Source organism: Pseudomonas sp. CFBP13509 (assembly GCF_005233485.1).
GTDB lineage: Bacteria > Pseudomonadota > Gammaproteobacteria > Pseudomonadales > Pseudomonadaceae > Aquipseudomonas > Aquipseudomonas marginalis.
This window is the reverse complement of sequence record NZ_QGAA01000030.1, coordinates 1-56,161: the sequence shown is the minus strand read 5'-3', so window position 1 is coordinate 56,161 and position 56,161 is coordinate 1. Positions and strand designations below refer to the sequence as shown.

Below are 56,161 nucleotides of genomic sequence, written 5' to 3'. Positions count from 1 at the left end.
CTGGCCGAACTGGCGCCGAGCGTGCGCATCATGAGCGCCGGGCAGAGCATCGAGATCCTCAAGGGCATGGGCCTGCCCCAGGAAATTTCCCAGCGTTTCGGCCTGGCAAACATGCAGGGCAGCCACATCATCGGCCACACCCGCATGGCCACCGAAAGCGCGGTGACCATGGAAGGCAGCCATCCGTTCTCCACCGGCGCCGACCTGTGCCTGGTGCACAACGGCTCGCTGTCCAACCACTTTCGCCTGCGCCAGGAACTCAAGCGCGAAGGTATCCACTTCGAAACCGACAACGACACCGAAGTCGCCGCCGGCTACCTGACCTGGCGCCTGCAACAGGGCGACTCGCTCAAAGAGGCGCTGGACCATTCCCTGGAAGACCTCGACGGCTTCTTCACCTTCGCCATCGGCACGCGCAACGGCTTTGCGGTGATCCGCGACCCGATTGCGTGCAAGCCGGCGATCTTGGCCGAGACCGACGACTACGTCGCCATGGCCTCCGAATACCAGGCGCTGTCGAGCCTGCCGGGCATCGAGAACGCGCGGATCTGGGAGCCGGCACCGGCCACGTTGTACATCTGGGAACGCCCGTCAGCTTAAGGAGCGCACACATGAAAACCATCGATCTTTCCACCGCCACCGTGCGTGACCTCAACCAGGCGCTGCACGCCCAGGCCATCGACAACGAGTGGCGCGTGACCCATTCCAACGGCAAGCACAACCTCGCGGTGGGGGTGAACCAGGCCGTGTCCATTGATATCGAGGGCCACGCCGGCTACTACTGCGCGGGCATGAACCAGCAGGCCTCGATCACCGTGCACGGCAATGTCGGCGTGGGCTGCGCCGAGAACATGATGTCCGGCTCGGTGCGCGTCAAAGGCAGCGCGTCCCAGGCGGCCGGGGCCACGGCCCATGGCGGTCTGCTGGTGATCGAGGGCGACGCGGGCGCGCGTTGCGGGATCTCCATGAAGGGCATCGACATCGTCGTCGGCGGCAGCATTGGCCATATGAGCTGCTTCATGGGCCAGGCCGGGCGCCTGGTGGTGTGCGGTGACGCCGGCGATGCGCTGGGGGATTCGCTCTACGAAACCCATATCTACGTGAAAGGCACGGTGGAGTCCCTGGGCTCGGACTGCGTCGAAAAAGAGATGCGCAGCGAGCACCTGCAAGAGTTGCAGGAACTGCTCGACCGCGCCGGTTTCGCCCACCAGGCGGCGGATTTCAAGCGCTACGGCTCGGCCCGTCAACTCTACAACTTCAAAGTCGATAACGCCTCCGCGTACTGATCAGGAGCTCCACCATGACTGAACAAACCCCTCCGGTCCTGCGCGAGTCGGCCACCTTCGACCGCCTGACCATCCAGGAAATCCAGCGTGCCGCCGAAACCGGCATCTACGACATTCGCGGTGGCGGGACCAAGCGCAAGCTGCCGCACTTCGATGACTTGCTGCTGCTCGGCGCCAGCGTGTCGCGCTACCCGCTGGAAGGCTATCGCGAGAAGTGCGGCACCGATGTGATCCTCGGCAACCGCTTCGCCAAGAAGCCGATCCACCTGAAGATCCCGGTGACCATCGCCGGCATGAGTTTCGGTGCATTGTCGGCCAACGCCAAGGAAGCCCTGGGCCGTGGCGCGACCATCGCCGGCACCAGCACCACCACCGGTGACGGCGGCATGACCCCGGAAGAGCGCGGCCAGTCCCAGCACCTGGTGTATCAGTACCTGCCATCACGCTACGGCATGAACCCGGATGATTTGCGCAAGGCCGACGCCATCGAGATCGTCCTCGGCCAGGGCGCCAAGCCCGGCGGTGGCGGCATGTTGCTCGGCATGAAAGTCACCGAGCGTGTGGCCGGCATGCGCACCTTGCCGATCGGCGTGGACCAGCGCAGCGCCTGTCGCCACCCGGACTGGACCGGCCCCGATGACCTGGCGATCAAGATTGCCGAGCTGCGCGAAATCACCGATTGGGAAAAACCGATCTACGTGAAAATCGGCGCGAGCCGGCCGTATTACGACGTGAAGCTGGCGGTCAAGGCCGGTGCCGATGTGATCGTGCTCGACGGCATGCAAGGCGGCACCGCCGCGACCCAGGAAGTGTTTATCGAGCATGTGGGCATCCCGATTTTGTCGGCCATCCCGCAAGCGGTACAGGCTTTGCAAGAGATGGGCATGCACCGCAAGGTCCAGTTGATCGTGTCGGGCGGGATTCGCAACGGTGCCGATGTGGCCAAGGCCATGGCGATGGGCGCGGATGCGGTCGCCATCGGCACGGCGGCGCTGATTGCCCTGGGTGACAACCACCCACGGCTGGACGCGGAACTGAAAAAGATCGGCTCGGCCGCCGGCTTCTATGACGACTGGCAAAACGGTCGCGACCCGGCCGGCATCACCACCCAGGACCCGGAGCTGTCCAAGCGCCTCGACCCGGTGGAAGGCGGGCGGCGGTTGGCCAACTACCTGCGGGTGATGGTGCTGGAGGCGCAGACCATGGCCCGTGCGTGCGGCAAGTCGCACCTGCACAACCTCGACCCCGAGGACCTGGTGGCGCTGACAGTGGAATCGGCCGCCATGGCGCGGGTGCCGCTGGCGGGGACCAGTTGGGTGCCGGGTTCCGGTTACTGAGTTTACCCCCCCTGTAGGAGCGAGCTTGCTCGCGAAGATCGTCAACGATAACGCTGGCACCCTGGATGAACGCGTTGCCTGGACGTTTTTCGCGAGCAAGCTCGCTCCTACACACTTCTGTTGCAGGAGCTTTGAACATGATCAATCGTCTTCTCGGCAAATCCCTTATTGGCTTATTGGCGACCGGTGCACTTGTGCCCCTCGCCCAGGCCGCCGACGCCCCCACCTTGAACACCGGCAGCACCGCCTGGATGGTCACCGCCGCCGTGCTGGTGCTGTTCATGTGCTTGCCGGGGCTCGCGTTGTTCTACGGTGGCCTGGTCCGTGCGAAAAACATGCTTTCGCTGTTCACCCAGTGCTTCGGCATTGCCGGCTTGGTGGGCGTGCTGTGGGTGATCTACGGCTACAGCATGGTGGTCGACACCACCGGCATGGTCGAAGGGCAGGTGACCTTCAACAGTTTTGTCGGCGGCCTGAGCCGCGCCTTTCTGGCGGGCATGACCCCGGAGAGCCTGGTGGGGGATATTCCGGAAGGGGTGTTCGTGACCTTCCAGATGACCTTCGCCATCATCACCCCGGCCCTGATCGCCGGCGCCTTTGCCGAACGCATGAAGTTCTCGGCGGCGCTGCTGTTCATGGCCATCTGGTTCACCCTGGTCTATGCCCCGGTGGCGCATATGGTCTGGGGCGGTTCGGGGGCCTTGATGCATAACTGGGGCGTGCTCGACTTTGCCGGCGGCACCGCCGTGCACATCAATGCCGGTGTGGCTGCGCTCGCTGCGTGCCTGATCCTCGGCAAGCGCAAGGGCTACCAGAACACGCCGATGCCGGCGCATAACCTCAGCCTGACCATGGCCGGCGCGGCGATGCTCTGGGTCGGCTGGTTCGGCTTCAATATCGGCTCCGGTGGCGGCCTCAGCGGCACCTCGGGCATCGTCATGCTCAACACTCAGTTGGGCGCCTGCGCCGGGATTCTCGGCTGGATGTTCACCGAGTGGTTCAAGGTCGGCAAGCCCAGTGCCCTCGGCCTGGCCAGCGGCGCGTTGGCCGGCCTGGTGGGGATCACCCCGGCGTGTGCCTACGTGGGCGTCGGCGGTGCGTTGGCCATCGGCTTGTTGTGCGGGGTGTTCTGCTACTTGAGCGTGACGGTGTTGAAGCGCCGTTTCGGCTACGACGACAGCCTCGATGTGTTCGGCCTGCACGGCATTGGCGGGATGATTGGCGCGGTGTTGACGGGGGTGTTCTGTGTACCGTCCATGGGGGGCTTGGTGGAAGGTGTGACCATGGGCGGGCAGGTGGTTGCCCAGCTCAAGGGGGTGCTGCTGACTACGGTGTACTGTTTTGTGATCAGTTGGATCATCCTCAAGGGGGTCAATGCCCTGGTTGGCTTGCGTGCCCATGAGTCGGTGGAGGAGATGGGGTTGGACCTGGCCGAGCATAATGAGCGGGCCTACAACCACTGATCATTTTCCCTGAGTAAACGCAGCTCAAAATGTAGGAGGGGAGCTTGCTTCCGTGATGGCTCAGGAGCCGACGACTATCTAACTGATGCCCCGCTACCTAAATGTGGGAGGGGGCTTGCTCCCGATGGCGGCCTGACAGCCGACCAGGATGTTGGATCAGTTCGAGTACATATCCGTTGCTGCGGTCACGGCCGCTATGGGTTCCGCCCTTACGGCGGGTCACTTTTGGAAAAGAGCCCCAAAAGTAACCAAAAGGGCTCTTGCCCCACCACTCGGCACCTCGCCTAGGCTCGGTGTGCCCGTAATCCGACAGTGATGTGGGGGGCCGCCGCCACGCGCCATCCATGGCGCGGGGCGGCTAAACCGGCATCCCTGCCGGTTTACCCCCCAAATCACTATCGGATTCCGGCCAGCGTGGTTAACGGGGCGCCTGAGATCAAGATCAAGATCAAGATCCAGATCAAGATCAAGATCTACAGCAAGAGCAAGAGCGGCTCGCTTCGCATCGTGGTTAGCGTTGTGGATACCTAGGCGCCTACAGCGGTCTGCCAGTCAGCTTGGTTGTAGCTGAGCCACGGCCATCGGGGGCAAGTTCCCTCCCGCATTTGCCTTGCTGCGTTGCAGCTGGCTCGCCACCAGGGTGTTCTTCAGCAGGTAGGCAATCGTCATTGGCCCCACACCGCCGGGCACCGGTGTGATCGCGCTGGCCACGGTGCGTGCGCTGGCGTAATCCACATCCCCCACCAACCGCGTGCCGGTCTCGGTGGTGATGCGGTTGATCCCCACATCAATGACCACTGCGCCGGGCTTGAGCCAACTGGCGTCGATCAACTGCGGTCGGCCTACGGCGGCGACGACGATGTCGGCCAAACGGCACAGCGCCGGTGCATCGACGCTGCGCGAGTGCACCACGCTGACCGAGCAGTTGGCCTGCAGCAGCAGGGTTGCCATGGGTTTGCCGACAATGTTCGAACGACCGATCACCACCGCGTGCAAGCCGCTCAAGTCGCCGCAGGTTTCGTGCAGCAGGCGCATGCAGCCGCTGGGCGTGCAGGGCGTGAGCACCTCGATGCCTTGCACCAGGCCACCGACGTTTTCGCGGTGGAAGCCATCCACATCCTTGATCGGGTCGATCGCGTGGATCACTGCCGCTTCGTCGATATGCGCCGGCAGCGGTAACTGCACCAGGATGCCGTTGACCGTCGTGTCGGCGTTCAACTGGGCAAGCAGGTCGAGCACCTGCGTCTGGCTGGCATCCTCCGGCAGCCGGTATTCCAGGGAGCGAATCCCGACTTCCTTGGCCCGCAGCAGCTTATTGCGCACGTAGACGTGGCTGGCCGGGTCATCGCCCACCAGCAATACCGCCAGGGCCGGGTAGATTTGCTGCGAGGCGAGCAGCAGGACCTCTTCGCGAACCTCGTCGAGCACCTGGGCAGAGATGGCCTTGCCGTCGATATCGCGGGCAAGCGTGGGGAGAGAGCTGGTCAAAAGCGTCACCGTTGTCTGGGGAAATAAGGCGCTGAGGGATAAGACTCCCTCAGCCATAGGCAGGCCGGAAGGCTCAGGCTACCAGTTGATGGCAGGCATACACCACCAGCACACCGGCGACCAGCGTGGCATAGGGCAGCCAGCCGGCGCGGCGCTGGCCGTCATCGGCCTGGATATACAGGTCGGTGAGCATGGCGGCAGGGAAGCGGCCCTTGTCCTGTACATAGTGGCGGTAGCAGAACACCGGCAGGATCAGCAGCGCCAACAGCAAGCCGGTGACCAGCGTGCCTGCGCCCCAGATGTCCGCGCCCAGGCCCATGCAGGCCAGGTTGACGAAACTCAGCACGCCGCCCGCCGCCAGCAGCACGGTGGGGGCTTTGTACGGGCGCACCCAGTCGGGGCGGTCCAGGCGGTGGATCCAGCCGGCATTGAGGTTGAGGAAGTTGAAGATGATGTAGCTGACGTTGGACGCCGCAAGCACGAATACGTAGTCCGACATCAGCAACAGCAGCAGGTTGAACGACAGGTCGGTCCACATCGCCGCGGTTGGCGCACCATGTTCGTTGGTGCGCCCCAAGTACTTGGGCAGCCAGCCATCCACCGAGGCCTGGTACAGGGTGCGCGACGAACCGGACATCGAGGTCATGATCGCCAGCAACGTCGCCAGCACCAGCATGATCAGCACGACATTGGCCACCACCTTGCCGCCGCCGATGCTGTCGGCCATCACCTGGCCAACGCCCATGCCGCTGTAGATCGCGGGCGAGAGCAGGCCGCTGTACACCGCGGGCGTCACGATTGCGCCACTGGCGTCGAGCACCGCCGGCGTTACCAGTTGGCCCAGCCCGAGGCTGCCTTGGAACGCCAGCGGCACCAGGGTGAACACCAGGATGCACAGCAGGCCGGCGTAGAAGATCGCCTTGAAGGTGTCGCGCTTGGGGTCCTTGAACTCACGGGTGTAGCACACCGCCGTTTCAAAGCCGTAGGTGGACCACGCCGCCATGAACAGCCCTCCGGCCATCAGTGACCAGCCGGACATATCCCACGGCCCATCGATGACTTGCCCGGCCGCGTCATGGGCCAGGGGGTACAGCGGCAGGAAGTTGGCCTGGGTCGCATCCCCGGTGAACAACGGCACCACGCCCACCAGCAGCAGCGGAATCAACGAGGTGACGCCGAGCACCAGGGTCAGGCGCGCCGACCGCAGGATGCCGCCGTGCTGCACGGCAAACACCGTGAGCAAAATCAACAAGCCAATGGCGAACGTCGCGTTGATGCGCAACGACAGGCCGCTCTTGACCCAGCCCAGGTCCAGCAGGGTCAGTTGCCAGGTGTTGATCAACGCATCGGCGGGAAACAGCGCCGTGAGGATATACCCCGCCGCCAGCCCCGAACCGATGGACAGCACCGGCGACCAGGCCAGCCAGTTGCACCACACTGACACCGGTGCGATCAGCTTGCTGTAGCGCACCCACGCCACCGCGCCGTACACCGAGGCGCCGCCGGATTTGTGCGGGAACAGCCCGGCGATCTCGGCGTAGGTGAAGGCCTGTATAAACCCGAACAGGATCGACACGATCCACACGATCCATGCCGGTTTGCCCACCGTGGCGGCGATCGCACCGATGGAGAACAACACCAGCGCGGGCACGCCACTGGCGACCCAGAAGGCCCCGCGCCAGTCGATCTTGCGGTGCAGGCTGCCCACCGAGCCGGCAGCCTGCGGTACAGCCTCGAACGTCGTCGCTTCCATCTTCGTATTCCCATGTCTGAATAGCGGTTAGGTTGGGGCAGTCAAAATGGGTTGGCACACACGTTTCGGGACGATCAGCTGCGCACCCGGCTTTTGTCCGGGTCGTAGAAAATCGCTGCGCTGACCGTGGCGCTGATGCGCTTCTGCAGGCCATCGACTTTGCCAATCTCAAGTTCAGTGCCGGGCTCGGCGCAGCTCACGTCGACCCGGCACAACGCGATATTGCTGGCCAGCAGCGGTGAGCGGCAGGCACTGGTGATCACCCCGACCTGGGCTCGGCCCTGGTACACCGGGTCGCCATGGTGGGCGGTCTCGTTGCCGCTCAGGTGCAGGCCGACCAGCTTGTGGCTGGGGTGTGCGCTGCGCCGCAGCAGGGCGTCGCGACCGATAAAGTCATCGGTCTTGCTCTTGAGCGGCACGCTGAAACCGATACCGGCCTCGAACGGATCGGTCTGGTCGCTGAACTCGTAGCCGGCGAAAATCAGCCCGGCTTCGATGCGCAGCAGGTCCAGGGCTTCCAGGCCCAGGGGCACCAGCCCCAAGGGTTGGCCGAGTTGCCAGATGCGGTCCCAGACCCGTTCGGCGTCTTCGGGCTGGCACCACACCTCAAAGCCCAGTTCGCCGGTGTAGCCGGTGCGCGAAATCATCAACGGGCAGCCGTCGAAACCGTCCAATCGACCGACCAGGAAGCGAAACCAGCCGAGGGTTTCCACACTCGGTTGCGTGGGCGGGGTCCAGACCATCTGCTTGAGCAGCTCGCGACTCAGCGGCCCCTGCACCGCCAGGTTGTGAATCTGCTCGCTGGCGGACTTGACCCACACCTTCATGCCCAGTTTCTGTGCCTGCTCGCGCAACCACACGCCGGCGTAGTCTTCGCCGCAGATCCAGCGGAAGTTGTCCGGGCCCAGGCGCAGCAGGGTACCGTCGTCGAGCATGCCGCCGTGGGCGTGGCACATCGCCGAATACACCACCTGGCCCACCGCCAGGCGCCGTATGTCGCGGGTCAGGCAGTACTGCAACAGGGCTTCGGCGTCGGGGCCGATGATTTCGAATTTGCGCAGGGCGGTCAGGTCCATCACCGCCACCCGTTCGCGGCAACCGAGGTATTCCTCGGTGACGCCGTAACCGTCGTAGCGCAGCGGCAGCCACCAATTGCGGTAGTCGGTGAAGCTGCCGGTGAGGGCGCGGGTACGTGAGTGAAACGCGGACTCACGGGTGAGGATCGGGTCGGCATCCGCCGTGGTTCGAGTGCTCATGGCGATGGAAAAACGCTCCTTCTCGCTGTAGATGCGGACATGGATATCGGTCGGGTTCCAGCCATTGGCCGGGTCAATGTCATCCGGGCACGAGGTACTGCCACACAGCAGGTCGGTCATGGCCCGCAGCAGCACATAATCGCCGGGCCGTGACCAGGGTTCATCCAGGGTCATCTGCTGGTGCGCATCGATACCGGTGTTGAAGAAGAAATTGATCGCCGGCCAGCCGTTGCGCGCCTGCACGCCATGGGGGGCGAGGACGCGGCTGAGGTTGTCGCTGCAGTTGTCGTGCCCGAAATAGCCATGGGTTTCGTAGTAGCGCGCCGCGCAGGCCAGGGCGAATGAATCGTGGCGCCCGACCGTGTCTTGCACCACCTCCAGCATCGGTTGCATATGGCGGTCGAAAAACTTCGAAAACAGCCCCGGTGCCGGGTAGGCGCTGCCGTTCAGGGTGCGCGTGACGGTCTGGTCCAGGTCCAGCTCGACGCCGCGATCCAGGGCGCGCCGGTCGAGGGCGACGAAGTCCGAACACTGGCGGCCCGCGACGTCCAGCACCTGGATGTACTGCCCTTTGGCGACGGTGTAGCCGTGGGCCGTGCCCGCCCGAAGGGTGAATTCGTCGAGTACATCGCCCAACGGCTCGGGCAGGGCCGGCAGCAGCAGCGGTGACGGATTGGCCCGCGTCACTATCAGACGCAGCTCGCTGGGCCGGTATTGCCGGTCGACGGCGGTGGCCTCGGCGGGGGCGGCGACGATCACCAGCAGCGCGTCCTCGGCGACAAACTGCCGGCTGTGGCCGGGCGGGCTGTCGGCGTCCCATAGCGAGGCCGCCAGCGGCAAGGCCTGTGCATCGATGCCGCGCCGCTGGAGCGCCTGGCCGATACGCCCAGGCACGCTGCACGCCGTTGACCCGCTCAGGCCCCAGCTCGCCAGGGCGCTGCGGCCGCCGGCGTCGAGGGCCAGCAGTGCGCAGGTTTGCCGGCCTTCGACGTCGATCACTTGCAGGCCGTCGCCGGGCTGCAAGTCGACCAGGGTCACACCGCCGGCGGCCACGCGGTAGCGTTCCAGGTTCGGCGCGCGGGCAAACAGCCCGGGTTCGCGGGGATGGGAAACACGCGGTGCATTCATCATCAGCCGACCGACTTGATGGGGGTCGCGGGCTCGCCCAGGTACGCCGCCATCGAGTCATCCAGGGCCTGCAACCACGGCGTGTGGTGCGGCGGCGACTGGGTGCCGGTCATCAGCGAGCGATAGGACTTGTCGCGATAGCCCATGATGTTTTCCGCCTTGTCGTGCTTCCAGTGCAGGAAGGTTTCGTTGACGGCGGCGATGTCGAAATTCGGGTAGTCGGTGGCGTCCACCAGTTGCTGGATATAGGCGCCCTGGTACTCGAACATCTGCTGGTTGGTTTCCAGGGCCTGTTCCCGTGCGTGCCACGCTTGGCTGTCGGCGACCATGTCGGCGTGGCCGGGCAGTTGAATGCGCCCGAGGATCACGTCGCGGGCATACCAGGCCTGGGCGTCGAACATGTTGAAGGAGTACCACTGGTCCTGCATGCCGAGGTAGATCAGGCGGGGATTGGGTTCCCAAAACACGCCCTTGTAGAGATTCATCGGCCACAGGCGGTTGTCGGTCTTGAGGCTCAGTGCATCGGGCAGGAACGGGAAGTGGTGCTTGTAGCCGGTGCACAGGATCACCGCGTCGATGTGCTTGCTGCTGCCATCGACAAAGTACGCGCGGTTGTTTTCCAGGCGCTGGAGCAGCGGTTTTTCTTCCCAGTTATCCGGCCAGGCATAGCCCATGGGCGCGCTGCGGTAGCAACTGGTGATGCTGCGCGCGCCGTATTTGTAGCATTGCGAGCCGATGTCCTCGGCCGAATAGCTGCTGCCGACGATCAGCAGGTCCTTGTCCTTGAACTCCAGCGCCTCGCGAAAATCGTGGGCATGCAGGATGCGCCCGGCGAACTGTTCGAAGCCTTCGAAGTACGGCACCTTGGGCGTGGAGAAGTGGCCGCAGGCGTTGATCACGTAGTCGAATGCTTCACAGGTCAAGGTGTCGCTGGTGTAGTCGTGGGCGTAGAGGGTGAAGCGCTGGCTCTGTTCGTCGAAGGTGACTTGGCGCACCACATTGTTGAAGCGGATGTAGTCGCGCACGCCGGCCTTTTCCACGCGGCCCTTGATGTAGTCCCACAGCACTTCACGCGGCGGGTAGGAACCGATGGGCCGGCCGAAATGCTCTTCGAAGGTGTAGTCGGCGAACTCCAGGCATTCCTTGGGGCCGTTGGACCACAGGTAGCGGTACATGCTGCCGTGCACCGGCTCGCCGTTCTCGTCGAGGCCGGTGCGCCAGGTGTAGTTCCACATGCCACCCCAGTCCTGCTGTTTTTCAAAGCACACCAGCTCAGGGATGGCGGCGCCTTTGTCGCGGGCCGACTGGAACGCGCGAAGTTGCGCCAGGCCGCATGGGCCGGCACCGATGATTGCAACACGTAGGGTCATGAGCGTGCCTCCTGAAGGTTTCAGCGAAAGATCACTGTCTTGTCCTGGTTGATGAACACCCGGTGTTCCAGGTGGTATTTCAGGGCTTTGGAAAGGGCCACGGTTTCGGTGTCGCGGCCGATGGCGACCAGCGAGTCGGGCAGGTGGGTATGGTCGACGCGCTGGATTTCCTGCTCGATGATCGGGCCTTCATCCAGGTCGCTGGTGACGTAGTGGGCGGTGGCGCCGATCAGCTTGACGCCACGGTCATAGGCTTGGTGATACGGCTTGGCGCCCTTGAACCCTGGGAGGAACGAGTGATGGATATTGATCGCCCGGCCCGACAGTTGCTGGCACAGGCCGTCGGACAGGATCTGCATGTAGCGCGCGAGCACCACCAGGTCGGTCTGGGTGTCTTCGACGATGCGCATCAGCTCGGCTTCCTGGCCGGCCTTGGTGTCCTGGGTGATCGGCAGGTAGATGAAGCGGATGCCTTCGCGTTCGGCCATCGCCCGCAGGTCCAGGTGGTTGGAGACCACGGCGGTGATGTGCATGTCCATCTCGCCCTTGCGGTGGCGGTAGAGCAGGTCGGTGAGGCAGTGGTCGAACTTGCTGACCATCAGCAGCACGCGGGTCGGTTGGCGCGAGCTGAACAACTGCCAGTGCATGTCGAAGCCACCGGCCAGGTCGCCGAGGCCTTTGCGCAGGGCGCCGATGTCGCCGCTCACGCCGGTGTTGAAACGGAACACCGCGCGCATGAAAAACTGCCCGGTGAACTCATCGTCGAACTGCGCCAGCTCGCTGATGTAGCACTGCTGTTGGGCCAGGCACGCGCTGATCGCGGCGACGATCCCGGACGCCGCCGGGCAGGTGATCTTGAGAATGTAATGTTCGCGGGAGGCGTCCATCGAAAGCTCCTGAGTTCAGTGAAGGAAGGCTCAGCCCTTGGCCGTACGCTTGGTTTTCTGCGGGTCGTCGAAGGGCAGGGCGTGGGTGCTGGCGCTGGCCTCAAGGCTGCCGCGAACCTGCAAGGCAATACCGGGTTCGGAACAGGCGACGCTCATGCGCGCGATGGCCATCGAGCGTTTGCTCAGGCGCGAATACATGCCGCAGGTGATCACGCCGACTTGCTGGTTGCCCTGCCACAAGGTGTCGCCGGCCTCGGCGGCGCGGACGCCCTCAAGCAGCACGCCGGTGATTTTGAAGCGCTCCTGGCCGCGCAGGCGCAGGTGTTCTTCGGCGCCACGGAAGGCGTTCTTGCCAGGTGAAACAGTGAAATCCAGGCCCATTTCCCAGAGGGTGTCGCCGGCCTTCTGGTCGGCGAAGGGGTACATCTGCGAGTTGTCGTAGGGGAAAAACATCAGCGAGCTTTCCACCCGCAGCCAGTCCAGGGCGGTGAAGGCGCAGGGGATGATCCCCAGGCTCGCGCCTTGTTCGAGGATGCTGTCCCACAGGAACGGCGCATCGGCGGCCTTGCAGAAAATCTCATAGCCACGTTCGCCGGTGTAGCCGGTGCGCGAGATCATCACCGGGCGGTCGAACAGGCGGGTTTGCAGGTGGTGGAAGTACGCCAGTTGGCGGATGCCCGGCACGTGTTCGGCGAGGAAATCCACCGCCAGCGGACCTTGCAGCGACAGGTCGTGCAGGTCGTCATCGAACAGCACCGCCACTTGCCGGCCCTGGGCCGAGCGCACGAGCATTTCATGCCCGGTGCCGGCGCCATGCACCACCATGAACGCGTTGGGGCCGGTGCGGTAGACGATGCAGTCATCGACGAACTTGCCGTCCTCGTCGAGCATCGAGGCATACACCGATTTGCCCGGGTAGAGCTTGGCGATGTCGCGGGTGGTAGCCCACTGCAACAGGCTCTCGGCGTGGGGCCCCACGTAATGGACTTTTTTCAGGCCGGACACGTCCATCAGGCCGGCGCGGGTGCGGATCGCCTGGTGGTGGTCGGCGAGGTCACTGCTGTAGGTCCAGGCAGTGCCCATGCCGTTCCAGTCTTCGAGGTTCGAGCCGAGGGCGCGGTGCCGGTCGGCCAATGCAGAAATACGCCATGAGTGGGTCATGTGAGGTTCCTTGTCGTAGAAGAAGGGGCATCAGGCCTGTGGGTCGAACTGGCTCAGCCACTCGACCAGCGTGTGGCGGTAGCGGGTCATGCCCTTGTAGTCGGCGATGGGGTCGGGCAGGTCGCGCAGCACGCGGTGCAGGCGACAGCCCCAGCCGGGCTGCGTGACCAGCTCGTCCAGGCTGATCAGGTAGGTGCGGATGCTGAACATCACCGCGTGGCTGCGCGGCAGGCGCGCCATCACTTGCAGCTCGACCCGCAGGTGCACCTGCTGGCCGACGTTCTGCGCGGTGATCCGGCCGCGATCGGCGCCCCATTCATGGAAGGTTTCCGGCGACGAATCCAGGCGCGGGTTGATGGTCAGGGTCCAGTTCAAGCGCCGTACCGGCTGGCCGACCTGCAGGTTGAGCAGGTACTTCAGCGCCCGTTCGAACACGCCCATCTGATGGGCCATGGGCACCGGTGCGTGCCATTGCTTGAAACTCATGCCGGCGTCGAACGCCAGCGACCAGTCGGCCGGGCTGGTGACCAGGCCGGCGTCCATGTACAGGTCGCCGTCGCGCTGGTCGAGCAGGGCGAAATCCCCCTGCACCTGGCGGCCGATGTACTCCAGCGGCGCACAGGGCAGGCTGCTGGCATCGCCGAAGATGAAGGCCTGGTCGATGTCCAGCAGGTGGTTGCGCCACTGCCAGCGCTCGCCGTTTTGCGTCAGGCTGAACGACTGCGGGTAGTCGGCGGCCAGGTGTTCCATGATCATCTGCAGCGCATCCCAGGCCGCCACTTGCATGTGGGGCATCACCAGGTAGCGGCGTGGGTCCTTGTCCAGCACCAGGGCGCGCTCGGCCATTTCCGAGCGGTAGTGCTCGTCGATGTCGAAGGCGTGCTCATAGATCGAGCCGGGGTCGCGGGAGATGGCCGGTTCGATGTTTACCGAGTACAGGTAGCTGTCCTCGATAAAGGGAAAGGGGAAACGCCGGATCGCTGCCGGGCTGTTGCGAAAGCTGAAATCGTCGCGATAGCTCAGCACGGGGCTCGTTTGCAGGGGCATGGCACTCACTCCTATAGGTCCAGCGAAACGCAGGGGCCGCTGCCGCGCGAGACGCAGGGCATCAGAAAGTCGGCCTGCTCGGCCGGGCTGAGGAAGCTGTCGCGGTGTTCGATGGCGCCGCCCTGGTGGCGCGTGATGCACTGGCCGCAGACTCCGCCACGGCACAGGTTGGGCACCTGTAGTCCGGCGTGTTCCAGGGCTTCGAGCAGGCTTTGCTCGGCCTCGACCCGCAGGCGTCGGCCGCTGCGCAGCAGCTGCAGGTCGAATGGCTGGCCGGGTTGTGCGCCCTTGAAGGCTTCCGAATGCACACGCCTGCTCGGCCAACCGAGGCGTGTGGCGTGTTGCTCAACCGCCTCGAGCAAGGGCTGCGGGCCACAGGTGTAGACGTGGCTGCCCAGCGGCCGGTTGCCGAGGATTGGGTTAAGGTCCGGGCGCCGGTCGTAGGTGTGCAGGCGCGGGCCGAGACGCTGTTGCAGCTCGTCGAGATAGGCGTCGCTGAGGCCCCGGCGGAACAGGTAATGCAGCTCGAAGTTGGCCTGCTGTTGTTCCATCGCGGCGATATAGGCCATGAACGGCGTGATCCCGATCCCGGCGGCGATGAGGATATGCAGGTGCGCGGTGCCATGGGGCGCGAACAGATTGGCCGGTGGTGAAATCTGCAGGGTGTCGCCGACCTGCACCTGCCTGTGCAGGTACTGCGAGCCACCGCGCGAGGCATCTTGCAGGCGCACGGCGATGCGGTAGTGCTGGGTGTGCGCCGGGTCGCTGGTGAGTGAATAGGCGTTGCGCACCGTGCCCTCGCCCAGCGGCAGGTGCACCTGCACGTGGCTGCCGGGCGAGAAGCCGGGCAGGCTGCCCGTGGCGGGCGTCAGGGTGAATTCGCGCACCACCGGCGTGAGCATGCGTGCGGCGCTGACCTGGACGTTGAGGGCCGCGCTCATGGCTGGAACCCCGCGTAGGGTTGGTCGGGGTTGATGCACACGCCGAGATACGCCCCCAGGCGCCGGGAAAAATGCGTGCGGACCTCCAGCCCGACGTGGCAGCCGATGCAGTTCAACAGCGGCTCCGGCCCGGCCGCCTGGGTCAGGCCGCAGTGTGCGCAATACACCTGGCGCAGGCCGGGGATGCAGGTCATGTCGATCTCGTCGTGTTCCAGGCCAGCGACGCGGGCCTCGCCGTGCACACGCCAGATAAAGGCTTCGTCGCCCAGCAGGTAGAGCCGGCAGCCCACGGTGGCGCTGGCCAGCGCCTGTTGCAGGCGTCGCGCAAACTCGGGGTGTTCGCCGTTCAACAGCACGGGCATGTGCAGTTCGCTGATGAACGCTGCGCTGGCGGCGGCTGATTGCATCACCACGATGGGGCGGCTGCGGGTAGGCGTCATGCGGGCTCTCCACGGTGTGTGTTTGTTTCCTGTTGGGAGAGATACTTTCCTATGGGGAAAATCTTCTCAATCTGGAAAAAGGGCTATGCCTTTGGAGATAAGCCTTGCGCGCCGGCCATTCGGGGCATGGAAGTTGCTGGGCCTTTCGACCACACAGAGCAACCGGACGGGGAGTTATCAAAGAGTGCTGACACGACCAAAAGGCTGGCCGCTCTGGTTGGGGCCTGTACGCGCCGAACAGGCGCGCAGCGTGCGCAGGTTGTTGGCCGGGTTGCCCCTGCACGCTGACGGTGCCTTGTCGGGTTTCCTGGACCGTTTCGACGCACTGCTGCCGCCTGCCCGGCTTAACCTGATCCTCGGCGGCGAAGACCTGGGCCCGACGCGGCGAGGGTGGGTCGACGGCTGCCAGGCGGTCGCGCGTTGCCCCTGGCGCGACGCCAGCGTGACGGACGCTCCCCAAGCCTGCGGACCTTGCCGGCAACGGGGCGTGCACCGTCTGGTGTGCGCCTTGCCCGAGGGTGAAAAGGGCGCATTGCTGCTCGACACCCCCCGGCGCGCCGGTGCCAGTTGGCGCCAGTTACTGGAAGAGGCGGCGCAGGCGGTAGGCGTGAGCGTACGCCTGCGCAGCCACAACCGTGAGCAGCAGCGCAAACAGGCGACCTCCCGCCACGGCGCCCTGGCCCGTGAGCTGCACGATTCGGTGGCGCAGCAGTTGGGCTACCTGTCGTTCCAGGCCCATGGATTGCAGTCGCAGCTGGGCGAGCCGGCACTGCAGGACTTGTGCACCGGCCTGAGCCAACTGCAACGCCAGGTGCGCGAGCTGATCACCAGTGCGCGTCTGACCATGGACGGGCGCTCGCTGCGCCAGGCCCTGGCCGATTCGGTCGCGGAGTTCTCGCGGCGCTGCATCATTGTCTTCGAACTCGACAACCGCCTGGCCGACGACGCCCTGAGCCCGGAAACCGAATTGCAGATCCTGCAGATCATTCGCGAGGCCCTGGCCAATGCGGTGCGGCATTCCCACGCGCGCCACGTGCGCATCGAACTGCGCCAGACCCAGGACGGCGACGCCTCGGTGTCGGTGGAAGACGATGGCATCGGCTTGATCCCGGCCTGCGACGAGCACAACCATTTCGGCCTGGCGATTATCCGCGAGCGCGCCGCCAGCATCGGCGCACGGCTGAGCATAGAAGCGATCCGCCCGCACGGGGTGCGCGTGCACCTTGGCCTGCGCCGCCACCACGATCTGCCACAGGGGAGTCTCGATGGACTGCACGACCTTATTACTGATCGATGATCACCCGTTGTTTCGCAAGGGCCTGGCGCAGTTGTTCGATGCCAGCGGCGACTTCGAAGTGGTGGGGCAGGCGGCCAGCGGCCGCGAGGGCATCAACCTGGCCGTGAGCCTGACGCCGCAACAGGTGCTGCTGGATTTGCACATGCCCGGCCTCAGCGGCTTGCAGGTGCTGGACGAACTGCGCCAGTTGCGCCTGGATTGCCAGGTGGTGGTGCTCACCGCCTCCATGGACCGCGCCGAGTTGCTCACGGCCTTGCGCCTGGGCGCCAGCGGTTATGTGCTCAAGGAAACCGAGCCGGATGCGTTGCTGGCGTATATGCGCAACTGTCACAAGGGCGCGATCGTGCTGGACTCGAGCCTGATTGCCTTGCTCGCCGACCAGGCCGAGCCCACGCAAGCGTGTGAGGCTGCGGGCAGCGAAAACCTTACCGAGCGCGAAGGCCAGACCCTGGCGCTGATCGCCGCCGGCATGAGCAACAAACAGATCGGCCGGGAGCTGGGGATCAGCGACGGCACGGTGAAAATCTACGTGCGCAGCCTGTTGCAGAAGCTCGGCCTGCATTCGCGCCTGGAGCTGGCGGCCTGGGTGCACAGCGGCGCCTTGATGAAACACGAGGAGCGCCACTAGATGAGGGACAGCCCCGAAGCGTTTGCGCCCCCGCCGATTGACCTGATGGATTGCTTTCCCGCCGCCTTATTGCAACTGCGCGACAACGGCCAGATCGCCCACTTCAACCTGGCCTGGGCCGAGTTGATGGGCCCGCCGGGCGCGGAGCGCAACCTGATGGACTACGTGCACCAGGAAGACCGCCCGCTATGGCGCCAGGCCTTGAATGAACTGCGCCGCCGCCCCGACACCTCATTCAACCAGCGCCTGCGCTTTGTGCACCCCAGTGGCGAACTGCGCTGGTTCGAGATCAGCCTTAAGCGCGGCCCCCAAGGCTTCTATTTGGTGGCCGGGGACGTTACTGCCCACAAGCGCCGCGAAATCGCCTGGCAGGCCAGCCAGCGCAGCAGCATGAGCTTGCTCGACAGCATGCCGGGCCTGATCTATCGCGGCCGCAACAACCGCGACTGGACCATGGAATTCGTCAGCGCCGGCTGCCTGCAACTCACCGGCTACCCTGCCGAACGCCTGGTGGACAACCATGAGTTCACCTACAACAGCCTGATCCTGGCGCAGGACGCTGACTACGTATGGCGCGAGGTGCAATATGCGTTGTCACGGCAGGAGCCGTTCGAGCTCAATTACCGGATTCGCTGCGCCGACCGGTCGATCAAGCACGTGTGGGAGAAGGGCGTGGGGATTTATGCGGATACCCGTGAAGTGCTGGGGATCGAGGGGGCGATTTTCGAGCGCAAGAGTTGACGGATAAACGCACCTCAAATGTGGGAGGGGGCTTGCCCCGATGAGGGAGTGTCAGTGAATGCATCTTTAACTGACACAACGCTATCGGGGGCAAGCCCTAATGCCAGTCAGTTAAGCGTACATCGCCTCCTGTAGGAGCGAGCTTGCTCGCGAAAAACGTCAACGATAACGCGTGCTTCCTGAATGAACGCGGCGCCTGTGAGTTTTTCGCGAGCAAGCTCGCTCCTACAAAAAGCCTTAACTGACTGGCATTAGGGCAAGCCCCCTCCCACATGGGATTCAATGCGCGCCTGCGGCCTTGTTCAGATCACTCTCCGCCCACTGCGTATACACACACGCATCCGCCGTCGCCCAGCGCACACGCACCGGGTCGCCGGCCTTGAGGGGCATGCCCGCAGCGGACAGCGCCTTGACTGTCATCGATGTGCCGCCGAGGGTTTTCACTGTGCAGGTCTGGCTTTCGCCGAGGAACAGCACCTCACCCACAATCGCCGACACTTCATTCCAGCCCGCCGCCAGCGGTTGCTCAGCGGCCTGTTCGACACTCAGCGCCAGGGCTTTTTCCGGGCGTACCATCAGCAGCACATCCTGCTCGGTGTGCAGGCCGCTGGTCAGGCGGATCGACACGGATCGGCCTTCGAACGCCGCCGCCGCGTTGCCCTGGGCCTTGAGCTTGAGGAAGTTGGAGTTGCCGAGGAACGACGCCACGAACGCGTTCGGCGGGTTCTGGTACAGGTCGAAGCCGCTGCCCAGGCCGACGATCTTGCCGTGGCTGAAAATCGCGATGCGCTGGGACAGGCGCATGGCTTCTTCCTGGTCGTGGGTCACGTAGACGATGGTGATGCCCAGGCGCCGGTGCAGTTGGCGCAGTTCGTCCTGCAGGTCTTCGCGCAACTTCTTGTCGAGGGCGCCGAGGGGTTCGTCCATCAGCAGGATGCGGGGTTCGTACACCAGCGCGCGGGCGATGGCGACCCGTTGCTGTTGGCCGCCGGACAATTGCGAAGGGCGGCGATGCGCAAATTGCTCAAGCTGCACCAGCTTGAGCATGGCGTCGACGCGCTTTTCGCGTTCAGCGCTGGCCAGTTTGCGAATCGCCAGGGGGAAGGCGATATTGTCGCGCACCGACAAATGCGGGAACAGCGAGTAACGCTGGAACACCATGCCGATGTCGCGTTTGTGCGGCGGTACGTTGACCAGTGATTGGCCGCTGACCAGGATCTCGCCGCTGCTCGGTGTTTCGAAGCCGGCGAGCATCGACAGCGTGGTGCTTTTGCCCGAGCCGCTGGAGCCGAGGAAGGTGAGGAATTCGCCGTCCTGGATGTCCAGCGAGATATTGTCCACGGCAGCGAATTCGCCGTAGTGCTTGTTCAGGTTGCGCAGGCTGACCAGGGGTTGGCCATGGCTCTGCGCGACATCGTTGATCACTGCACTCATGTTCTTCTCCTCGGCGCTCAAGCGCGGGTTTCGGTACGCCGGCGAACGGCGGCGGCAATCACCATGACCAGCACCGAGAGGCCGATCAGCAGCGTCGACGCGACGGCGATCACAGGCGTCAGGTCCTGGCGCAGGGTGGTCCACATTTTTACGGGAAGGGTTTGCAGGGTCGGGCTGGCCATCATCACGCTGAGCACCACTTCGTCCCACGAGACCAGGAAGGCGAACAGCGCACCGGCGACCATCCCCGGACGAATCGCCGGAAAGGTCACCTTGAACACCGCCTGCAACCGCGAGGCGCCGCAGATCACCGCCGCGTCTTCGATCGACTGGTCGAACAGTTTCAGCGAGTTGATGATCGAGATGATGGTGAACGGCAGCGCCACGATCACATGGCTGACCACAAAGGCGAACATCGTGCCGGTGTAGCCAAGCTTCAGGAACAGCGCGTACACCGCCACGGCGATGATCACCAGCGGCACGATCATCGGCAGGGTGAACAGGCCGTAGAGCAATTCACGGCCGGGGAAGCGCCCGCGCACCAGGGCAAAGGCGGTGGGCAGGCCGAGGGCGACGGCGAATACGGTGGTCAGCACGGCCACCTTGAGGCTGGCCATGGCTGCGTTCATCCAGTCGGCGTTGGAGAAGAACTGGCCGTACCATTTCAGCGTCCAGCCCGGCGGCGGGAACACCAGCCATTGCGACGAGCCGAACGACAGCAGCACGATGAACACGATCGGCAGCAGCAGGAACAGGCCGATCAACCCGGTGGTGGTGTAGAGGCCCAAGCGCATCCTGCGGCTCATGGCATTGGGGGTCAGGAGCATGACGGCTTACCTCGCGTTGCTGGCGCCAACCGGGGATTCCGGCTGAAGCTTCAGGTAGAAGTAGAACAGCACCAGAGTGATGAAGATCAGCAACGCGGCGCCGGCACTGGCCAGGCCCCAATTGAGGAACGATTGCACCTGCTGGATGATGAACTCGGGCAGCATCATGTTCTGCGCACCGCCGAGCAGTGCCGGGGTGACGTAGTAACCGAGGGACATCACGAACACCATCAGGCCGCCGGAGAACAACCCCGGCCGGCACAGCGGCAGGAACACGCGGAAGAAGTTGGTCCACGGGCTCGCGCCGCAGATCGAGCCGGCCTGCAGGATCATCGGGTCGATGGCCTGCATGGTCGCCTGCAATGGCAGCACGATGAACGGGATCATGATGTAGCTCATGCCGATCACCACGCCGGTGAGGTTATGCACCATCTCCAGGGGCACATCGATGATGCCCATGGCCATCAGCGCCTTGTTGATCACCCCGGAGGCTTGCAGCAAGACCAGCCAGGAGTAAGTGCGGGCGAGCAGGCTGGTCCACATCGACAGCAGCACAATATTCAGGATCCAGCGTCCCCAGCCGCGCGGCACCAGGGTGATCGCCCAGGCCAGCGGAAAGCCCAGCAGCAGGCTGAACAGGGTCACCAGGCCCGCCACCGAAAAGGTGTTGAGCAGCACCCGTGCATAGGCCGAGTTGGCGAACAGCTGTTCATAGTTGCCCAGGCCCGGCACCGGCTCCAGCACACCGCGCAGCAGCAGGCCGATCAGCGGCGCCAGGAAGAACAGGCCGAGGAACAGCAGGGCCGGGATCAGGTTGCTCGAGCCCCGCCAGCGCTGTGCCAGGGACGGCGCCCCGGCCTTGGGCGAAACCGCGCCGGCAGCGCCGAGGGCGCTCCCGGTCGGTGTGGTTGCCGTCATTTTCATTTGACTAGCCATTCATTCCACCGTGTCGCAATGGCCGGACCGTTCTTGGCCCAGTAGGCGAAATCGAGGGTGATCTGGTCCTTGACGTAGGCAGTCGGCAGGTTCGGCGCGAGCACCGAATCCAGGCGCTGCACGCTGTCGATGTTCACCGGTGCGTAGGCGGTCAGGTTGGAGAAATCTGCCTGGCCCTTGGCGCTGCTGGCGTTGGCCAGGAACTTCATCGCCGCCGCTTTGTTTTTCGATCCTTTAGGCACGACGAGGATGTCGGCCATGACCAGGTTCTGCTTCCAGCTCACGCCCACGGGCGCGCCGTCTTCCTGCAGGGCGTGGATGCGACCGTTCCAGAACTGGCCCATGCTGACTTCGCCGGAGGCCAACAACTGTTGCGACTGCGCACCGCCGCCCCACCAGACGATGTCTTTCTTGATGGTGTCGAGTTTCTTGAAGGCGCGGTCCAGGTCCAGGGGGTAGAGCTTGTCGGCCGGGACGCCGTCGGCCAGCAGCGCCAGTTCGAGCACGCCGGGGCTTGGCCATTTGTAGAGGGCGCGCTTGCCGGGGTAGGTCTTGGTGTCGAACAGCGCGGTCCAGTCCTGGGGCTTGCCGGCGCCGAGCTTGCCTTCGTTGTAGCCGAGCACGAAGGAGAAGAAGAACGAGCCCACGCCATGGTCGGAGACGAAGCGCGGGTCGATCTTGTCGCGCTGGATCACCGAGAAGTCGAGGGGTTCGAGCAGGCCTTCGGCGGCGGCGCGCAAGGCAAAGTCGGCCTCGACATCCACCACGTCCCACTGCACGTTGCCGCTTTCGACCATAGCCTTGAGTTTGCCGTAGTCGGTGGGGCCATCCTGGACCACGGTAATGCCGCTGGCCTTGCTGAACGGGTCGGCCCAGGCCTGCTTCTGCGCATCCTGGGTGCTACCGCCCCAGCTCACGAAATTGACGCTTTCGGCCGCCATGGCCGCGTGAGTGGCCGTGGCCAATAAACCCGCGAACAGCACTGCGGTTGCACGTTTGTTCAACACCATTTTCACGCCCTCATTTGTTTTGTTATTGAGCGGGCTTGGTAATGCCCGCCTATCGGGAGCAGTAGGTCCATCCGGGGCCTCTAATCGAGGCCCCAAAAGGCGACCGTGCCAAGGGCTGTTATTGGTGCTCTCCCTGGCGGGCGCACTTGGCGGAAGCGTTCGGTCTATGGAATATCATATTATGGTATTCCAAACTTTGTGCAAGCATTTTGCCTTACCGGTTATCCGTCATTCGGTGAAGGGAATGCTCTCGACCACCTCCAGGTCGTAGCCGGTCAGCCCGGCGTATTTGAGGGGCGGGCCGAGGTGACGCAACTTGCCGACGCCGAGGTCCTGCAAGATCTGCGCCCCGGTGCCCACTTCGGAATAGATGCGCGACTGCGAGCGGTTGAACTGACGCGGTGCCTGGGTCAGTTGCGGCACGCGTTCCAGCAGCGCCTGGGACGACTCATGGTTGGCCAGCACCACCACCACGCCGCTGCCTTCAGCGGCGACACGTTGCAAGGCCGCCCACAGCGTCCAGTTGGACGGGCCGCTGTAGTCGGCACCGACCAGGTCGCGCAGCGGGTCGATCACATGCACGCGCACCAGCGCCGGGGTATCGCGGCGCAACTGGCCCATCACCATGGCCATGTGCACGCCGCCGTCGATGCGGTCTTCAAAGGTGATCAGGCGGAACGTGCCGTGCACCGTGGGCAGGTCGCGTTCGCCGATGCGCACCACGGTGCGTTCGGTGCTGAGGCGGTAGTGGATCAGGTCGGCGATGGTGCCGATCTTGATGCCGTGCTTGCGCGCGAAGATTTCCAGGTCGGGGCGGCGGGCCATGGTGCCGTCGTCGTTCATCACTTCGACGATCACCGACGCCGGGGTGTGCCCGGCCAGGCGCGCCAAGTCGCAGCCGGCTTCGGTGTGGCCGGCGCGCGTCAACACGCCGCCATCCTTGGCGCGCAACGGGAAGATATGCCCCGGCTGCACGATGTCGGCCGGCCCGGCATTGACATCTACGGCCGCTGCCACGGTGCGTGCGCGGTCGGCGGCGGAGATGCCGGTAGTCACGCCGCTGGCGGCTTCGATGGACACGGTAAACGCGGTGCTGAACACGCTGCCATTGCTCGGCACCATCTGTTCCAGGCCCAGGCGCTGGCAGTGTTCGTCGGTGAGGGTCAGGCAGATCAGGCCACGGGCTTCGCGAGCCATGAAACTGATAGTCTCGGCGGTACAGCAGGCCGCAGGCAGCAACAGGTCGCCTTCGTTTTCCCGGTCTTCGTCGTCCACCAGGAGCACCATCTTGCCTTGGCGGTAGTCTTCGATGATGTCTGCGATGCTGTTGAAGGACATGGAGAGTGCTCGATTTGTTGGTTGTATGTATTATGGTATACCACAAAAACTCAACAAGAGGATGTCACGATGAAGGCCTACTGGATTGCGCATGTGGATGTGTCCGATGCCGAGCAATACACGCAGTACACCCAGCGCGCGCCGGCGGCGTTTGCGAAGTTTGGCGGGCGGTTCCTGGCCAGGGGCGGGCGCAGCGAGGCAATGGAAGGCGGGCCGGCACGGCAGCGTAATGTGGTGATTGAGTTTGAGAGCTATGAGCAGGCGGTGGCGTGTTATGAGTCCGCTGAATATCAGGAGGCGAAGGCGCACCGTGAAGGGGCGGGGCTGGCGCAGATCATCATTGTGGAAGGGCTAGCACCCTAGGTCATCAGGCCGAACATGGGCCAAATGTGGGAGGGGGCTTGCTCCCGATAGAGGTCTGTCAGCTACAAGGATGCTGACTGATACACCGCTATCGGGAGCAAGCCCCCTCCCACATTTTGATCCGTGTTTAGCCGTGAGATCAGCGGATAAAGTGGATCTTGCCGCTGTCGTCATTACCGATATAGATGCCATACACCCCAGCCTGGCGTTCCTCGATATACCGTTCGAGAATCTGCCGGATCGCCGGGTAGTAGATGCTCTCCCAGGGAATCTCCTCGGGCGCGAAGAACTTGTAGTCGAGGGTTTCCGGGCCGAACTGGCCGGTGATCTCCAGCGCGATGGCGCGGAAGATGATGTACACCTCGCTGATCCTGGGCACGCTGAAGATCGAGTAGGGCGAGAGGATCTCGGCGCGTACGCCGCTTTCTTCCCAGACTTCACGCAACGCCGCCTGCTCAGTGGTTTCGCCACCTTCCATAAAGCCGGCAGGCAAGGTCCAGGTGCCCGGGCGGGGCGGGATCGCCCGTTGGCACAGCAGGTATTTGCCGTCCTGCTCGATGATGCAGCCGGCGATGATCTTGGGGTTGATGTAGTGGATATAGCCGCAGCCCCGGCACATCAGGCGCTCATGGGTATCGCCCGGTGGCAGCTGGTGACCGAGGTCACTGCCGCCGCATGTCGGGCAAAAACTGGGGCTGGCCAAGGTCAGTGACCTATGCGCGGTTCTTTCAGCGCGATGGGCAGGGTGATTTCCGGAATCTTGCCGGTTTCTTCCTGTTTGCGCTTGAGGTAGTCCAGGGCCACAGCGGCGGCGGCGCGCACGTGATCGACGCAGGCCTGGTGGGCCGCCAGCGGGTCGCCGCTCTTGATCGCCTGGACCATGCGTTCCATTTCCTGGTTACTGGTGCCGCGACGGTTTTCCTGGGACACCGAGGTGGCGCGCAGGTAGCTGATGCGCGCTTGCAACTGGCGCAACTGGGTGGCCGCCACATGGTTGCCCGAACCTTCAAGCAGCACGTCGTAGAAGCCCTGGACCGAGTCGATGACCTGTTGCAGCTCACCGTCCTTGAGGGCCTTGCGGTTTTCTTCCAGGGCTTTTTCCAGGGCTTTGATGTCCTTGGCCTTGGCGCGCAGGGTAAACAGCTGCACGATCAAGCCTTCGAGCACGCAGCGCAGTTCATAGATGTCGACGGCGTCGGCCAGGGTGATGATCGCCACCTGCGGGCCCTTGGCATCGGCGAATTCCACCAGGCCTTCGGACTCCAGGTGACGCAAGGCTTCGCGTACCGAGGTGCGGCTGACGCCGAGGCGGTCGCACAGGTCGCGCTCCACCAGGCGGTCACCGGGCAGCAGTTGGAAGTTCATGATGGCGCTGCGCAGTTTTTCCAGCACGATTTCGCGCAGGGTGACCGGGTTGTGATTGACCTTGAAGCTGTCGTCGAGGGGCGCGCGTTTCATGGGGTCTGCTCTGAATTTAGCGGTTAACTGGAGGCCTCGGCCGGCCGGGGCCGATTGAGGGCCGAAAATCGTGCCCAAGTTTATCATGCTGCGTTCCTTAAGCGACAAACCCTCACGGCCCCCGCGCGCCTCAGGCCAGGGCCGGCAGCGGGCCCAGCTTGCCCTTGTGGTAGATCATCGGCGTGACCGGCTCCTTGGGCAGGATCAGGTTCTTTACCGCGCCGACGATGATCGCGTGATCGCCGCCGTCGTATTCGCGCCACAGTTCGCACTCAATGATCGCCGTGGCCTTGGCCAGCAGCGGGTTGCCCAACTCGCTCAGGTGCCACTCGATGCCCTTGGCCTTTTCCTTGCCTTTGCTGGCGAAAGCATAGGCCTCGGCGGTCTGGTCGGCGGACAGCAAGTGGATCGCGAAGCGCTTGCTGTCGCGCAGGATCGGGTAGGTGTCCGACCCATAGTTAGGGCAGAACAGCACCAGCGCCGGGTCGATCGACAGCGCGCTGAACGCACTGGCGGTAATGCCGACGATACCGCCGTCCGGGTCGAGGGTGGTGACCACCGTGACCCCGGAGGGGAATGAGCTCATGACGTCTTTGTAAATGCCGGGTTCGATCATGGTCGGGGTCTCTTAGCGCATCACGAAAGGATCAGGCATGGGCGCCTGGGAGAGGTTGATCCACACCGTCTTCAGCTCGGTGTAGGCGAGCACCGAATCAATGCCGCTTTCACGGCCGTAGCCGCTGTTCTTGAAGCCGCCGATAGGCGCCATTGCCGACACGGCACGGTAGGTGTTGACCCAGATGATCCCCGAGCGCACGTCCCGCGCCAGGCGGTGGGCGCGGCCGAGGTCGCGGGTCCAGATGCCGGCGGCGAGGCCGAATTGCGAGTCGTTGGCGATGGCCAGCGCTTCGGCTTCGTCCTTGAAACGGATGACCGAGGCCACCGGGCCGAACACTTCTTCCTGCATGATCTTCATCGAGTTGCTGTCGCACTCGAACAAGGTTGGCTCATAGAACCAGCCTTCACCGAGGTTCTGCGGGCGTTTGCCACCGGTGCGCAGGCGCGCGCCTTCAGCGATGGCATCGGCGACCAAGCCCTCGACCACGGCCAGTTGCTGCGCGGTGGCCATGGGCCCCATTTCGCTGGCGTCGTCCTGGGGGTTGCCGATGCGGATGCGCTCGGCACGTGCCACCAGGCGCTCGACGAATTCGTCGTAGATCTCATCCTGCACCAGCAGGCGCGAACCGGACACGCAGCTCTGCCCGGACGCCGCGTAGATACCGGCAATCGCACCGTTGATGGCGCTGTCGAGGTCGGCGTCGGCAAAGATGATATTCGGCGATTTGCCGCCCAGTTCCAGGGACAGCCTGGCGAAGTTCTCCGCGCTGCTGCGCACCACGTGGCGGGCCGTGGCCGCGCCGCCGGTGAAGGCGATCTTGCGTACCAGTGGGTGGCGGGTGAGGGCGGCGCCGGTGCTGGGGCCGTAGCCGGTGACCACGTTGACCACGCCCGCTGGGATCCCGGCTTCGAGGGCCAGGCGCGCGAGTTCGAGGATGGTCGCCGAGGCGTGTTCCGACGGTTTGATCACGATGGTATTGCCCGCCGCCAGGGCCGGCGCGAGTTTGATCGCGGTCAGGTACAGCGGGCTGTTCCACGGAATGATCGCGGCGACCACGCCCATGGCTTCGTGCACGGTGTAGGCGAACAGGTCCGGCTTGTCCAGCGGCAGGGTGCCGCCTTCGAGCTTGTCGGCCAGGCCGGCGGTGTAGTGGAAAAACTCCGGCAGGTAGCTGACCTGGCCACGGGTTTCGCGGATCAACTTGCCGTTATCGCGGCTTTCGAGCTGGGCCAGTTGCTCCTTGTTGTCGGCGATCAGGTCACCCAGGCGGCGCAGCAATTTGCCCCGTGCGGTGGCGGTGAGGCCACGCCAGGCCGGGCTGTCGAAGGCGCTTTGGGCGGCCTGCACGGCGCGCTCCACATCGGCCTCATCGGCGTCGGGCAGTTGCGCCCAGGGTTCGGCCAGGGCCGGGTTGAGGCTGTCGAAAGTCTTGCCGGACAGGGCATCGACCCATTCACCGCCGATGCACATCTGGAAGCGTGCGAGTGTCATGCAACGATCCCCTTGATTGGATTGTTTTGGGCGTACACCGTGTCGAGGAAGCCCAGCAGCAGCTGGTTGACCAGGCGTGGCGATTCTACCGGCATCATATGCCGTTGCTCGGCCAGCACCGCAACGGTGGCGCCGGGAATACGATCGGCCAGTTGCCGGGCCATTTCCGGGGTTGAACCGGGGTCGAGTTCGCCGGTGGCGACCAGGGTCGGTACGCGCAAGCCCTTGAGGTCGTCGGCGCGGTACATGTCCTGGGTCGCAAACAGTTCGTAGGTAGTCAGGTAGCCCTGGGGGTCGTTGCCCGCCAGGGTTTCACGCAGGGCGGCGATCTGCGCCGGGTTGGCCGCCTGGTATTCACGGCTGAACCAGCGCGACAGCGCAGCTTCGGCATTCGCATCCGGGCCGTGTTCGGCGGCCTGGGCGGTGCGTGCGATCACGCCGGCACGCTGTTCGGGGCTGCGGTTGAACACACTGTTGAGCACTACCAGGGATGTGAGGCGCTCGGGGTAGTGCAGGGCAAACGCCCGGGCGACCAGGCCGCCCATGGAAAAACCGATCACCGTGGCCTGGGGCAATTGCAGGTGGTCGAGCAGCTCCAGCAACTGATCGGCATACCCCAGCAGCGGCGTGCCGGCGGCCGGGCGCGGGCTGGCGCCATGGCCGAGCATGTCATAGGTGATCACGCGGTAATTCGTGGCCAGGCCAACGACTTGCCCGCCCCACATTTCTTTATTCAGGCCCACGCCGTGGATCAAAACCACAGGCTGGCCTTGGCCGGTCGCCAGATAACTGGTGCCAGCCGGGGTGCGTTCAGCGGTGAGCCGAATCATGGAGCGCTCCTGCATGCTTTTTGTTTTGGCCGGTCTTGCTTACTGGGCTTTTTCAGCGGCCAGCTCTTCCAGGTCGATATAGCGGTTGCCGATACGAGGGTGCAGGCGGCCGCCATCGGCGCAGCCCAATACCACGACGATTTCATCGGCACGCGGCGAATCCTCGATGTGCATTTCCAGGGTGATGTAGTGCGAACGCAGGCCTTCGTCGTCCTTGTGCATCATCGGGATCTGGATCGAGGTGCCCGGGCCGCCGCGCTTGTTGGTGAAGCTCAGGTAGCTCTTGGCCTTGACCGCTTCACGGTAGTGATTGCCGAAGCGCAGGGTATGGATGATCGCGCTGGCGTGTTCGATCTCGCCATCGGCCCCGACCACAGCAGCCTTGCCATACGCCTCGATGTTTTCGGCGCCGCCAATGATGCCCACCAGGCGCTCGACCATCAGCGCGCCGAGGTCGGAGCAATTGGCCCGGATCTCCGGCTTGAGGTCTTCGACGAAGCCACGACCCAGCCATGGATTCTTCAGCACCACGGCGAGGCCGACCATCTTCACCGGGGTATCCGAGGCCTTGCCGCCTTCGATAAAGGTTTCTTCAACGTAGCTGACGATCTTGCGAATTTCGAAACTCATGAGCGGCTCCATCAGGTGTGGGGGAGTGGATTGCGTATGATGGTATACCATAATACGCAAAGCACAAGCGTCGCAAATGAGTTTGCGTGGGTAAGGCGATAAAGGGGGTGTGAAATTCTTCTTGGGGCGATGTTAAAAAATGTTAGATCGAAAAAATACTTCACATAATCCGTTCATTGGTGGATGATCGATCCCAATTCCAACGCGGCTCGCCGGTGTGGTGTCAGCCGCCGTTTTCCCCTGGAGTACCCCATGAATAATAAGAATGTCGGTGTGATCGGTCTGGGCGCGATGGGGCTGGGCATTGCCCGCTCGCTGTTGCGCGCAGGTTTCAATGTGCATGCCTGTGATGTACGCGAGGCGGTTACCCGGCAGTTCGCCGGCGAAGGCGGGGTGGCGTGCGCGTCGCCGGCGCAGATGGCCGAGGCCTGTGATGTGCTCATCACCGTGGTGGTCAACGCCGAGCAGACCGAGACCGTGCTGTTTGGTGAGGGCGGTGCCGTGGCGGCGCTGCGTCCCGCCAGCCTGGTGATCGGCTGTGCCACCGTGGCCCCGACCTACGCCGTGGACCTCGGCCAGCGCTTGGGCGAACACGGCCTGCTGTACCTGGATGCGCCGATTTCCGGCGGTGCGGCCAAGGCCGCCGCCGGTGAGATGACCATGATGACCTCCGGCCCGCAGGCCGCTTATGCCAAGGCCGATGCAGTGCTGGCGGGCATGGCCGGCAAGGTGTATCGCCTGGGCGACGTCCATGGTTTGGGCTCCAAGGTCAAGATCATCAACCAGTTGCTCGCCGGCGTGCACATCGCCGCCTCCGCCGAAGCCATGGCCCTGGGCCTGCGCGAAGGCGTGGACGCCGATGCCTTGTACGAGGTGATCACCCACAGCGCCGGCAATTCCTGGATGTTCGAAAACCGCGTGCCGCACATTCTCAAGGCCGACTACACGCCACTGTCGGCGGTGGATATTTTCGTCAAGGACCTCGGCCTGGTGCTGGATACCGCGCGTGCGAGCAAATTCCCGCTGCCGTTGTCGGCCACTGCGCACCAGATGTTCATGCAGGCTTCCAGCGCCGGTTTTGGCCGCGAGGACGACTCGGCGGTGATCAAGATTTTCCCCGGCATCGACCTGCCGACTGCCAAGCCCGAGCCGGTGTAAGGAACGCTTTATGACTAACCACACCACGCGCCCGTTGCTGGGCTGCATCGCCGACGATTTCACCGGCGCCACCGACCTGGCCAACATGCTGGTGCGCGGCGGTATGCGCACGGTGCAGAGCATTGGCATCCCCAGCCGCGAAGTCGCGGACGGGCTGGATGCGGACGCCATCGTCATCGCCCTCAAGTCGCGTACCACGCCGGTCGCAGAGGCTGTGGAGGAATCCCTGGCCGCGCTGGACTGGCTGCGCGAGCAGGGCTGCGAACAGATTTTCTTCAAGTATTGCTCGACCTTTGACTCCACTGCCGCCGGCAATATCGGCCAGGTCAGCGAGGCCTTGCTCAAGGCGCTGGGCAGTGATTTCACCCTGGCCTGCCCGGCGTTCCCGGAAAACGGCCGGACGATTTTCCGTGGCCACCTGTTTGTGCAGGACCAGTTGCTCAATGAGTCGGGCATGCAACATCACCCGCTGACGCCCATGGGCGACGCGAATCTGGTGCGCGTGCTGCAGAGCCAGACGCAACTGCCGGTCGGGCTGCTGCGGTACGACAGCATCGCCGCGGGCGTCGAGGCGACCCGTAAAAAAATCGCCGAACTGCGCGAGCAAGGCGTGGGCATTGCCATCGCCGATGCGCTGTCCGATCAAGACCTCTACACCCTCGGCAGCGCCTGCGCCGACTTGCCTTTGCTCACGGGTGGCTCGGGCCTGGCCTTGGGTTTGCCAGGCAATTTCCGCCGTGCCGGTAAGCTGCGCGACTTCGATGCGGCGACGCTGCCGACTATCAGCGGTGGCGAGGTGGTGCTCGCCGGCAGTGCCTCGGTAGCGACCCTCGGCCAGGTCGCGGCCTGGTGCGAGGCGGGCCGCCCGGCATTGCGCATTGATCCCATCGCCCTGGCTGCCGGTGAACCGGTGGTGGCGCAGGCGCTGGCGTTTGCCCGCGACAGCGCACACACCGTATTGATCTACGCCACCAGCACCCCCGCCGAGGTCAAGGCCGTGCAAGAGCGGCTCGGCGTCGAACGCGCCGGGGCCCTGGTGGAGAACGCCTTGGGCGAGATCGCCGCGGGCTTGCGCGAGCAAGGCGTGCGGCGTTTCGTGATCGCCGGCGGGGAAACCTCCGGCTCGGTGGTCAAGGCCCTCGGCGTCAACCTATTGCAGATTGGTGCGCAGATCGACCCTGGCGTGCCGGCCACCGTCAGCAGTTCCGCCGAGCCGCTGGCGCTGGCGCTCAAATCCGGCAACTTCGGTGGCCGTGAGTTCTTCGCCAAAGCCCTCGCGCACCTGGCCGGAGGTGCCCAGTGACTGGCATCGACGAACAGGCCCTGCGCGAAGAAATCTGCGATGTCGGCCACAGCCTGTACCAGCGTGGCTACACCGTCGGCAGCGCCGGCAATATCAGTGCGCGCCTCGACGATGGCTGGCTGATCACCCCCACCGATGTCTGCCTCGGGCGCCTCGTGCCAGGCGCTATTGCCAAGGTCAACCTGAAGGGCGAGTGGGTGTCCGGGGACAAACCGTCCAAGACCCTGGCCCTGCATCGCCAGGTGTATGACCGCAACCCCTCGGTGGGCGGTGTGGTGCACACCCACTCCACCCACCTGGTTGCGCTGACCCTGGCAGGCGTGTGGAGCGCGGAGGATATCTTGCCGCCGCTCACGCCTTACCAGGTGATGAAGGTCGGTCATATTCCCTTGATCGGCTATCAGCGTCCGGGTTCGCCCAAGGTCGCCGAGCAGGTCGCGCAGCTGGCCAACAGCGTGCGGGGGGTGATGCTCGAACGCCTGGGGCCGGTGGTCTGGGAGAGTTCGGTGGCCAAGGCCAGCTACGCCCTGGAAGAGTTGGAAGAAACCGCACGGTTGTGGTTGATGAGCAACCCCCGGCCGGCGCCGTTGGATCAGGCTGCACTGGATGAATTGCGCGAGACCTTCGGCGCGCACTGGTAACCCGCAAGACGACACGGCAAGTGCTGCCCGAGCGCCTGGTTTGACGCTCGACGGACCCGGCTTGCCTAAAAAAACAATAACAACAGGACATTCTTGAATGAGCCCACTGATTTTGATGTTGACCGCTGGCGCGGGTATCGCGCTGCTGCTGTTTCTGGTCCTCAGGTATAAATTCCAGCCGTTTGTCGCGTTGATGCTGGTGAGTATCGTGGTGGCGCTGGTGGCCGGGGTGAAACCGGCTGACCTGGTGGCGACGATCGAGGGCGGCATGGGCAAGACCCTTGGCCATATCGCGATCATCATTGCCCTGGGCGCGATGATCGGGCGGATCATCGAGCTGTCCGGCGGTGCCGAGGCCCTGGCCAAGTCGTTGATCGAGCGCTTCGGCAACAGCCGTACGCCGCTGGCGCTGACCATCGCCGGGTTCATCATCGGCGTGCCGGTGTTCTTTGAAGTCGGGGTGATCATCCTGATGCCGTTGGCCTATGGCGTGGCACGCCGGGCGCGCAAGCCGCTGCTGGTGTTCGCCTTGCCGATGTGTGCGGCGCTGCTCACCGTGCATGCGTTCCTGCCGCCCCATCCGGGCGCCGTGGCCGCCGCCAGCCAACTGGGCGCCGACTTGGGCCGGGTACTGATGTTCGGCCTGCCGATCACCGCGTTGCTGTGCTACATCGGCTACCGCGTGGCGGGGCGCATGACCCGACGCTTCTATCCGATGACTGACGATATCCGTGCAGAAGTCTATGGCCCTCACGTGACCAATGAAGACCTGCGGGCCTGGGCCAACGGCAATCACCAGGCGGTGCAACAGAGCGCTGTGGCCGAGTCCCCTATGGGCCTGGAAGAGTCCACCAGCGCCATCGCCGCCAAGCTGCCGGCGGCGCCTGCACCCGGTTTTGGCCTGATTGTGAGCCTGATCCTGCTGCCGATTGTGCTGATTTTGCTGGGCACCCTGGCCACGTCGCTGCTGCCGATCGAATCGGCGTTGCGTGGGGTGATGACCGTGCTGGGCGCGCCGTTGGTGGCGCTGCTGATCGACACCTTGCTGTGCGCCTGGTTGCTGGGTTCGCGCCGTGGCTGGAGCCGCAGCCAGGTGTCGGATGTGATCGGCTCGGCGTTGCCGGGCGTGGCCATGGTGATCCTGATCGCCGGCGCCGGTGGCGTGTTCGGCAAGGTGCTGGTGGACACCGGCATCGGCGCGGTAGTCTCCGACATGCTGCGCACCACCGGCCTGCCGGTGCTGGCCCTGGGCTTTTTACTGACCATGTTGCTGCGCGCGGTGCAGGGGTCGACCACCGTGGCCCTGGTGACCACGGCAGGGATCATCAGCCCGCTGATCGTGACCCTCAACCTCACGCCCAACCACCTGGCGCTGCTGTGCCTGGCCATGGGCGGTGGCGGGCTGGCGATGTCGCATATCAACGACGCCGGCTACTGGATCTTCACCAAGCTCGCCGGGCTCAACGTGGCCGACGGTCTGCGCACGTGGACGGTGATCACCACCTTGCTCGGTACCTTGGGTTTCGTGATTACATTGTTGATCTGGCCTTTTGTCTGATTTCCAGGAGTTTCTATGCCTCGTTTTGCCGCCAACCTGAGCATGCTTTACCCGCAACATGACTTTCTCGAGCGCTTTAGTGCCGCGAAGGCCGATGGTTTTGACGCGGTGGAATACCTGTTCCCCTATGACTACAGCGCCGAGGCACTCAAGCAACGCCTGAGTGACAACGGCCTGGTCCAGGCCCTGTTCAATGCACCACCGGGCGATTGGGCGGCGGGGGAGCGCGGTATCGCCTCGCTGCCGGGGCGTGAGGCCGAGTTTCGCAGTGGCTTCGACCGGGCCCTGGAATACGCCGCCGTGCTCGGCAACGACCGCGTGCACGTCATGGCCGGCTTGCTGCCCTCGGAAAGCCTGCGCCAGCGCCATCAGGCCGTGTACCTGGAAAACCTCGCCTACGCCAGCGCCGCTGCGGCTGAGGTTGGCGTCACCGTGTTGCTGGAACCGATCAACACCCGCGACATGCCGGGGTTTTTCCTCAATCGCCAGGACCAGGCCCACGCCATCTGCCGGGAGGTCGGCGCGCGCAACCTCAAGGTGCAGTTCGACTGCTACCACTGCCAGATCGTCGAAGGCGACTTGGCCACCAAGCTGCGTCGCGATTTCGACGGCATTGGCCATATCCAGATTGCCGGGGTACCGGACCGTCACGAGCCTGACCTGGGCGAGCTGAACTATGGGTTCCTGTTCGAACTGATGGACCAGTTGGGCTACGACGGCTGGGTCGGCTGCGAATACCGGCCAAAGGGCGACACCTCGGCGGGCCTGCAATGGTTGCGGGACTGGAAAGCGGCTCGGTAGTCGACGAGCCTCTGTGTCGGTTCGGTTCAAATGTGGGAGGGCGGTGCGACGATTCGACTTGCCCCCGATAGCGGTGTGTCAACCAACACACCTGCCAACCCTGCCACCGCCATCGAAGCCTAGCTAAAGCTCGACCTCTCCTACAAAGGGAGGGCATCACGCCGGCAACGGATCACCCGGCAGCATCAATTCAATCCCGCGCTTGCGGATGCCATCTGCCGCTGCCGGGGCCAGGGCGTCGTCGCTGATGATCACGTCGAACGGTTCCAGCCCGGCGATGCGGTACATGCTGAAGGTGCCGTATTTGGAACTGCTCGCCACCAGCACCACCTGGGACGCCGATTGCATCGCCACTTGCTTGACCTCGACTTTCAGCGCCGAGGGGGTGGTGATACCTCGGTGCAAATCCCAGGAGCTGGTGGACACAAAGGCGATGTCCGTCACCACCTGGCGCAGGGTTGCCACGGCCAGCCCGCCGACGGAAGAATGGTTGTCATGGTCCAGTTGGCCGCCGGTGTGGATCACCGTGACCTGCGTCGCATCCATCAGGGCCTGCACGATCCCGAAGTCATTGGTGACCACGGTCATCCCCGACAGCGCCTTGATATACGGGACGATCTCCAGGGTGCTGGTGCCGGCATCCAGGTACACCGTCATGTCGGCGTGCAGCAACCGTGCGGCCAGTCGTGCCATGGCCTGCTTTTGCGGCAACTCCACCACGGCTTTGGATTGATGGCTGGGTTCGCTGTGCAACTGGCTGGCGATCCGGACCCCACCGGTGACGGAGTACGCCCGGCCTTCCTGCTCCAGCAGGGCGATATCGCGGCGCACGGTCATGTGCGAGCAGTCGAACATCTCCATCAACTGGTGCACGCTCATCACCTGATGCTTGCGCAACTGCCGCAGGATCTGTTCGCGACGCTGCTCGGGAATCATCGGGGTGCTGCTGTCGGTGGCCGTGTCCTTCGGGTTGGGCATTAAGGCTCCGCAGTGGTTGGGTAAGAGGTGGGGAGTGCGTGGCTATAGTAGCCAATACACGCCCCCGCCGGCGACCCCGGTGTGACAGCGGTCAGAACTTGAACCGCCCCACCAACCCCTTGAGCTGACCGGAAATATCCGTCAACCGCCCTGATCCGGTCTGCGCCGAGTGGGCAAAGCCTTCGACCAGTTGCGCATCGGCATGGATCTGCGCGATGTGCCGGTTGATCTCTTCGGCCACCTGGTGCTGTTCTTCGGCCGCGGTGGCGATCTGGGTGTTCTGGTCGCGGATCGAGTCCACCGAGCCTTGGATCTTATCGAAGCTGTCGCGGGCCTGCTGGATGCGTTCCACGCTGGTGTGGGACACCAGCAGGCTGCCCTGCATCTGTTGGGTGACTTCCTGGGTGCGGCGGGCGAGGTTGCCCAGCAGGCTGTCGATTTCACCGGTGGAGTCGGCAGTGCGGCGCGCCAGGGCGCGGACTTCGTCGGCGACCACGGCAAAACCGCGGCCCTGGTCACCGGCGCGCGCGGCTTCAATCGCGGCGTTGAGTGCCAGCAGGTTGGTCTGTTCGGCGATCGAGCGGATGGTGTCGAGGATGGTGTTGATGTTCTGGCTGTCCTGCTCCAGCAACTGCATGGTCTGGGTCGACTTTTGCAGGTCTTCGCTGAGCTTGAGCACGCTGCCGGTGGCTTCGCCGATGTGCTGCTGGCCATTGTGCACGTCGCGGTAACCCTCGTCGGCACTCGCGGCGGCGGCGCTGCAGGAGCGCGCGACTTCGTTGGCGGTGGCTACCATTTCGTTGAACGCGGTGCTTACCAGCTCCACGGCTTCACGTTGGCGCCCGGCGGCCTGGTTCATGTTGTTGGCGACTTCGCTGGTGTCGGCGGCGGCGGTTTGCAGGTCGGAAGAGGCGTTGCCGATGCGCTGCACCAGTTGCGCGATCATGCTCAGGAACTGGTTGAACCAGCCCGCCAGGCTGGCGGTTTCGTCTTTGCCTTGCACCTTGAGTTGGCGCGTCAGGTCGCCTTCGCCTTCGGCAATCTCCTGCAGGCCGTCGGCCACCCCGCGAATCGGGCGCACGATCATGCTCGCAAAACTGGCGCCGACAATCGCGAACACCACGGCCAGGGCGGCGGCAATCGCGGCGATCAACCACGTGAGGCTGGTGGCGCCGGCCATGACTTCATCGCGTTTGATCAGGCCGATAAAGCGCCAGCCCAGATCCTTGGAACTGACCACGTTGGCCATGTAGGCCACGCCGTCGATGTCGATCTGGGTCACGCCGTCGCCGCGCTTGGCCAGTTCGGCGTAGTTGGGGCCCAGGTCGGCCATCGGCTTGAAGTTGTGCTTGGCGTCGCTGGGGTCCACCAGCACGTTGCCGTTGGCTTCCACCAGCATCAGGTAGCCGCTGTCGCCCAGCTTGATGTTGCGCACCAGCTCGGTGAGCTGCTTGAGCGACACGTCCAGGCCGACCACGCCGAGTATGTTGCCGGTGGCGTCGGCGACGGTGTGCACGGTGCCGATCAGGACCACGTCGTCCGGTGCCCAGTAATAGGCGCCGGTGCGCACGGTGGCGCCTGGCGCGGCGATGGCGGCTTTGTACCAGGGGCGTACGCGTGGGTCGTAGTTGTTCAGTTTGGTGTCATCAGGCCAGCTGGCATAACCGCCGTCGGCGAGGCCCAAAGACAAGTAGGCGGTGCTCGGGTGGCTCTTGGCGAACTGGTCGAAAATCGCCAGCAGGTCTTTGTTGGTCTGGGTCAGGGGGATTTGCGCGGCGTCGGCGCCGGCGTAGCTCTTGAGATCCTTGGCCGCGACAACGCGCGGGTCCTTGGCCACGAAGTCGACGTTCTGGCTGATGCCATCGAAGAACTGCTTCATGCCGTTGTCGATCTGACGGATCTCGCGACCGCTGCTGTCGAGGAAATTGGCCAGGGCCCCCTCGCGCAGATTCAGCACTACCAACACGGCCACCAGGATGACCGGGAGGCACGCGATAGCCGCGAACGCCCAGGTCAGCTTCTGCTTGATATTCATGACTTCACCTGCGGGTATTTATAGTTTTGGCAAGGGGAAACGCTAGTGCTGAATGCCGCATGTGTTGTTATGAAGGGGGGTAAGGCCCATGCGTACCTCCGGTTTATCGACCGAAGGGGCACGCACTTTAGGGCGCGGGGCGTGATCAGCCGATTGAGTGGTCGGCCAGGGCGTCGCGGCGCATCGATTGCAGGTTCTTCTCGATGGTTTCGCAGATGGCTTCCATCTGGATCTGGTGTTCGCTGGAGCGGAACGGGCTTTGCAGGTCGGTGCCGATGCGTTCGATGGCCAGCAGCATAAAACCCACCACGGTGGACGCCAGCGGGGTGAACCAGCCCAGGGATTCCACCAGGCCCACGGGCACGATCAGGCAGAACAGCGAGATAAACAGGCGTGGGAAATACACGTAAGGGTAGGGCAGTGGTGTGTTGGCGATCCGTTCCATGCCGCCCTGGGCATTGGACAGATCCACCAGGGTCGACTCCAGCCGCGCCAGGCGAATGCTGTCCAGGTGCCCGGCCTTGTATTCGCGGGCCAGCAACGCCGCCGAGCCGGTGAGGATGTCATTGGCAAAGTTGTTGGTGGCGCCGTTGCGGGCGAATTCCTCGGTGGGGATAAAGGCGCGTACTTCATCAGGGCACGGTTCGCCCCTGAGGTGCGCGGCCAGGCAATTTACGTAGGCCACGTGGCGGCGCAGCAGGGTGGACTTGATCGGGTTCACTTCGCCGTCAGGATCGTCCAGCAAGGTCAAAACCTGACGGGCAAAACTGCGCGAATTGTTGACCATCGCACCCCACAGCGTGCGCGCTTCCCACCAGCGGTTATAGGCGCTGCTGTTGCGAAAGCTGATGAGCACGATCAGAGCCGAGCCCAGCAGGGTGAGGGGCATCAGCGGCAAGTTGATCTTGGCGGTGAGGAACAGCATGAAGTCCACGGTGACGGCGACGTCCCACAGCAACAGCCAGAACAGCGACCAGCCCACATAGCCCATGGTCTTGATGATCAGGCGGTACTTTTTGATGATGGCGGCTTTCAAACGACAACCTCGCGGCGAGCAGTAGGCAACAGTGCCTTAGCTCGGACGCCGGCTGGCGGGGAAGGTTCGCTGCGGCGCCTGAAACGGTTAAGCCGCCTGAGTTTTCTGGAACAATTTTGGTAGCGACGGTGTCCTCAGAGCTAATCACGCTAGATTGCGCCCAAGGCAAAACGCCATTATCGGTGCTGCAATTGAGATCAGTGGATCCAAGTTGTTTGATCAGGGCTCTTTCTCATGTGCAGTGGTTCGTTGAAGTTGGCGATGGAACAGTCGGCGCGGGCGTTTGAGCGCCATGTGGAGTTTGAAGCGAGTATTCGTACCCATTATTCGATTTTGCTGGAGTCCTATTCAAAAAGACCGTTTTTCTACAAGACCGCACTGAAGTTCAGTCGCTTGATGGTGTCCTTTACGTTATTGAGCACGTATTTCTCCAAGCCAGTTCCCTTACTGTCCGAGGTGAAAGAGTTTTGTGTGGCGCGCGGGTTCTGTTCGAGAAACAGCCTGGAGTCGATCTTCCTGCTGTTCAGGGTCCTGGGGTTCATGACGGTGTCGAGGCATGCGGATGACAGTCGTTTGCGGGTATTCAGTCCGTCATCCCAAGCCTGCGAGGAGATCAGGCTGATGCTTACGTCCGTGGTCGAGCCGCTGGGCGTGATGTGCCCGGAAACCGAGGTGTGCGGGTCAATGGCCGGGTTGGATGATCGCGCCTATCTGGCCCGTTATTTCAAAGGTTTTTCGGTGCTTCTGCGCCAGAACGTGACGATTGACCTGTTGATGCCTGATTGTTATTGGCTGGTAAAACGCGATGCCGGACATATGTTGATGCTGGCGATCTATAACGATGCGTGTGCGCTGGATAATCAAGGGGCAAGTTTCAGGTCTTCGTCCTACCTTTCCATCGCTGAGCAACTCTCGGTGTCCAAGACCCACGTTATTCGTCTGGTGCAAGAGGGGGCCGACCGGGGCTATTTCAAGATTCATTCCAAGACACTGCTTGAAGTCCTGCCACCTTTTATCGTGTTGGTAAGGCGGTTCATGGCGTATTCGTTTGCGACCTGCCTGCACAGTCTTCAACTGAGTCATGTCGATAATAAAGCGGCCACTCATGCACAGGGAGTGACGGGATGCCGGCTAATGTAAAGCTCAGGCCACGGATGCAAAGGCTGCTGTCGCCCGCCATTGCCCAGGCCGAACTGATCGGGATTTTCGCCTGGCTGGCGGTGTTGCTGGTTGATCGCGGGAGGATGTTCGGCTGGCCGGTCGTGCTGGTCACGATGGGTCTGTGCGCGGTGTATGGGGTCCACCGGGTGGTGACTCAGTATGTGCTGTGGCGGGCGCTGGGCGTGGCCTACATGGCGCTGCTGTCCGCAGGTTTTGCCTATGTGGTTCACACCCGGCCTGCGTTGCAGGTGTTTGCCTTGCCGCTGGCCGTGACCCTGGTAATGAGCAGCGCAATCCTGTTTATCGTGGTTCAGGATTTTCTGTTCTGCGCCGCGTTGGTCTGGTTACTGACGTGGCCCCACATTCAGTTGAGCCTTTACGCAGGCGTCGACACCTACGTGTTTATCTTTTGCGCCGCGTCGGTGGCGATCGGTTCTGTCTTGAATGTCTACTACCTGAAAAACCTGCGCTCCGTGTTACTGGTCGAGAGTGAGTTTCGGGAATTGGCCGAGACGGATTACTTGACCTCCATCCTGAACCGGCGCGCCTTTATGGAGAGCTTCGCCAAACTGATTGCGGCCGGTGATACGGGCTACTTCATGATGTTGGATATCGACAGTTTCAAATTGAAGAATGACCAGTTCGGCCATGACGTCGGCGACAGGATTCTCTGTGCGATGGCCGCGTGCCTGAAAGCCACCCCCGGCAGCCACAGTTTCGGCAGGATTGGCGGTGAAGAATTCGGCGTGCTGCTGGTGGGCGATGACCCTGATGTCGCCACCGACTACGCGCTGCGCCTGCTGCAGGGGATTCGGTGCAGTGTCGCGCCGCCCCATCACTACACCTGCAGTGCGGGCATGACACGCTTTACGGCCGGGGCCGATATGTCGGCGGTCCTCAAGCGTGCCGACCGCAATCTCTACGCCTCCAAGGGCAATGGCAAGGACCGCGTGTATCTGGATGGCGCGCTAGTCTGCCACGGAGCGACTTAGCTCGAACGCCGGCTTGCGGGGAAGGTTCGCCCTGAACCAGAAACGTTTAAGTTACGTGCGCTTCGGTTGAGTTGGAAGGAGGGCACCATGCTATGCTCTGGAGGCTAATTGGGGGATTTCAAATGACTAAAACAGCGGATATCAGTATTGCCAGCCACGTGCGTCGCCTGGCCAGGGCTCATCATGTTACCGCTGAGCGTGATGGCATAAGCCGGATGGCTGCTGCGATTACTAGCCTGGCTGGCGATGTGGTCGAGTTGGATGGTGTGGAGCAGTTGTTGGTCAATCTCAAGAGGAAGGGCGTTCTGAGTAAATCGGAAACCATGGCGCTTCAGGGCAGTTACCTCCAAGAGAAGCGACGCTCCAAGAAGAAGCTAAGCGCATGAATTTTGATCGCCTTCGGCGATTTTGAGACCGCTGGGTACCTTCAAAATGCTCTACAGCTTAAAGATCCCATCGAAGTAAAAGAGTCAGAGCATCTATCGTTCGAACTGAGCATGGAAGACGCGCTTCGATACTTGGCCCAAAAAAAAAGTATCGATTACTCGTCCGTACTCAAAGTACACGAGCTCCTGTTCTCTGATTTTTATCACTGGGCGGGTAAGGATCGAACTGAGCTTGTTCCACATCTTGCCGTTTTCAAAGGTTCTCAAGACGATCCACACCATACCCCGTTTGAGCATCCGGCATCGATCAGACTCTCCGTCGACTATGCATTTGAGCTGGCGTCGAACAAGAAGCGCTTCAGGGATCGCCCTGGTGACGTCATGGGCCAGTTGGCATTCGCGCATCCTTTTCTCGATGGCAATGGGCGCACGATTCTGCTGGTTTTCATGGAACTTTGTTATCGAGCCAAGTTCGCCATTGAATGGTCAAAAACCAACAAGGATGATTACCTCCGGGCACTCAGTGCGGAAATCAAAGAGCCGTTTAAAGGGCATCTGAATGATTACCTGCAACCCTTCGTGGTCGATATTGCACATCGTGACGAATGGCCAGGAATGATAGGTGGTCTAAAAGGTTTGGATGGGCTTGATAAGGAAAGGATTACCTACGAAAGCCTTGATAATCCTGAGGTTCAAAAGATTTACACAACCTACAGAGCGCAATCGCTCGCTGCGCCTTCATCCAAAAAATAGGACCACGATGCCCAGAGTTGGCGTGATTTCCGATACCCATGGCCTGCTGCGGCCTGAAGCGGTGGTGGCCTTGCAGGGATGCGAGCAGATCATCCATGCCGGTGATATCGGCAGCCCTGAGATTCTTCAGCAATTGGCACAGATCGCGCCCCTGCACGTGGTGCGTGGCAACAATGACCACGACGCGGCGTGGGCGGAGCAGGTGCCCGATCATCTGATGCTGGAGGTGGACGGATGGCGGACGTTGGTGGTGCATGATATCGCCGACGTACCCGCCTTACTCGACACGTCTACTCGGCTGGTGATCACCGGCCATTCGCACAAGCCCCTGATCGAATGGCGGGGCGCAACACTGTACGTAAACCCCGGCAGTGCAGGGCGGCGGCGCTTCAAGTTGCCGGTGACGTTGGCGGTGCTGGACGTGCGGGAAATGACGATCGAGTCGCAGCTGATCGCGCTGCTGGACTGATCCGGCTTTTATCGTTGCGTCAGGATGCTCTGCAACAATCCCGGAAACCGTTCCTCAAGCACCTCGCCGCGCAATGAATTCATGTGGGTAGTGCCCACGCTGCGGGTGTGTACCAGGCCGGCATCGCGCAGGACCCGGAAGTGGTGGGACATGCTGGACTTGGGGCGCCCGCCGTCCAGTTCGCCGCAACTGGCCTCGGGCACGCCGGCCAGGCAGCGGACAATCTCCAGGCGCACCGGATCACTCAGCGCGTATAGCAGGCGCTCGAGGGTCAGGTCTTCCGGGGTGGGGTGTTTAAAGGCTCGCATGAAACGAATCATAACAGGGGGCTATCATCGAATACCATAGTTCGATTACCATCGAACTATCGAATCATCCACTCGCTCCCGGAGTTCTCAATGTCCGCTTTGTTCGAACCGTTCACACTCAAAGACGTCACCCTGCGCAATCGCATCGCCATCCCGCCAATGTGCCAATACATGGCCGATGACGGCATCGTCAACGACTGGCACCTCGTACACCTGGCCAGTATGGCTCGGGGCGGCGCCGGTTTGCTGGTGGTCGAGGCCACCGCTGTAGCGCCCGAGGGGCGTATCACCCCAGGCTGCGCCGGTCTCTGGAGCGACGCCCACGCCGAAGCGTTCGTGCCCATGGTCAAGGCCATCAAGGCCGCCGGTTCGGTGCCCGGCATCCAGATCGGCCACGCCGGTCGCAAAGCCAGCGCCAACCGCCCGTGGGAAGGGGACGACCACATACCTGCCTCCGATGCGCGCAGCTGGGAAACCATCGCGCCGTCGGCCATTGCCTTTGGTGCCAACCTGCCGCAAGTGCCACGCGCCATGACCCTGGACGACATCGCTCGGGTCAAGCAGGACTTCGTCGACGCCGCCCGCCGTGCCCGTGACGCCGGTTTCGAGTGGATCGAACTGCACTTCGCCCATGGCTACCTGGGCCAGAGCTTCTTCTCCGAGCATTCCAACCAGCGCACCGACGCCTACGGTGGCAGCTTCGACAACCGCAGCCGTTTCCTCCTGGAAACCCTGGCTGCCGTGCGCGAGGTCTGGCCGGAAAACCTGCCGCTGACCGCGCGTTTTGGCGTGATCGAATACGACGGCCGGGACGAACAGACCCTGACCGAATCCATCGAACTGGCCCGTAACTTCAAGGCCGGCGGCCTGGACCTGCTGAGCGTCAGCGTCGGTTTCACCATCCCCGACACGAATATCCCGTGGGGCCCGGCCTTTATGGGCCCGATCGCCGAGCGCGTGCGCCGCGAAGCGGGCATCCCGGTGACCTCGGCCTGGGGCTTTGGCACGCCGCAACTGGCGGAAGGTGCGTTGCAGGCTGGGCACCTGGACCTGGTCTCGGTCGGTCGTGCGCACCTGGCTGACCCGCATTGGGCGTACTTTGCGGCCAAGGAACTGGGGGTTGAGAAGTCGTCCTGGACCTTGCCGGCGCCTTACGCCCATTGGTTGGAGCGGTATCGCTGATCGGATCCTGACGACGTATAGAAATCCAAATGTGGGAGGGGGCTTGCTCCCGATAGCGGTGGAACAGCCAGCTTATTTTCAGCTGATCCACCGCTATCGGGAGCAAGCCCCCTCCCACATTGGGTTCGCATCAAACTTCCTGCATGTCGATACCAAGGGGTTACCTGAAAAATAGCGAATGAGAACAGATGTCAAACGCGAATGGATTGGTATACCATTCGCGCGAATTTTTGGCAGGTTTGCCGCCCCATCTGGCTCATTCACTAGGTTCAACATCCATGCGTCGTACCCTGATTTCCCTCTGCGTGCTTCAGGCGTTTTCCCCGTTTACCTGGGCCGAGGTTGTCCCTGCCGACAAGGCCAGTCTTGAGCTGCAAGCCACCAATGTCACCGGCGAGGCGGACTACGAGACGGCTCAAGGGCCGGTCAAGGGCTACCACGCCACACGTTCGGCGAGTGCGACGCGCACTGACACCTCGATTCATGAAACCCCGCAGTCCATCAGCGTCGTGTCCAAGGATGTGGTCGAAGACATCGGCGCCACCCGTTTGCAGGACGCCCTGGACTACGCCGGTGGCGTCGGCCGCGCCAATAACTTCGGCGGCCAGGGGCTCACCACCTTCACCGTACGTGGCTTTACCACCGGCGAGTTCTACCGCAACGGTTTCCCGATCAACCGCGGTTACCCGAACATGCCGGACGCCAACACCATCGAACGCCTCGAAGTGCTGCGCGGCCCGGCGACCATGCTGTATGGCCGTGGCGATCCCGGCGGCACCTTCAACGTGGTGTCCAAGCAACCGCTGGCCGAGCCGACCGTGACCCTCGGCAGCCAACTGGATGACCAGGGCATGCAGCGCGCCACCCTCGACGCTTCCGGCCCGCTGGACGAACAAGGTCGCCTGGCCTATCGCCTGAACGTGGTGGGCGAGGGCGGTGACACGTTCCGTGATCACGTCGAGACCGAACGCTACGGCGTGACCCCGGTGATCACCTGGCAGGCCAGCGATGACACCAAGGTGATCTTCGAAGGCGACTTCATGCGCAACAACCACCCGCTGGACCGTGGCCTGACGCGCTACCCCAATCAAAAAGGCACTGCCTCGCGCGACACCTTCTGGGGTGAAAAAGACGTCGGCAAACTGCACAACGACAACAGCATGGCCCAGCTGCGTTTCGAGCACCTGCTCAATGACAGCTGGACCCTGGGCGGTGGTTTCCAATGGCTGGACGGCACCTTGCAAGGCAATGCCATTGAAGCCAACGGCCTGGCCGCCGACGGTCGCACCCTGGGCCGCAACTTCAACTATCGCAAACTGGAGTGGACCGACAAGGACACCCAGCTCAACCTCACCGGGCATTTCTCCACCGGTGGTTTCGACCACACCTTGCTCACCGGCGTCGAATTCGAAGACTACGACTACAAGTCGATCATCCAGCGCTCCAGCGGCGCAGTGGGTGCTTATTCAATCGACATCTTCAACCCGGTCTACGGCCAGGCGCGCCCGAACCTCACGCGCACGCCGACCCACGACAAGGAAAACCTCAAGACCTACGCGGCCTTCGTGCAGGATCAGGTGGCCCTGACCGAGCGCCTTAAAGTGCTCGCCGGCGCACGCTTCGAGCGCTTTGAACACGACTACCACACCTACGTGCCGGGCGGTAAAAGCTGGGAAGCCAGCGACAACGCCGTCACCCCACGCGTGGGCGTGATCTACGACCTCACCGACACCGTTGCGGTCTACGCCGACGCCGCGCGTTCGTTCAAGCCCAACACCGGCGCCAGTCGCCAGGGCGGTGGTTTTGAACCGGAGAAAGGCAAATCCTACGAGATGGGCATCAAGTGGGAAGCCCTGGACCGTCAACTGAGTGTCGACGCCGCGATCTACCAGATCGAGAAGAAAAACGTGCTCACCACCGACCCTCTCGACTCCACCTTCAGCGTCGCCGCCGGCCAGGTGCGCAGCCGTGGTTTCGACCTGAACGTGGCGGGCAATATCACCCCCGAGTGGCGTGTGATCGGTGGCTACGCCTACGTGGATGCCGAAGTGACCAAGGACAACACCCTGCGCAGCGGCACGCGCTTGCTGAACATCCCGCGTAACAGCTTCAGCCTGCTCAACGTCTACGAGTTCCAGGACGGCGCCCTCAAGGGCCTGGGCCTCGGCGCGGGTGGCAAGTATGTGGATGAACGGGCCGGGCAGACCTCCAACAACGCCTTCTCGATGGATGCCTACACCGTGGTCGACCTGCTCAGCTACTACAAGGTCAACGACAAGGTGCGGCTGAACCTGGACGTGAAGAACCTGTTCAATCGCGACTATGAAGAAGGTGCGTTCGGCAACGTATACGCCTACCCCGGCGAACCGCGCACGGTGCAGGTCGGCATCGCCTACACCCTCTAACGGCCTGCACGGTTTCAATGTGGGAGGGGGCTTGCCCCCGATGACCATGGGTATCTACACATTCTCGACGTGATATTGCGCGGTATTTGATAAGACGGTATCTATGCGCAAGCTTGCTCAAAATGTGTAGATACCTATGCCCCGATGACGGTAGATCGGCCGATGACGCTGTGACTGATCCACCGCGCCCATCCGGGCTTGGCATACACCAAGCCCTTGGCGTTAAGTTTCACAAGGCGTCGTCAGGTCCTTCAATTCTGCCAGCACTGCGCATACCGCTCACACACGCCATAACGCTTATCCAATTCGGCCATGTGTGCCCAGTTGTCGGCCATTGCTTCTTTCTCCAGCAATCCATTCAACTGCCGGTAGTACTGCAGCATCGCACCGTTGACAGCCAATGCCTGAGTGATGTCGGTGGCCGGGGTATCGGGCACCAGGGTTCTTAACGTGGGCGTGTCCAGCCGTGAGAGGCGCGCACGGTACTCAACCTTGTACTGCTCAAGTGCTTTGGCCTTTACGCCCTGAGCCTGGACCAGGTAGTTCACGACGTTCTGACGATACTGCGCCCAATAGGCATCCGGCAGATCAAGGTTCATCTGGGCCTTGCGCTTGTTGACCACCAGATCAGTTGCGTGATCGCGCGCGCTGTCGTCCAGCGGGCTGGCCTGGGGTTTCATTTCCGCAATGATGCTCGGGGCGATAATCTGCTCGGCCAAGGCATCACGCTCCGGGGTGGCGGGGAGGCCTTTCGGCGGCGCGGGGAACAGCGCATTGGCACCTACGCAGCTGGGCAGCCCTTTATTGATCACCGGGACCGGTGAGCGCACCACCTGGCCTTTTACTGAATGCAGACGTTTGAGTGTCGTCACACACTGGCGGCCTGCGCCAGTGAACGTCACCTCGTATTCCGCGCCGTTTTGCGGAGTGAGGGTGAAAGCCATGCCGCACACCGAACCTGTGCCTTGGGTATTCAAGTGCAGGAACAGTTCTTTGTTGGCGGGCAAGCGGATTTCCAGGTAGGGCGTTTTTTCGGAGACCGGCGGCATCGACATGTCCGCCCGCCTGCGGGTGTTGGCCAGGAACAGATTGTTAAGGATGCCGGTGGTCTGTCCATCGCAATGTTGCGCATCTATTACACTCAGCGTGGCGCTGCTCATGTCGCTGACAAATCGTAGCTTGGCAGCATCCGGTCCGGTGGCATCGGGGTACGTACCCGACACGCTGCAGCCGCTCAATATCAACGCGAAAAATGTTGCGCCGAGCGCACGGCCTGCAAATAAATTACTCATGGAAGGGGGGTCATCCTTAACGCCGATGTTGAGAAGTGCCGCATGATACTGGCAAAGTTGAACTTTTTTCGATGGACCGAGGATTGAATGCGCAAAATAAGTCAGTTGTTTGTGATCGGAACCGTGGCCTTGATGAGTGCCTGCTCGGCATTGCCACCTGAAATGGCACTGGATTCAAAAGTCTATTCCGCCGAAAACGCAGGTCTTGTCCTGGGCGCACTGATCGAGGGTGGGCCCTACGGAACCTGGATGAGCTTTCACAATGTGGACACCGGCAAAGACTATGGCTGGGGCCCCAAGGACTACTACTCGGCATGGTTGCCTGGAGGCACCTATGAAGTCAGTGACCTTGGCTCGCGTCGTGGCGTGATGGGACCCTACTCGAAGCCGCTGCGCTTTACCGTCACCAATGGACAAATCAATTACGTGGGCGAAATGACCTATGGTTGCCCGCTCGCGGCTCGCCCGGCCGCGATCTATGGCGTGAAAAACTGCGGACTCCTTGCGTTGGGGACCTGCACCGTTGATTACCCCAGCATTGGCATCTGTGTGGTGGATCGACAGGAGCAGTCCGTTCGCACCTTCGTCAAGCAGCACCCGCAATATTCCGAGCTACCGGTCAAGTCGGCCGTGATGTCGACGCGTTGACCCTTGCGCCGAGTTGAGCGTGGAGGCTCTATCGGGTTATAGCGGCGTCAGCACATTCATCACCGTATCCAACGCCACCCGCGTGTCATCCAGCTGCACCAGCGACGCATGCCGCGCGCCGAGGGCGTCGCGGTTCTGGATCGCGGTGAGGATCGCCTTATGCCGGGGCAGGCTCAGGCCCTGGATGTCCGGGCGGCGGTTGGTGATGTTGATCGACTCGCGCAGCGGCAACGACAGCATGTTGCACATATAGGCGAGCAGGTCGTTGCGGGTGGCATCGGCAATGGCGCGGTGGAAGTCCAGGTCGGCCTGCAGCAGCTGTTCGTGGGTCTGCGCGGTTTCCATGCCCTGGTAGGCTTTTTCGATGGTGGCGATGTCTTCATCGGTGGCGGTGGTCGCGGCCATGGCGGCGATCTCCGGCTCGAGGATGCGCCGCACACCGGCCAGGGTATTGAAGAATTCACTGTGGGGCGTGGACTGCATCAGCCAGGACAACACGTCCGGGTCGAGGAGGTGCCATTTCAAGCGCGGCCGCACCACCGCGCCCACCCGCGGCTTGGAATACACCAGGCCCTTGGCGCTGAGCACCCGGGTCGCCTCGCGCAACACCGAACGGCTGACCTTGTACTCCTCGCAGAGCGTGGCCTCCATGGGCAGCCGTTCTTCGGGCTTGAAGCGACCTGAAACGATGTGCATGCCCAAGTCCTGAACGATCTGGGCATGCATGCTCTTGCGCGGCTTGGGCGGCTGGTGATCCATAACGACAGGGATGCTCTGACTTAAATTCGCGGCATCATAGCATCCCAATTAGTGGGAATGCCGGGGGACTTCAGCCCCACGGCAACCCACCAGGAAGTCAAAGTCGCAACCCTGGTCGGCCTGCAGCACATGATCGATGTACAACTGGCGGTAGCCGCCGACGATCAGGTTCTGCGGCGGTTTCAGGTCGGCCATGCGCGCCGCCAGCTCTGCGTCGGGGATGTCCAGGTGCAGGCGGCCATTGGCGCAGTCGAGTTCGATCCAGTCACCTTCCTTCACGGTGGCCAACGGTCCACCGGCAGCGGCTTCCGGCGCCACATGCAAGACCACGGTGCCGTAGGCGGTGCCACTCATGCGCGCGTCGGAGATCCGCACCATATCGGTCACGCCTTGGGCCAGCAGTTTCGCCGGCAAACCCATGTTGCCGACTTCGGCCATGCCTGGGTAACCCTTGGGCCCGCAGTTTTTCATGACCAGGATCGAGTTGGCGTCCACGTCCAGTTCAGGGTCGTTGATGCGCGCCTTGTACATGTCGAAGTTCTCGAACACCACCGCACGGCCGCGATGCTGCATCAGCTCGGCGCTGGCTGCCGACGGCTTGAGCACCGCGCCGAGTGGCGCCAGGTTGCCGCGCAACACGCAAATGCCGCCGTCGGCGCGGATCGGGTTGTCGAGGGTGCGGATCACTTCGTCCTGGCCGTAGATCGGCGAATCCTTGGTGTTCTCGCCGAGGGTCTTGCCGTTGACGGTCAAGGCGTTCGGGTGCGGGATCAGGTTGGCTTCACCAAGGCGACGCAGCACGGCGGGCAGGCCGCCGGCATAGTAGAACTCTTCCATCAGGAAGCGCCCGGACGGTTGCAGGTCGACGATGGTCGGCATGCCGCGACCGATGCGGGTCCAGTCGTCCAGGTCGAGGTCGACACCGATGCGCCCGGCGATGGCTTTCAAGTGGATCACGGCGTTGGTCGAACCACCGATGGCGGCGTTCACGCGGATGGCGTTTTCAAACGCCTCCTTGGTGAGGATCTTCGACAGCTTCAAGTCTTCGCGCACCATCTCTACCGCACGCATGCCGGACATATGGGCCAGCACATAACGCCGCGCATCCACCGCCGGGATCGCCGCGTTGTGGGGCAGGGACGTGCCCAGTGCCTCGGCCATGCAGGCCATGGTCGACGCAGTGCCCATGGTGTTACAGGTGCCCGCCGAGCGCGACATGCCGCCTTCGGCCGCGAGGAAATCATCCAGGGTAATGGTGCCGGCCTTGACCTGTTCACTGAGCTGCCACACCACGGTGCCCGAGCCGATGTCCTGGCCCTTGTGCTTGCCGTTGAGCATCGGCCCACCGGTGACCACGATGGCCGGTACGTCGCAACTGGCGGCGCCCATCAGCAGGGCCGGGGTGGTCTTGTCGCAGCCGGTCAGCAACACCACACCGTCAATCGGGTTGCCGCGGATGGCTTCCTCCACGTCCATGCTCGCCAGGTTGCGAGTGAGCATGGCGGTGGGGCGCAGGTTGGATTCGCCGTTGGAGAACACCGGGAATTCCACCGGGAAGCCACCGGCCTCGATCACGCCACGTTTGACGTGCTCGGCGATCTGGCGGAAATGCGCATTGCACGGGGTCAGCTCCGACCAGGTATTGCAGATGCCGATGATCGGCTTGCCATGGAACTGATGGTCGGCAATGCCCTGGTTCTTCATCCAGCTACGGTACATGAAGCCGTTTTTGTCGGCGGTACCAAACCACTGGGCGGAGCGTAGGCCGGGCTTTTTATCAGACATGATCGATTCTCTTATTGTATGACTATATGTTCTATGCGTGCTTAAACATAAGCGCAAAATCGATGCTTTGGAAGAGTTGTTTTGCAAATAGTCCTACTATATAGTCTGGCTTAACTGAGGTATGACCCTGGCGGATTTCCGCGAGAGGCGTCCCCCGAGCTTCTATAAAAACAACAATCGGAGATCGACCCCATGAGCCAGGAGCTGCGGCTTATTCGGCGCATCACGCTGAAACTGATTCCCTTCCTGATCCTGCTGTACCTGATCGCCTACGTGGACCGTTCCGCCGTGGGGTTTGCCAAGCTGCACATGGGCGCCGACGTCGGTATCGGCGATGCGGCCTATGGCCTGGGCGCGGGGTTGTTCTTTATTGGCTACTTCCTCTTCGAGATCCCCAGCAACCTGATGCTCGACCGCTTCGGCGCACGGCGTTGGTTCGCGCGGATCATGATCACCTGGGGCGCGATCACCATCGGCATGGCCTTCGTGCAAGGGCCGCACAGCTTTTATGTGATGCGCTTCCTGCTCGGCGCTGCCGAAGCCGGGTTCTTTCCCGGCGTCCTGTACTACATCACCCAATGGTTCCCGGTGCGCCATCGCGGCAAGATCCTCGGGCTGTTCATCCTCTCTCAACCGATTGCGATGATGATCACCGGCCCGGTGTCCGGCGGCCTGCTGGGCATGGACGGCATCCTCGGCCTGCATGGCTGGCAGTGGCTGTTCATCGTGATCGGCACCCCGGCGATCCTGCTCACCTGGCCAGTGCTGCGCTACCTGCCGGATGGCCCCAAGCAGGTCAAATGGATGAGCGACGCGGAAAAAACCTGGCTCACCGATGAATTGGCCAAGGACCTGCAAGCCTACGGCCAGACCCGCCACGGCAACCCGCTGCATGCCCTCAAGGACAAACGCGTGTTGCTGCTGGCGCTGTTCTACCTGCCGGTGACCCTGAGCATTTACGGCCTGGGCCTGTGGTTGCCGACCCTGATCAAACAGTTTGGCGGCACCGACCTGGTCACCGGCTTTATCTCCGCCGTACCGTACATCTTCGGCATCATCGGCCTGCTGATCATCCCGCGCAGTTCCGACCGCCTGAATGATCGCTACGGCCACCTGGCCGTGCTGTATGTGCTGGGCGCCATCGGCCTGTTTTTCAGCGCCTGGCTGAGTGTGCCGGTGCTGCAAATGGCCGCGCTGTGCCTGGCGGCGTTTGCGATGTTTTCCTGCACCGCCGTGTTCTGGACCTTGCCGGGGCGCTTCTTTGCCGGCGCCAGTGCGGCGGCGGGCATTGCCTTGATCAACTCGGTGGGCAACCTCGGCGGCTATATCGGTCCGTTCGTGATCGGTGCGCTCAAGGAATACACCGGCAACCTCGCCTCGGGCTTGTACTTCCTGTCCGGGGTCATGGTGTTCGGGCTGGTCTTGACCGGCGTGGTCTACCGCCTGCTGGAGCGCAAGCACGTACTGCCCGCCGATCAATTCGCCGCCAGCGCCCGTGGCGCCACACGTACTTAATCTGGGAGAAGTTTCATGCGTTTAGTTCAGTTCGAGTCAAGCAACGGTGAACGCCGGGTCGGCGTTGTAGAAGGCGCCACAGTGCGCGAAGTGCGTACCGCGCGCAGCGTGCGCGAACTGGCGCTGGCCGCCATCGAGGCGGGCGTCAAGTTGCAGCAGCAGGTCGAGAGCCTGGGCCTGGGCGACAGCCATGACTACGCCGCACTGCTGGCCGACCTGAAGATTTTGCCACCGCTGGACCACCCGGACCCGGCCCATATGCTCATCAGCGGCACCGGCCTGACCCACCTGGGCAGCGCCTCGGCGCGGGACAAAATGCACCAGCAGGCCGGCGATGAGAGCGCCTTGACCGACACCATGCGCATCTTCAAATGGGGCGTGGAGGGCGGCAAGCCCGCTGCCGGCCAGGCCGGTGTGCAACCGGAATGGTTCTACAAGGGCGACGGCAGCATCGTCGTGCGCCCAGGCGAAGCCTTCCCGGTGCCACCGTTTGCCGAAGACGCCGGTGAAGAACCGGAAATCGGCGGCCTGTATGTGATCGGCCCGGACAGCAAGCCCTATCGCCTGGGGTTTGCAGTGGGCAACGAGTTCTCCGACCACATCATGGAGCGCAAAAACTACCTGTACCTGGCCCATTCCAAACTGCGCAGCTGCAGCTACGGCCCCGAACTGCGCGTGGGCGAGTTGCCCCAGCACCTGGCCGGCACCAGCCGCATCCTGCGTAACGGCGAGGAAATCTGGCGGAACGAATTCCTCAGTGGCGAGGCCAATATGTGCCACAGCCTGGAAAATCTTGAGTACCACCACTTCAAATACCGCCAGTTCCTCAAGCCGGGCGATGTGCATATTCACTTCTTCGGTACCGCCACGCTGTCATTCGCCGATGGTATACGTACCCAACCGGGCGATGTGTTCGAGATCAGCCAGGCCGAGTTCGGCGCGCCGTTGGTCAATGGCGTCGGCAGCAGCGATGCGGCCTTTGAACCCGGCCAAGTCACCCCCCTTTAAGGAGATCAACATGACCCAGTTCCTCGGCCACAACTACATCGGCGGCCAGCGCAGCGCCAACGGCAGCGTCAAGCTGCACAGCGTCGATGCCAGCACGGGCGAAACCTTGCCGCAGGATTTCTATCAGGCCACGCCGGAAGAAGTCGACGCCGCCGCCAAGGCCGCCGCCGCTGCGTATCCGGCGTACCGTGCGTTGAGTGCCGCGCGCCGTGCGCAGTTCCTGGACGCGATCGCCGACGAGCTGGATGGCCTGAGCGATAACTTCATCGAGCTGGTCTGCCGCGAAACCGCGCTGCCTGCCGCCCGTATCAAAGGCGAGCGTGGGCGTACCAGTGGCCAGATGCGCCTGTTCGCCACGGTGCTGCGTCGCGGTGATTTCTACGGCGCACGCATCGACAAGGCGTTACCCGATCGCCAGCCGCTGCCACGCCCGGACCTGCGCCAATACCGCATTGGCCTGGGCCCGGTGGCCGTGTTTGGCGCGAGCAACTTCCCCCTGGCGTTTTCCACGGCCGGTGGTGATACCGCTGCGGCGCTGGCGGCGGGCTGCCCGGTGGTGTTCAAGGCCCACAGCGGGCATATGGCCACGGCTGAACAGGTGGCCAATGCCATCATCCGTGCGGCTGAAGCCACCGAGATGCCCGCCGGTGTGTTCAATATGATCTTCGGCGGCGGCGTCGGTGAGGCGCTGGTCAAGCACCCGGCGATCCAGGCAGTGGGCTTTACCGGCTCGCTCAAGGGCGGTCGCGCCTTGTGCGATATGGCCGCGGCACGCCCGCAGCCGATCCCGGTGTTTGCCGAGATGTCGAGCATCAACCCGGTGATCGTCCTACCCCAGGCCCTGCAAGCGCGGGCGGATGCTGTCGCTCGGGATCTGACCGCGTCGGTGGTGCAAGGCTGCGGCCAGTTCTGCACCAACCCTGGCCTGGTGATCGGTATCGCTTCGCCGCAGTTCACCGCGTTTACCCAACAGGTCGCCCAACTGATCGGTGAGCAACCGGCGCAAACCATGCTCAATGCCGGCACCCTGAGCAGCTACGGCAAAGGCCTGGAAAAACTCCTGGCGCACCCTGGCATTCAGCATTTGGCCGGTAGCACCCAGGCGGGCAATCAGGCGCAACCGCAGCTGTTCAAGGCCGATGTGCGCTTGCTGATCGATGGCGATGAAGTGCTGCAGGAAGAAGTCTTCGGCCCTACCACGGTGTTTGTCGAAGTTGCTGATCAAGCCCAACTCAGCGCTGCCTTGCACGGCCTGCACGGCCAGCTCACGGCGACGATCATTGGCGAACCGGCAGACTTTCAACAGTTCGCCGAACTCACGCCGCTGCTGGAACAGAAAGTCGGGCGCATCCTGCTCAACGGCTACCCGACCGGCGTCGAAGTCTGCGATTCGATGGTGCACGGCGGCCCGTACCCGGCGACGTCGGATGCCCGTGGCACCTCGGTCGGCACCTTGGCCATCGACCGTTTCCTGCGTCCGGTGTGCTTCCAGAACTACCCGGATAGCCTGCTGCCTGACGCGTTGAAAAACGCCAACCCGTTGCGCATCCAGCGCCTGGTGGATGGCACGCCATCCCGCGACTCGCTGTAAACACTTATCAGGAGGCGTCATGTCGTGTACCGCTGTCACTGAGCACCGTGCGCAACTGGGGGAAGGCCCGTTCTGGGACGTGCCGACCCAGGCGCTGTACTGGGTCAATATCGCCGGCAAACAGGCCCTGCGCCTGATGGACGGGCAGTTGCAGATCTGGCAGTTGCCCGAGCACGTTTCGGCGTTTATCCCGTGCGAACGCGGTGATGCGCTGGTGACCCTGAGCAGCGGTGTCTACCGTCTGGACCTGGCCACCGAAGCCCTGACCCTGTTGTGCGTGGCCGACCCGCAACCGGGCAACCGTGGCAATGAAGCGCGCTGCGATGCCCTGGGCCGCCTGTGGCTGGGCACGATGCAGAACAACATCGGCGAACACGGCGAAGACTTGCCGATCACGCGGCGCTCCGGCGGCCTGTTTCGCATCGATGCGGATGCGCAGGTCACGCCGTTGCTTCACGGCCTGGGCATTCCCAACACCTTACTGTGGAGCGAGGACGGCCGCCAGGTGCATTTCGGCGACAGCCTGGACGCCACGCTCTACCAGTACTCGATCCAGGCCGACGGCCAACTCGAGCCGGCACAGGTGTGGTTCGGCCCCCATGAGCGTGGCGGGCCGGACGGCTCGGCCATGGACAGTCAAGGCTACATCTGGAACGCCCGTTGGGACGGCAGTTGCCTGCTGCGCCTGACGCCCGAGGGGGAGGTGGACCGCATTATCGAGTTGCCCGTGAGTCGCCCCACCAGTTGCGTATTCGGTGGCCCCAACCTCACCACTTTGTATATCACCAGCGCCGCCAGCCCATTGGATCACCCTCTGGACGGTGCGGTGCTGGCCATCGAAGTCGATGTACCCGGCATGCCTTGCCATCGCTTTGCCGGTTAGCTGCACCGCTTCACTGTAGGAGCGAGCTTGCTCGCGAAAAGCCTGAGCGCGCCGCGTGCATTCAGGATGTACGCGTCATCGTTAACGTTTTTCGCGAGCAAGAACTAGGCGTCCCCCTCGCTCCTACAAAAAACAGCAAACAAAAAACAACAACAAGGAGTCACCCGTATGAATCATCGTCGTCGTGGTATCCGTTCCCTGTGCTGCGCCGCTGTGGCGGTCTCGGCCATGAGCTTGAGCGGGCTGTTGCTGGCCGCTGAAGAAGTGAAAATCGGCTTCCTGGTCAAGCAGGCCGAGGAGCCGTGGTTCCAGACCGAATGGGCCTTTGCCGAAAAAGCCGGCAAGGAACATGGCT

At 63.0% G+C, this 56,161-nt stretch carries 51 protein-coding genes and 4 pseudogenes (1 of these 55 cut by a window edge); 26 read left to right on the top strand and 29 right to left on the bottom strand.

What is annotated here, in order from left to right; translation table 11 throughout:
• The 4 genes from PspCFBP13509_RS29920 to PspCFBP13509_RS29905 all read left to right on the top strand — a co-directional run.
• On the top strand, positions 1-600 hold the 3' portion of the coding sequence (locus PspCFBP13509_RS29920) for a class II glutamine amidotransferase (protein WP_065925860.1). The gene continues 306 nt to the left of window position 1, outside the view; the window shows 600 of its 906 coding nt (coding positions 307-906); its start codon lies off the left edge, out of view; it ends in the stop codon at positions 598-600.
• A gap of 11 nt (positions 601-611) precedes the next feature.
• Complete coding sequence (locus PspCFBP13509_RS29915) at positions 612-1,286, top strand: GltB/FmdC/FwdC-like GXGXG domain-containing protein (protein WP_027603580.1); 675 nt, start codon at positions 612-614, stop codon at positions 1,284-1,286.
• Between the two features lie 14 nt (positions 1,287-1,300).
• Positions 1,301-2,623, top strand: a complete 1,323-nt coding sequence (locus PspCFBP13509_RS29910; RefSeq protein WP_027603581.1) for an FMN-binding glutamate synthase family protein — start codon at positions 1,301-1,303, stop codon at positions 2,621-2,623.
• Positions 2,624-2,760: 137 nt separating this feature from the next.
• Positions 2,761-4,086: an ammonium transporter gene (locus tag PspCFBP13509_RS29905; RefSeq protein ID WP_065925859.1), complete on the top strand. Its 1,326-nt coding sequence runs from the start codon at positions 2,761-2,763 to the stop codon at positions 4,084-4,086.
• Between the two features lie 552 nt (positions 4,087-4,638).
• Here PspCFBP13509_RS29905 and folD read toward each other — a convergent pair.
• The 9 genes from folD to PspCFBP13509_RS29860 all read right to left on the bottom strand — a co-directional run bounded on the left by folD (position 4,639) and on the right by PspCFBP13509_RS29860 (position 15,557).
• On the bottom strand, positions 4,639-5,631 hold the full coding sequence (gene folD, locus PspCFBP13509_RS29900; RefSeq protein WP_083221223.1) for a bifunctional methylenetetrahydrofolate dehydrogenase/methenyltetrahydrofolate cyclohydrolase FolD: 993 nt from the start codon (positions 5,629-5,631) through the stop codon (positions 4,639-4,641).
• A 16-nt stretch (positions 5,632-5,647) separates the two neighbouring features.
• Positions 5,648-7,327 (bottom strand): APC family permease, encoded by a 1,680-nt coding sequence (locus PspCFBP13509_RS29895; protein ID WP_065925857.1) that lies wholly within the window; start codon positions 7,325-7,327, stop codon positions 5,648-5,650.
• Positions 7,328-7,401: 74 nt separating this feature from the next.
• Positions 7,402-9,711 carry a DUF1989 domain-containing protein gene (locus PspCFBP13509_RS29890; protein ID WP_137213083.1) on the bottom strand — a complete coding sequence of 770 codons (2,310 nt, stop codon included), beginning with the start codon at positions 9,709-9,711 and terminating at the stop codon, positions 7,402-7,404.
• A gap of 2 nt (positions 9,712-9,713) precedes the next feature.
• Positions 9,714-11,081 (bottom strand): NAD(P)-binding domain-containing protein, encoded by a 1,368-nt coding sequence (locus PspCFBP13509_RS29885; protein ID WP_065946537.1) that lies wholly within the window; start codon positions 11,079-11,081, stop codon positions 9,714-9,716.
• Between the two features lie 20 nt (positions 11,082-11,101).
• Entirely contained in the window at positions 11,102-11,968 is an 867-nt protein-coding gene (gene purU / locus PspCFBP13509_RS29880; protein ID WP_065939724.1) for a formyltetrahydrofolate deformylase, read from the bottom strand.
• Positions 11,969-11,998: 30 nt separating this feature from the next.
• Positions 11,999-13,129, bottom strand: coding sequence for an aminomethyltransferase family protein (locus tag PspCFBP13509_RS29875; protein WP_137213082.1), 1,131 nt, complete (start codon positions 13,127-13,129; stop codon positions 11,999-12,001).
• 30 nt (positions 13,130-13,159) lie between these two features.
• A complete protein-coding gene (locus PspCFBP13509_RS29870; protein ID WP_065926404.1) occupies positions 13,160-14,176 on the bottom strand; it encodes a heme-dependent oxidative N-demethylase family protein in 1,017 nt (338 codons plus the stop codon).
• 11 nt (positions 14,177-14,187) lie between these two features.
• Complete coding sequence (locus tag PspCFBP13509_RS29865; RefSeq protein WP_065946539.1) at positions 14,188-15,117, bottom strand: PDR/VanB family oxidoreductase; 930 nt, start codon at positions 15,115-15,117, stop codon at positions 14,188-14,190.
• Complete coding sequence (locus tag PspCFBP13509_RS29860; RefSeq protein WP_065926402.1) at positions 15,114-15,557, bottom strand: dimethylamine monooxygenase subunit DmmA family protein; 444 nt, start codon at positions 15,555-15,557, stop codon at positions 15,114-15,116. The genes PspCFBP13509_RS29865 and PspCFBP13509_RS29860 overlap by 4 nt, the downstream gene beginning before the upstream one ends.
• A gap of 250 nt (positions 15,558-15,807) precedes the next feature.
• Between PspCFBP13509_RS29860 and PspCFBP13509_RS29855 the strand changes: the two genes are divergently transcribed.
• The 3 genes from PspCFBP13509_RS29855 to PspCFBP13509_RS29845 are packed head-to-tail and all read left to right on the top strand — an operon-like array spanning position 15,808 to position 18,223.
• Positions 15,808-16,854 carry an ATP-binding protein gene (locus PspCFBP13509_RS29855; RefSeq protein ID WP_065926408.1) on the top strand — a complete coding sequence of 349 codons (1,047 nt, stop codon included), beginning with the start codon at positions 15,808-15,810 and terminating at the stop codon, positions 16,852-16,854.
• A complete protein-coding gene (locus PspCFBP13509_RS29850; RefSeq protein ID WP_065926401.1) occupies positions 16,823-17,482 on the top strand; it encodes a response regulator in 660 nt (219 codons plus the stop codon). The genes PspCFBP13509_RS29855 and PspCFBP13509_RS29850 overlap by 32 nt, the downstream gene beginning before the upstream one ends.
• Positions 17,483-18,223 carry a PAS domain-containing protein gene (locus PspCFBP13509_RS29845; protein ID WP_065946542.1) on the top strand — a complete coding sequence of 247 codons (741 nt, stop codon included), beginning with the start codon at positions 17,483-17,485 and terminating at the stop codon, positions 18,221-18,223.
• Between the two features lie 279 nt (positions 18,224-18,502).
• Here the strand turns inward: PspCFBP13509_RS29845 and PspCFBP13509_RS29840 are convergent, their stop codons facing one another.
• From PspCFBP13509_RS29840 to ribBA, 5 genes are all read right to left on the bottom strand, one after another.
• Positions 18,503-19,657 (bottom strand): ABC transporter ATP-binding protein, encoded by a 1,155-nt coding sequence (locus tag PspCFBP13509_RS29840; protein ID WP_065926399.1) that lies wholly within the window; start codon positions 19,655-19,657, stop codon positions 18,503-18,505.
• Between the two features lie 17 nt (positions 19,658-19,674).
• Positions 19,675-20,484, bottom strand: coding sequence for an ABC transporter permease (locus tag PspCFBP13509_RS29835; RefSeq protein WP_010567348.1), 810 nt, complete (start codon positions 20,482-20,484; stop codon positions 19,675-19,677).
• 6 nt (positions 20,485-20,490) lie between these two features.
• Positions 20,491-21,408 carry an ABC transporter permease gene (locus PspCFBP13509_RS29830; protein ID WP_065926398.1) on the bottom strand — a complete coding sequence of 306 codons (918 nt, stop codon included), beginning with the start codon at positions 21,406-21,408 and terminating at the stop codon, positions 20,491-20,493.
• Positions 21,405-22,430 carry an ABC transporter substrate-binding protein gene (locus PspCFBP13509_RS29825; protein ID WP_027603596.1) on the bottom strand — a complete coding sequence of 342 codons (1,026 nt, stop codon included), beginning with the start codon at positions 22,428-22,430 and terminating at the stop codon, positions 21,405-21,407. The genes PspCFBP13509_RS29830 and PspCFBP13509_RS29825 overlap by 4 nt, the downstream gene beginning before the upstream one ends.
• A 228-nt stretch (positions 22,431-22,658) precedes the next feature.
• The gene (ribBA, locus tag PspCFBP13509_RS29820) at positions 22,659-23,768 is read right to left on the bottom strand and encodes a bifunctional 3,4-dihydroxy-2-butanone-4-phosphate synthase/GTP cyclohydrolase II (protein WP_065946545.1); all 1,110 of its coding nucleotides are present in this window, start codon (positions 23,766-23,768) and stop codon (positions 22,659-22,661) included.
• 69 nt (positions 23,769-23,837) lie between these two features.
• On the opposite strand from ribBA, the gene PspCFBP13509_RS29815 reads away from it, so the two are divergent.
• Positions 23,838-24,131, top strand: coding sequence for a DUF1330 domain-containing protein (locus PspCFBP13509_RS29815; protein WP_065926396.1), 294 nt, complete (start codon positions 23,838-23,840; stop codon positions 24,129-24,131).
• Positions 24,132-24,270: 139 nt separating this feature from the next.
• Here the strand turns inward: PspCFBP13509_RS29815 and PspCFBP13509_RS29810 are convergent, their stop codons facing one another.
• From PspCFBP13509_RS29810 to PspCFBP13509_RS29785, 6 genes are all read right to left on the bottom strand, one after another.
• On the bottom strand, positions 24,271-24,834 hold the full coding sequence (locus tag PspCFBP13509_RS29810; RefSeq protein WP_065926395.1) for an NUDIX hydrolase: 564 nt from the start codon (positions 24,832-24,834) through the stop codon (positions 24,271-24,273).
• 2 nt (positions 24,835-24,836) lie between these two features.
• Complete coding sequence (locus PspCFBP13509_RS29805; RefSeq protein WP_027603600.1) at positions 24,837-25,589, bottom strand: GntR family transcriptional regulator; 753 nt, start codon at positions 25,587-25,589, stop codon at positions 24,837-24,839.
• Positions 25,590-25,719: 130 nt separating this feature from the next.
• A complete protein-coding gene (locus PspCFBP13509_RS29800; protein ID WP_027603601.1) occupies positions 25,720-26,205 on the bottom strand; it encodes a flavin reductase family protein in 486 nt (161 codons plus the stop codon).
• 12 nt (positions 26,206-26,217) lie between these two features.
• A complete protein-coding gene (locus tag PspCFBP13509_RS29795; protein WP_065946547.1) occupies positions 26,218-27,699 on the bottom strand; it encodes an aldehyde dehydrogenase in 1,482 nt (493 codons plus the stop codon).
• Positions 27,696-28,529, bottom strand: a complete 834-nt coding sequence (locus PspCFBP13509_RS29790; RefSeq protein WP_027603603.1) for an alpha/beta fold hydrolase — start codon at positions 28,527-28,529, stop codon at positions 27,696-27,698. Before PspCFBP13509_RS29790 ends, PspCFBP13509_RS29795 begins: the two co-directional genes overlap by 4 nt.
• A 39-nt stretch (positions 28,530-28,568) precedes the next feature.
• Positions 28,569-29,159 (bottom strand): amino acid synthesis family protein, encoded by a 591-nt coding sequence (locus PspCFBP13509_RS29785; RefSeq protein WP_027603604.1) that lies wholly within the window; start codon positions 29,157-29,159, stop codon positions 28,569-28,571.
• Positions 29,160-29,342: 183 nt separating this feature from the next.
• Here PspCFBP13509_RS29785 and ltnD point away from each other — a divergent pair, with 183 nt between their 5' ends.
• The 5 genes from ltnD to otnI all read left to right on the top strand — a co-directional run bounded on the left by ltnD (position 29,343) and on the right by otnI (position 34,620).
• Entirely contained in the window at positions 29,343-30,317 is a 975-nt protein-coding gene (gene ltnD / locus PspCFBP13509_RS29780; RefSeq protein ID WP_256097762.1) for an L-threonate dehydrogenase, read from the top strand.
• Positions 30,318-30,327: 10 nt separating this feature from the next.
• Positions 30,328-31,620, top strand: coding sequence for a 3-oxo-tetronate kinase (gene otnK, locus PspCFBP13509_RS29775; RefSeq protein ID WP_137213081.1), 1,293 nt, complete (start codon positions 30,328-30,330; stop codon positions 31,618-31,620).
• On the top strand, positions 31,617-32,261 hold the full coding sequence (gene otnC / locus PspCFBP13509_RS29770) for a 3-oxo-tetronate 4-phosphate decarboxylase (protein ID WP_065946550.1): 645 nt from the start codon (positions 31,617-31,619) through the stop codon (positions 32,259-32,261). Before otnK ends, otnC begins: the two co-directional genes overlap by 4 nt.
• A 97-nt stretch (positions 32,262-32,358) precedes the next feature.
• Complete coding sequence (locus PspCFBP13509_RS29765) at positions 32,359-33,819, top strand: GntT/GntP/DsdX family permease (RefSeq protein ID WP_065926389.1); 1,461 nt, start codon at positions 32,359-32,361, stop codon at positions 33,817-33,819.
• Between the two features lie 15 nt (positions 33,820-33,834).
• Entirely contained in the window at positions 33,835-34,620 is a 786-nt protein-coding gene (gene otnI, locus PspCFBP13509_RS29760; protein WP_065926388.1) for a 2-oxo-tetronate isomerase, read from the top strand.
• A 156-nt stretch (positions 34,621-34,776) separates the two neighbouring features.
• Here the strand turns inward: otnI and PspCFBP13509_RS29755 are convergent, their stop codons facing one another.
• The 4 genes and pseudogenes from PspCFBP13509_RS29755 to PspCFBP13509_RS29745 all read right to left on the bottom strand — a co-directional run bounded on the left by PspCFBP13509_RS29755 (position 34,777) and on the right by PspCFBP13509_RS29745 (position 38,669).
• Positions 34,777-35,598 (bottom strand): DeoR/GlpR family DNA-binding transcription regulator, encoded by an 822-nt coding sequence (locus PspCFBP13509_RS29755; protein ID WP_065926387.1) that lies wholly within the window; start codon positions 35,596-35,598, stop codon positions 34,777-34,779.
• A gap of 91 nt (positions 35,599-35,689) precedes the next feature.
• Positions 35,690-36,205, bottom strand: a pseudogene (locus PspCFBP13509_RS32320) (methyl-accepting chemotaxis protein); the annotation flags it as partial.
• Between the two features lie 348 nt (positions 36,206-36,553).
• Positions 36,554-37,477, bottom strand: a pseudogene (locus PspCFBP13509_RS32315) (HAMP domain-containing protein); the annotation flags it as partial.
• A 301-nt stretch (positions 37,478-37,778) separates the two neighbouring features.
• Complete coding sequence (locus tag PspCFBP13509_RS29745; protein WP_065926385.1) at positions 37,779-38,669, bottom strand: bestrophin family protein; 891 nt, start codon at positions 38,667-38,669, stop codon at positions 37,779-37,781.
• Positions 38,670-38,930: 261 nt separating this feature from the next.
• Here PspCFBP13509_RS29745 and PspCFBP13509_RS29740 point away from each other — a divergent pair, with 261 nt between their 5' ends.
• From PspCFBP13509_RS29740 to PspCFBP13509_RS29720, 5 genes are all read left to right on the top strand, one after another.
• Entirely contained in the window at positions 38,931-39,809 is an 879-nt protein-coding gene (locus PspCFBP13509_RS29740; protein WP_065926384.1) for a hypothetical protein, read from the top strand.
• Positions 39,794-40,822 carry a GGDEF domain-containing protein gene (locus PspCFBP13509_RS29735; protein WP_074846059.1) on the top strand — a complete coding sequence of 343 codons (1,029 nt, stop codon included), beginning with the start codon at positions 39,794-39,796 and terminating at the stop codon, positions 40,820-40,822. Before PspCFBP13509_RS29740 ends, PspCFBP13509_RS29735 begins: the two co-directional genes overlap by 16 nt.
• Positions 40,823-40,944: 122 nt before the next feature.
• The gene (locus PspCFBP13509_RS29730) at positions 40,945-41,208 is read left to right on the top strand and encodes a hypothetical protein (protein ID WP_137213080.1); all 264 of its coding nucleotides are present in this window, start codon (positions 40,945-40,947) and stop codon (positions 41,206-41,208) included.
• A 3-nt stretch (positions 41,209-41,211) separates the two neighbouring features.
• Positions 41,212-41,961 (top strand): Fic/DOC family protein, encoded by a 750-nt coding sequence (locus tag PspCFBP13509_RS29725; RefSeq protein WP_242001113.1) that lies wholly within the window; start codon positions 41,212-41,214, stop codon positions 41,959-41,961.
• A gap of 7 nt (positions 41,962-41,968) precedes the next feature.
• Positions 41,969-42,430 carry a metallophosphoesterase family protein gene (locus tag PspCFBP13509_RS29720; RefSeq protein ID WP_137213078.1) on the top strand — a complete coding sequence of 154 codons (462 nt, stop codon included), beginning with the start codon at positions 41,969-41,971 and terminating at the stop codon, positions 42,428-42,430.
• Between the two features lie 8 nt (positions 42,431-42,438).
• Here the strand turns inward: PspCFBP13509_RS29720 and PspCFBP13509_RS29715 are convergent, their stop codons facing one another.
• Entirely contained in the window at positions 42,439-42,750 is a 312-nt protein-coding gene (locus PspCFBP13509_RS29715) for an ArsR/SmtB family transcription factor (RefSeq protein WP_027603612.1), read from the bottom strand.
• 78 nt (positions 42,751-42,828) lie between these two features.
• Between PspCFBP13509_RS29715 and PspCFBP13509_RS29710 the strand changes: the two genes are divergently transcribed.
• Both PspCFBP13509_RS29710 and PspCFBP13509_RS29705 read left to right on the top strand, forming a co-directional pair.
• Positions 42,829-43,920, top strand: coding sequence for an NADH:flavin oxidoreductase/NADH oxidase (locus tag PspCFBP13509_RS29710; RefSeq protein ID WP_065926381.1), 1,092 nt, complete (start codon positions 42,829-42,831; stop codon positions 43,918-43,920).
• Positions 43,921-44,198: 278 nt separating this feature from the next.
• Positions 44,199-46,325 (top strand): TonB-dependent siderophore receptor, encoded by a 2,127-nt coding sequence (locus tag PspCFBP13509_RS29705; RefSeq protein WP_065926380.1) that lies wholly within the window; start codon positions 44,199-44,201, stop codon positions 46,323-46,325.
• Between the two features lie 251 nt (positions 46,326-46,576).
• On the opposite strand, the gene PspCFBP13509_RS29700 is transcribed toward PspCFBP13509_RS29705, so the two are convergent.
• Entirely contained in the window at positions 46,577-47,617 is a 1,041-nt protein-coding gene (locus PspCFBP13509_RS29700) for a hypothetical protein (RefSeq protein ID WP_083221121.1), read from the bottom strand.
• An 87-nt stretch (positions 47,618-47,704) separates the two neighbouring features.
• Here PspCFBP13509_RS29700 and PspCFBP13509_RS29695 point away from each other — a divergent pair, with 87 nt between their 5' ends.
• A complete protein-coding gene (locus tag PspCFBP13509_RS29695; protein ID WP_027603616.1) occupies positions 47,705-48,265 on the top strand; it encodes a hypothetical protein in 561 nt (186 codons plus the stop codon).
• 36 nt (positions 48,266-48,301) lie between these two features.
• Here the strand turns inward: PspCFBP13509_RS29695 and PspCFBP13509_RS29690 are convergent, their stop codons facing one another.
• Together PspCFBP13509_RS29690 and PspCFBP13509_RS29685 are read right to left on the bottom strand one after the other, a co-directional pair.
• Positions 48,302-49,024 carry a FadR/GntR family transcriptional regulator gene (locus PspCFBP13509_RS29690; RefSeq protein WP_065926379.1) on the bottom strand — a complete coding sequence of 241 codons (723 nt, stop codon included), beginning with the start codon at positions 49,022-49,024 and terminating at the stop codon, positions 48,302-48,304.
• A 48-nt stretch (positions 49,025-49,072) separates the two neighbouring features.
• The gene (locus tag PspCFBP13509_RS29685; RefSeq protein ID WP_137213077.1) at positions 49,073-50,809 is read right to left on the bottom strand and encodes an IlvD/Edd family dehydratase; all 1,737 of its coding nucleotides are present in this window, start codon (positions 50,807-50,809) and stop codon (positions 49,073-49,075) included.
• A 192-nt stretch (positions 50,810-51,001) separates the two neighbouring features.
• Here PspCFBP13509_RS29685 and PspCFBP13509_RS29680 point away from each other — a divergent pair, with 192 nt between their 5' ends.
• The 4 genes from PspCFBP13509_RS29680 to PspCFBP13509_RS29665 are packed head-to-tail and all read left to right on the top strand — an operon-like array spanning position 51,002 to position 55,806.
• A complete protein-coding gene (locus PspCFBP13509_RS29680; RefSeq protein ID WP_053139479.1) occupies positions 51,002-52,324 on the top strand; it encodes an MFS transporter in 1,323 nt (440 codons plus the stop codon).
• A gap of 15 nt (positions 52,325-52,339) precedes the next feature.
• Positions 52,340-53,332: an AraD1 family protein gene (araD1, locus tag PspCFBP13509_RS29675; RefSeq protein WP_065926377.1), complete on the top strand. Its 993-nt coding sequence runs from the start codon at positions 52,340-52,342 to the stop codon at positions 53,330-53,332.
• Between the two features lie 10 nt (positions 53,333-53,342).
• Positions 53,343-54,923 (top strand): aldehyde dehydrogenase (NADP(+)), encoded by a 1,581-nt coding sequence (locus PspCFBP13509_RS29670; RefSeq protein ID WP_065926376.1) that lies wholly within the window; start codon positions 53,343-53,345, stop codon positions 54,921-54,923.
• 19 nt (positions 54,924-54,942) lie between these two features.
• Positions 54,943-55,806, top strand: a complete 864-nt coding sequence (locus PspCFBP13509_RS29665; protein WP_074846071.1) for an SMP-30/gluconolactonase/LRE family protein — start codon at positions 54,943-54,945, stop codon at positions 55,804-55,806.
• Between the two features lie 11 nt (positions 55,807-55,817).
• Here PspCFBP13509_RS29665 and PspCFBP13509_RS31895 read toward each other — a convergent pair.
• A pseudogene (locus PspCFBP13509_RS31895) lies at positions 55,818-55,907 on the bottom strand (outer membrane lipoprotein carrier protein LolA); the annotation flags it as partial.
• Between the two features lie 67 nt (positions 55,908-55,974).
• On the opposite strand from PspCFBP13509_RS31895, the pseudogene PspCFBP13509_RS29660 reads away from it, so the two are divergent.
• A pseudogene (locus PspCFBP13509_RS29660) lies at positions 55,975-56,161 on the top strand (arabinose ABC transporter substrate-binding protein); the annotation flags it as partial.

Bases quoted from the DNA above. Each gene is read 5' to 3' on its own strand.
- PspCFBP13509_RS29680 (WP_053139479.1), top strand. From the start codon at position 51,002: ATGAGCCAGGAGCTGCGGCTTATTCGGCGCATCACGCTGAAACTGATT.
- PspCFBP13509_RS29785 (WP_027603604.1), bottom strand. From the start codon at position 29,159: ATGAGTTTCGAAATTCGCAAGATCGTCAGCTACGTTGAAGAAACCTTT.
- PspCFBP13509_RS29710 (WP_065926381.1), top strand. From the start codon at position 42,829: ATGTCCGCTTTGTTCGAACCGTTCACACTCAAAGACGTCACCCTGCGC.
- PspCFBP13509_RS29870 (WP_065926404.1), bottom strand. From the start codon at position 14,176: ATGCCCCTGCAAACGAGCCCCGTGCTGAGCTATCGCGACGATTTCAGC.
- PspCFBP13509_RS29735 (WP_074846059.1), top strand. From the start codon at position 39,794: ATGCCGGCTAATGTAAAGCTCAGGCCACGGATGCAAAGGCTGCTGTCG.
- PspCFBP13509_RS29845 (WP_065946542.1), top strand. From the start codon at position 17,483: ATGAGGGACAGCCCCGAAGCGTTTGCGCCCCCGCCGATTGACCTGATG.
- PspCFBP13509_RS29830 (WP_065926398.1), bottom strand. From the start codon at position 21,408: ATGAAAATGACGGCAACCACACCGACCGGGAGCGCCCTCGGCGCTGCC.
- PspCFBP13509_RS29755 (WP_065926387.1), bottom strand. From the start codon at position 35,598: ATGCCCAACCCGAAGGACACGGCCACCGACAGCAGCACCCCGATGATT.
- PspCFBP13509_RS29715 (WP_027603612.1), bottom strand. From the start codon at position 42,750: ATGATTCGTTTCATGCGAGCCTTTAAACACCCCACCCCGGAAGACCTG.
- PspCFBP13509_RS29720 (WP_137213078.1), top strand. From the start codon at position 41,969: ATGCCCAGAGTTGGCGTGATTTCCGATACCCATGGCCTGCTGCGGCCT.
- PspCFBP13509_RS29850 (WP_065926401.1), top strand. From the start codon at position 16,823: ATGGACTGCACGACCTTATTACTGATCGATGATCACCCGTTGTTTCGC.
- PspCFBP13509_RS29795 (WP_065946547.1), bottom strand. From the start codon at position 27,699: ATGACACTCGCACGCTTCCAGATGTGCATCGGCGGTGAATGGGTCGAT.
- PspCFBP13509_RS29765 (WP_065926389.1), top strand. From the start codon at position 32,359: ATGAGCCCACTGATTTTGATGTTGACCGCTGGCGCGGGTATCGCGCTG.
- araD1 (WP_065926377.1), top strand. From the start codon at position 52,340: ATGCGTTTAGTTCAGTTCGAGTCAAGCAACGGTGAACGCCGGGTCGGC.
- PspCFBP13509_RS29875 (WP_137213082.1), bottom strand. From the start codon at position 13,129: ATGACCCACTCATGGCGTATTTCTGCATTGGCCGACCGGCACCGCGCC.
- PspCFBP13509_RS29865 (WP_065946539.1), bottom strand. From the start codon at position 15,117: ATGAGCGCGGCCCTCAACGTCCAGGTCAGCGCCGCACGCATGCTCACG.
- PspCFBP13509_RS29700 (WP_083221121.1), bottom strand. From the start codon at position 47,617: ATGAGTAATTTATTTGCAGGCCGTGCGCTCGGCGCAACATTTTTCGCG.
- PspCFBP13509_RS29800 (WP_027603601.1), bottom strand. From the start codon at position 26,205: ATGATCGAACCCGGCATTTACAAAGACGTCATGAGCTCATTCCCCTCC.
- PspCFBP13509_RS29835 (WP_010567348.1), bottom strand. From the start codon at position 20,484: ATGCTCCTGACCCCCAATGCCATGAGCCGCAGGATGCGCTTGGGCCTC.
- PspCFBP13509_RS29740 (WP_065926384.1), top strand. From the start codon at position 38,931: ATGGAACAGTCGGCGCGGGCGTTTGAGCGCCATGTGGAGTTTGAAGCG.
- purU (WP_065939724.1), bottom strand. From the start codon at position 11,968: ATGGACGCCTCCCGCGAACATTACATTCTCAAGATCACCTGCCCGGCG.
- PspCFBP13509_RS29910 (WP_027603581.1), top strand. From the start codon at position 1,301: ATGACTGAACAAACCCCTCCGGTCCTGCGCGAGTCGGCCACCTTCGAC.
- PspCFBP13509_RS29895 (WP_065925857.1), bottom strand. From the start codon at position 7,327: ATGGAAGCGACGACGTTCGAGGCTGTACCGCAGGCTGCCGGCTCGGTG.
- PspCFBP13509_RS29815 (WP_065926396.1), top strand. From the start codon at position 23,838: ATGAAGGCCTACTGGATTGCGCATGTGGATGTGTCCGATGCCGAGCAA.
- PspCFBP13509_RS29695 (WP_027603616.1), top strand. From the start codon at position 47,705: ATGCGCAAAATAAGTCAGTTGTTTGTGATCGGAACCGTGGCCTTGATG.
- PspCFBP13509_RS29805 (WP_027603600.1), bottom strand. From the start codon at position 25,589: ATGAAACGCGCGCCCCTCGACGACAGCTTCAAGGTCAATCACAACCCG.
- PspCFBP13509_RS29665 (WP_074846071.1), top strand. From the start codon at position 54,943: ATGTCGTGTACCGCTGTCACTGAGCACCGTGCGCAACTGGGGGAAGGC.
- PspCFBP13509_RS29885 (WP_065946537.1), bottom strand. From the start codon at position 11,081: ATGACCCTACGTGTTGCAATCATCGGTGCCGGCCCATGCGGCCTGGCG.
- PspCFBP13509_RS29685 (WP_137213077.1), bottom strand. From the start codon at position 50,809: ATGTCTGATAAAAAGCCCGGCCTACGCTCCGCCCAGTGGTTTGGTACC.
- PspCFBP13509_RS29890 (WP_137213083.1), bottom strand. From the start codon at position 9,711: ATGAATGCACCGCGTGTTTCCCATCCCCGCGAACCCGGGCTGTTTGCC.
- PspCFBP13509_RS29690 (WP_065926379.1), bottom strand. From the start codon at position 49,024: ATGGATCACCAGCCGCCCAAGCCGCGCAAGAGCATGCATGCCCAGATC.
- PspCFBP13509_RS29860 (WP_065926402.1), bottom strand. From the start codon at position 15,557: ATGACGCCTACCCGCAGCCGCCCCATCGTGGTGATGCAATCAGCCGCC.
- PspCFBP13509_RS29790 (WP_027603603.1), bottom strand. From the start codon at position 28,529: ATGATTCGGCTCACCGCTGAACGCACCCCGGCTGGCACCAGTTATCTG.
- PspCFBP13509_RS29905 (WP_065925859.1), top strand. From the start codon at position 2,761: ATGATCAATCGTCTTCTCGGCAAATCCCTTATTGGCTTATTGGCGACC.
- PspCFBP13509_RS29825 (WP_027603596.1), bottom strand. From the start codon at position 22,430: ATGGTGTTGAACAAACGTGCAACCGCAGTGCTGTTCGCGGGTTTATTG.
- PspCFBP13509_RS29670 (WP_065926376.1), top strand. From the start codon at position 53,343: ATGACCCAGTTCCTCGGCCACAACTACATCGGCGGCCAGCGCAGCGCC.
- PspCFBP13509_RS29915 (WP_027603580.1), top strand. From the start codon at position 612: ATGAAAACCATCGATCTTTCCACCGCCACCGTGCGTGACCTCAACCAG.
- PspCFBP13509_RS29730 (WP_137213080.1), top strand. From the start codon at position 40,945: ATGACTAAAACAGCGGATATCAGTATTGCCAGCCACGTGCGTCGCCTG.
- otnI (WP_065926388.1), top strand. From the start codon at position 33,835: ATGCCTCGTTTTGCCGCCAACCTGAGCATGCTTTACCCGCAACATGAC.
- folD (WP_083221223.1), bottom strand. From the start codon at position 5,631: ATGGCTGAGGGAGTCTTATCCCTCAGCGCCTTATTTCCCCAGACAACG.
- PspCFBP13509_RS29705 (WP_065926380.1), top strand. From the start codon at position 44,199: ATGCGTCGTACCCTGATTTCCCTCTGCGTGCTTCAGGCGTTTTCCCCG.
- ltnD (WP_256097762.1), top strand. From the start codon at position 29,343: ATGATCGATCCCAATTCCAACGCGGCTCGCCGGTGTGGTGTCAGCCGC.
- PspCFBP13509_RS29840 (WP_065926399.1), bottom strand. From the start codon at position 19,657: ATGAGTGCAGTGATCAACGATGTCGCGCAGAGCCATGGCCAACCCCTG.
- ribBA (WP_065946545.1), bottom strand. From the start codon at position 23,768: ATGTCCTTCAACAGCATCGCAGACATCATCGAAGACTACCGCCAAGGC.
- otnK (WP_137213081.1), top strand. From the start codon at position 30,328: ATGACTAACCACACCACGCGCCCGTTGCTGGGCTGCATCGCCGACGAT.